Source organism: Lentzea sp. NBRC 102530, assembly GCF_030269365.1.
Classification (GTDB): domain Bacteria; phylum Actinomycetota; class Actinomycetes; order Mycobacteriales; family Pseudonocardiaceae; genus Lentzea.
Genome location: NZ_BSTF01000014.1, coordinates 1 through 57,347, shown reverse-complemented (window position 1 = coordinate 57,347; position 57,347 = coordinate 1). Strand labels below are relative to the sequence as shown.

The window sequence follows — 57,347 nt, the reverse complement described above, 5'->3', positions numbered from 1 at the left end:
GGCCTACCGTCCTGGGGTGCCGTTGACGCACTCGGTGTGGCGTCAGGGGCAACGCGCCATTTGAGACAGCCGTCTCGTTACCCGACCTGTGGGTCTATTGGCGGAAGGTGCGGGGCCGTACGGTGTCCCCGTGGTGGATTTCGCGGAGGCCCTGACGAAAGCCGTCGACAACAGCGGCCTCAGTCTCGAACGCATCCAGCACCACCTGGCCGCGCGCGGCATGCAGGTGAGCATCTCCACGCTCAGCTACTGGCGCCGCGGCCGCAGCAGGCCGGAGCGCCCCGAGTCGCTGAAGGTCGTCGCGGCGCTGGAGGAACTGCTCGAGCTCGGTGAGGGCTTCCTGACCGACCGGCTGGGCGACAAGCGGCCACGCGGGCGTTGGGTGGACCAATCACTGTCCCTCGAGGACATGTGGGACTCGCGCGCGACGGACCTCGGCGAGGTCATGTCGCGGATCGAACGGCTGCAGCCGACCGCGAACACGTACCTGAGCGTGCAGGACCGGCTGCTCGTCGGGCCGGATCGCCGGGAGGTCTCGACCCACGTCACAGGCGTGGTCCAAGCCCTGGAGGACGGCGTCGACCGGTTCCTCGCGATCCAGCTGGCCGACGCGACGGACCTCGGCGTGCCGTCGATCGAGGCGGGACCGCCGTGCCGGCTCGGGAGGGTGCGCGGGGAGGACTCGACGGGGTTCCTCGTCGCGGAGATCCTCTTCGACCGGATGCTGCGCGCGGGGGAGACGGCACTCATCGACTACACGGTCCGGATGAGACCCGGCGCCCAGAGCGAGGTGTGCGACCGGAGGTTCCTGCGTCCGGTGAACGACTACACGTTGCAGATCGACTTCCACCCGGACGCGGTGCCGGCGCGGTGCTTCCAGTTCGCGCGGCCCTCGTTGCACGAGCCGGAGACGGCGCTGAACGACCTGTGGATCGGGACGACGGCGTCGACGCACATCCACGTGCGGAACTCGAAGCCCGGGATCTATGGAGTGCGGTGGGAGTGGGAGTAGCCGCTACTCCCACTCCCACCGCAAGCGCCCCCAGTCGAAAAGATGCGCTGGCCGAGCCGCATTCGGCCGTGGCATCAAGGGCGCCCAGGATGGCCGTCGCCGCTGCAGGGTGGCGGCGACGGCAGGTTCCTAGACCTTCAGGAGCAGGTTCGGCGAACCCGTCCTGATGTCGGTCAGCTTGTTCGGCGTGGCCGCGCCGACCAGGGCGTTGCGCACCTGGGCGGGCGTCGCGGACGGGTTGGCGCTCAGGTAGAGCGCGGCCGCTCCGGCGACGTGCGGGGAGGCCATCGACGTGCCGCCCATGGACCGCGTGCCCGTGTCGGTGCTGTGGGAAGCGCTCACGATGTCGCTGCCCGGTGCCCAGATGTCGAGGCACGTGCCCCAGTTCGACGAGCCGGCCGTCCAGATCGAACGCTTGTCGTCGCGGTCGGACGCGCCGACGGTGATCGCCTCCGGCGTGCGGGCCGGGGTGAAGTTGCAGGAGTCCTGGCCGCTGTTGCCACCCGCGAGCACGTAGGTGAAGCCCGCGCTGATCGACCGCCTGACGGCGTTCTCCAGCGAGGCGTTCGTGCCGCTGCCGCCGAGGCTCATGTTGACGACGGCGGGCTTCTTGCCGTTGGCCGTCACCCAGTCGATGCCGCGGATGATCGTGTCCCACGGGCCGCTGCCGTTGCAGTCGAGCACGCGGACGCCGACCAGCTTGGCCTTCTTGGCGACGCCGTAGGTCTTGCCGCCGACCGTGCCGGCGACGTGCGTGCCGTGGCCCTGGCAGTCCTGCGCGACGGAGTCGTTGTCGATGAAGTCGTAACCGTCGGTGGCCCGGCCCTCGAATTCGGAATGCGTTTTCCTGATTCCGGTGTCGAGAACGTACGCGTTCACGTTCGACGCGGTGTTCGGGTAGGTGTACGACTTGCTGAGCGGCAGGTTCGCCTGGTCGATCCGGTCGAGGCCCCAGACGGGGTTCGACTGCGTGGCCTGGATCGTGGCGACCGTGTTGCGCTCGACGAATTCGACGTCCGGGTCGGCGGCGAGCCTGCGAGCCTGGCGGTCGGACATTCCGGTGACCGAGAACCCGTTCAGCGCGGCGCTGTAGGTGTACTTCACCTTGCCCTGGTAGCGGGACGCCAACGCGCTGGCAGGGGTGCGCGCTCCGTCCTTCAGCACCACGATGTAGCTGCCCTCGACCGCCTGCGTGCCCGAGCCGGGCAGAACTGCTTCCTCAGCGATCGCGGTGGGCGTCCACATCGCCGTGGAAGCGATGCCCAATGCCGCGGCGATGGCGACATGACGCCGAAGTGCCATGGGTTCCTCCTGGCAGGGAATGAACTGGGGAACACGAAGAAACTAACGCGAGTTGTGCGCTGGATAACAGGTTCGAAACTTCTGTTTTCAATACTGTCAAAACTGTGGCGACACCGTTTTCCAGTACGCGCTGTGCTTGGGCGGGCCGGATTCGATCACGGGCCGTAGCATTTGCTTTGTGCCGGAATTCGCGGAGGCGTTGACGAGGGCCGTGGAGGCGAGCGGCCTCAGCCTGGAGCGGATCCAGCACCACCTGGAGGCGCGCGGCGTGCAGGTGAGCCTGTCGACGCTGTCGTACTGGCGGCGCGGCCGGAGCCGTCCGGAACGCCCGGAGTCGTTGCACGCCGTGGCCGTTCTCGAAGAGGTCCTGTCGGTGCCCCGGGGCGCGTTGACCGGCCGGCTGGGGGCTCGCCGGCCGCGCGGCCGCTGGGTGGACCGGGCCACCGCACTGGAGGGCATCTGGCAGGAGGCCGCCCTCGACCTGGGCCGCGCCATCGCCCGCGTCGACCACCTCACCGCGGCCCCGGCGCGCTACCTCACCGTGCGGGACGTGACCGTGATCGGCCCCGACCGCCGCGAGACCGAGATGCGCACCAGCGCCGTCATCGAGGCGTTCGAGGACGGCGTCGACCGCATCCTCGTCTCGCGCTCCGCGGACCTCACCGACCTGTCCGCGGGCGAGGTCCACGCGCTGAAGTCGTGCCGCCTCGGCCGAGTCCGCCGCGACGAGGAGCACAAGCTGATCGTCGCCGAGGTCATCCTCGACCGCGTGCTGCGCGCGGGCGACACCGCGCTGGTCGACCTCCGCTACACCTCCGACCCCGGCGCCGACAGCTTCACCGCGGACCGCGGCTTCGTCCGCCCGTTGCGCGACTACGTGCTGGAGGTCGAGTTCCACCCGGACGCGGTTCCGGTGCGCTGCCACGGTTTCAGCCGCGTTTCCGCCGACGGCCCGCTCGTCGACGGCGGCGAACTGTGGATCGGCAGCTCCGCGTCAGCGCACCTGGTCGTGCGCGAGGCGCAGCCCGGTTCCGTGCACGGCATCCGGTGGGAATGGCGGTAGCTGGAGCAACTCCACGTGGCGACGGGCCTCGCCGAGGGGCAGGGTGGGGACCATGGAGTACACGAACCTCGGCCGCAGCGGCCTGTCCGTCTCCCGCCTGTGCCTCGGCACGATGAACTTCGGTCCCGAGACGACCGAGGACGACAGCCACGCGATCATGGACCGCGCCCACGAGCACGGCCTGAACTTCTTCGACACGGCCAACGTCTACGGCTGGAAGATGGGCGAGGGCGTCACCGAGAACATCATCGGCCGCTGGTTCGCCAAGGGCGGCACCCGCCGCGAGCGCACCGTCATCGCCACCAAGCTCTACGGCAGCATGGGCGAGTGGCCCAACGAGACCAAGCTCTCGGCCCTGAACATCCGCCGGGCCTGCGACGCCTCGCTGAAGCGCATGCAGACCGACTACATCGACCTCTACCAGATGCACCACGTGGACCGCGCGACGCCGTGGGACGAGATCTGGGAGGCCTTCTCCGTCCTGCGCCAGCAGGGCAAGGTCATCTACTTCGGCTCCTCGAACTTCGCCGGCTGGCACATCGCCCAGGCCGCGGAGGCCGCTCGCACCCGCGGCTTCCTCGGGCTGGTCTCCGAGCAGTCCATCTACAACCTGCTCAACCGGTACGTCGAGCTCGAGGTCCTGCCCGCCGCCCGCCACTACGGCCTGGGCGTCATCCCGTGGTCGCCCCTGCAGGGCGGCCTGCTGGGTGGCGTGCTGCGCAAGCAGCGCGAGGGCGGCGCGTCCCGGTCGCTGGCCGAGCACCAGCAGAAGGTGCTGACGCGCAACCAGGAATCCGTTGAGGCGTACGAGAAGCTGTGCGCCGACCTCGGCGAGGACCCGGCCAACGTGGGTCTTGCCTGGCTGCTGCACCAGGAAGGGGTGACGGCGCCGATCATCGGGCCGCGCACCATCGAGCAGCTCGACAACTCGTTGCGGGCGGCGGAGCTGAAGCTCGACGCCGATGTGCTGGCGAAGCTGGACGAGCTGTTCCCGGCACCGGGGCCGAACGGCTCGAAGCCGGCACCGGAGGCCTACGCCTGGTAGACCAATCCCCGGCCTCCCGGCCGCACGCGGGGACCTTTCGTTCGCGTGGAGTGCGCGAAGAGGCCCCGCGTGCGGTCAGAACAGCGAGTGGCGGATTGATGCTGCTTCGCGGTGCCTAGTCCTCGAAGTCGTCGTCATCGCGCGCGAGGAACGTCGCGAAGCGCTCGATCGGCGTCTCGAACTCCGGGTTGGCGTCGACGAACTCGCGCAGCTTGTCCGCGAGCCACGCGAAGGAGACCTCCTCCTCGCCGCGCCGCTTCTCCAGCTCTTCGATGCCGCGATCGGTGTGGTACATGGCAGAACTCCTGTGAGGGCTTGAGAAAGCGAACCGCCGGACCCCTGCGGAGGAATCCGGCGGCTCGTTCGGTCAACCGAGGCTCACTCGAACGCGCGCGTGATGATCTCGCGCTGCTCGACCTCGTGCACCTTGCTCGAACCGGCCGACGGCGCGGCCATCGGACGGCGCGACACGCGGCGGACGGTGCCGAGGTGCTCCGGGAGGAGTTCCGGCAGGGCCAGGCCGTAGAACGGCCACGCGCCCTGGTTCGCCGGCTCCTCCTGCACCCAGCGGACGTCCTTCGCGTTCGGGTAGCGCTCCAGGGTCTCGGTCAGCTTGCGGGCCGGGACCGGGTAGAGCTGCTCGACGCGCACGATCGCCACGTCGCCGCCGCCGCGCTTCTCGCGCTCGGCGTGCAGCTCGTAGGAGATCTTGCCGCTGCACAGCAGGACCTTCGTGACCGCGTTCGGGTCCTTGATCGTCGGGTCGTCCATCACCGAGTGGAAGCGGTCGTCGGTGAACTCGGCCGTGCTGCTGACGGCGGCCTTGAGGCGCAGCATCGACTTCGGCGTGAACACCACGAGCGGCCGGTCGACGCCGTCGAGGGCGTGGCGGCGCAGCAGGTGGAAGTAGTTCGCCGGGGTCGACGGCACCGCGACGGTCATGGAGCCCTCGGCGCACAGCTGCAGCCAGCGCTCGATGCGGCCCGACGTGTGGTCGGGGCCCTGGCCCTCGTGGCCGTGCGGCAGCAGGATCACGACGTCGGAACGCTGACCCCACTTGGCCTCACCGGACGAGATGAACTCGTCGATGATCGGCTGCGCGCCGTTGACGAAGTCACCGAACTGCGCCTCCCACAGGACCAGTGCCTGCGGGTTCGCGACCGAGTAACCGTACTCGAAGCCGAGCGCGGCGAACTCCGACAGCACCGAGTCGTAGACCATGAACTTGCCCTGGTCGTCCGACAGGTTCTGCAGCGGCGTGTAGTCCTCGCCCGTCTTGCGGTCGATCAGGGTCGCGTGGCGCTGCACGAACGTGCCGCGGCGCGAGTCCTGGCCGGCCAGACGGATGTTGCGGCCCTCGATCGCGAGCGAACCGAAGGCGAGCAGCTCGGCGAACGCCCAGTCGATGCCGCCCTCGCGCGCCATCTTGGCGCGGCGGTCGAGCACCGGCTTGACGCGCGCGTGCGGCGTGAAGCCCTCCGGCAGGTTCACGTGGGCGTCGGCGATGTGCTCCAGCACCTCACGGGTGATGTGCGTGGGCAGCTTCGCCGGGATCTGCTGCTCGGCCTCCACCGACGGGCTGACCGTCACCGGGTGCTTCTCGAGCTCGCGGACCTCGTTGAAGACGTGCTCCAGCTGGCTGGAGAAGTCCTGCAGCGCCTTCTCGGCCTCTTCGACCGTGATGTCGCCGCGGCCGATCAGGGACTCGGTGTAGGTCTTGCGCACCGAGCGCTTCTGGTCGATCACGTCGTACATCGCCGGCTGCGTCATCGAGGGGTCGTCGCCCTCGTTGTGGCCGCGGCGGCGGTAGCAGACCATGTCGATCACGACGTCCTTGTGGAACGCCTGGCGGTACTCGACGGCCAGCTTCGCGACCCAGTAGCAGGCCTCGGGGTCGTCGCCGTTCACGTGGAAGACCGGCGAACCGATCATCTTCGCGACGTCGGTCGAGTACTTCGAGGACCGCGAGTGCTCCGGCGCGGTCGTGAAGCCGACCTGGTTGTTCACGACGATGTGCACGGTGCCACCGGTGCGGTAGCCGCGCACGAGCGCCAGGTTCAGCGTCTCGGCGACGACGCCCTGGCCCGCGAACGCCGCGTCACCGTGCAGGGCGACCGGCAGGACGGGGAAGAAGTCGCCGCCCTTGTCGAGCATGTCCTGCTTGGCGCGGACGATGCCCTCGAGGACCGGGTCGACCGCCTCGAGGTGCGACGGGTTCGCCGTCAGCGACACCTTGGTCTCGCCGTCGCCGAACATCCGGAAGTACTTGCCCTCGGCACCGAGGTGGTACTTCACGTCGCCGGAGCCGTGCGCCTGACCGGGGTCGAGGTTGCCCTCGAACTCGCGGAAGATCTGCGAGATCGGCTTGCCGACGATGTTCGCGAGGACGTTGAGGCGGCCGCGGTGCGGCATGCCGATGACGACCTCGTCGAGCTCGTGCTCGGCGGCCTTGTCGAGCACCGCGTCGAGCAGCGGGATGACGGTCTCGCCGCCCTCCAGCGAGAAGCGCTTCTGGCCGACGTACTTCGTCTGCAGGAACGTCTCGAAGGCCTCAGCCGCGTTGAGCTTGCTGAGGATGTACTTCTGCACGGTGGCCGGCGGCTTCTCGTGCGGAACCTCGACGCGCTCCTGGATCCAGCGGCGCTCTTCGGGCTCGAGGATGTGCATGTACTCGACGCCGACGGTGCGGCAGTACGAGTTGCGCAGCACGCCCAGGATGTCGCGGAGCTTCATCCGCTCCTTGCCGGCGAAGCCGCCGACCGGGAACTCGCGGTCGAGGTCCCACAGCGTCAGGCCGTGGCTGAGCACGTCCAGGTCGGCGTGCGAGCGCTGGCGGTAGTTCAGCGGGTCCGTGTCGGCCATGAGGTGGCCGCGGGTGCGGAACGCGTCGATCAGCTCGATGACGCGGGCCGTCTTGTCGACAGCGCCCTCGGGGATGTCGGCGACCCAGCGGATCGGCTCGTAGGGCAGCCGCAGCGACGCGAAGATGTCGTCGTAGAAGCCGTCCTCGCCCAGCAGCAGCTGGTGCACGCGCTTGAGGAACTCGCCCGACTCCGCGCCCTGGATGATGCGGTGGTCGTACGTGCTGGTCAGCGTGATGATCTTGCTGACACCCATGTCGGTGAGCGCCTGCTCGCTGGTGCCCTGGAAGTGCGCGGGGTACTCCATGGCGCCGACGCCGATGATCGCGCCCTGACCGGCCTGCAGGCGCGGCACCGAGTGGTTGGTGCCGATCGTGCCCGGGTTGGTCAGCGAGATCGTGGTGCCGGAGAAGTCGTCCGCGGTCAGCGACCCGGCGCGGGCCTTGCGGATCAGGTCCTCGTAGGCCTGCCAGAACTGCGTGAACGTCATGTTCTCGCAGCCCTTGACCGACGCGACGACGAGCGTGCGGCTGCCGTCCTTGCCGGGCAGGTCGATCGCCAGGCCGAAGTTCACGTGCTCCGGCGTGACGACGAACGGCTTGCCGTCCACCTCGGCGTAGTGGCGGTTCATGTTCGGGTACGCCTGCAGCGCCCGGACGACCGCGTAGCCGATCACGTGGGTGAAGGAGACCTTCCCGCCACGCGTCCGCTTCAGGTGGTTGTTGATGACGATGCGGTTGTCGGCCAGCAGCTTGGCGGGCACGGCGCGCACGCTGGTCGCGGTCGGAACGGTGAGCGACAGCTCCATGTTCTTCGCGATCGCGGCGGAGGCACCGCGCAGCTGCTTCTGCTCGGGCTGCGCGCTCGGCTTCACCGGGGCGGCCTTCGCGGCCTGCTGCGGCGCGGGCTTGCCGGTCGACGGCAGCGTGGCCGCCGGCTTCGGCTGCGGCTGCGCGGCAGGCTTGGGTGCGGCGGCGGGCGCGGGCTTGGCGGTGTCCGCCGCCGGCGGCGTCACGGTCGCGGTCGTGGTGGCCGTGGAGCCACCCGCGCTGGCCGTGGCGGCACTGCCGTTGCCGCCCGCACGCTTGTAGTCGGCAAAGAAGTCATGCCATGCCGGGTCTACGGATGACGGGTCCGCGAGGAACTGCTCGTACATCTCCTCGACGAGCCACTCGTTCGGCCCGAATTGTGACGCAGGACTGCTGCTGGACACGGCTGGCGCTCGCCTCTATCCATCTCGCTCTTGGTGATGACTCATGCGGTAGTCAGGTTAGTCCCCCTGACACAGGCCTTCACACGCTGGAGGCACCTGGCAAGGAGTGCTCTGTCACAGGATCGATCAGGACGGGCCCGTCGTCACCCGCTGTTGAGCAATTCTTGATGTGCGTCTCACTACGTCGCCTCCCTTTCGGGTAATGCACGCTGACCTGTTGGAGGGGCATACGCACCCAGCGCGCCGATCAGTTCACGATAGGTACATCGCCGTCGCCCTGCGGATTGATCTTGAACGGCCTCGTGCGTTCACGTGGATCCGTGCTCGTTCACGCCAGTGAACCGAGCAGCGAGCTGGTCATCGCCTGGACGAAGCGGGTGCGGATGTCGTCGGTGGTGCGGTCGAGCGACAGGTACGGGTTGAGGTCCTCCAGCTCGACCAGGAGCAGGTCGCCGCTCTGGGTGCGGCAGGCGTCGACCCGCTGAACACCGTGGGGGAGGGCGTTCCAGGTGATGAACTTCCGGGCGAATTCCAGATCTGCTCCGGACGGGGTGTAGAGGGTCAGTTCCCACCGCTTGGCCGGGTCGGGGGCGTGCAGGGCGTACTGGAAGTCGTGGTCCACGAAGTAGAACGAGACCTCGTACCGGAAATCGATCTTGGGTTGGACGAGGGTGTCCGACGGGTTTTCGCGAGTGGATTCGCGGTTTCGGGCTGCGCGGCTTTCCAGGCTTTCTCTGGTGTGGAACTCCAGGCCGTGGGAGTCGGCGCCCGCTTTCGGCTTCACCACGTAGGTCGTGGGAACTGGTTGGCCGGTGAGGTTCGCCAGGCGGTCGAGAGCGGCGAGGTCGGCCAGGTCGTCGATGGTGGGGATGACCGGGTAGCCCTCGTTCGCCAGGTCGACCAGGTACTGCTTGCCGGCCATGTCCGCCTTGCCGGTCAACGGGTTGTAGACGCGTTGGCCCGTTGCTCCGGCTTCGGCGCGGAAGGTGGCGTAGGCGGCGGGGTAGTCGATCACCGGGCCGCTGTTCCTCACCACGACCGTGTCGTAGGCCCGCATCAGGCGGGTGGCGTCTTCCGGGTGGGTGATGGCCAGGTCGAAGGTGTGTCTCAGGTTCGAGGTCAGGTAGATGTCCTCGTCGCAGTAGCGGCGGCCTTTGGCCGGGTAGGCGAGGTTGGAGACGTACAGGACGGTGGGGCGGGACATGGTCGCCTCCTTCGGGTTCACGGCACGGCACCGCACCGGCTGGTCGGTTTCAGCCGGGAACGTCGGCTCGCCTGCCTTGGTGCGGTGGTGCGGCGCGGTCAGCTGCTGCGTTCGGCTGGTTGGCCGACTGGTTCCGGGGTGTCGCCGTGGTGCCACAAACGGGCGTAGGTGCCGTCGGCCGCCAGGAGGGCGGCGTGGGTGCCCTCTTCGATCACCTGGCCGTTGGCCAGGACCAGGATTCGGTCTGCCTTCGCCGCTGTGGCCAGTCGGTGGGCGACCACGAAGGTGGTTCTCGGGCCCGTCAGGTGGTCGCTGGCCGCCAGCACCGCTGATTCCGTGGCCGGGTCCAGGGCTGCCGTCGCCTCGTCCAGCAGGAGGAGGTCCGGGTTCACCAGTTCCGCCCTGGCCAGGGCCACCAGTTGGCGCTGGCCCGCTGACAGGTGGTTGCCCCGTTCGCCCGCTTCGTGGCGGAAGCCGTTCTGGAGGCCGGCGACCATGGGGAGGGCGCCCACCGATTCGGTGGCCTGCTGGATTTCTCGTTCTGTCGCCGTGGGGCGGCCGTAGGCGACGTTGGTGGCTATGTCGCCGCCGAACAGGTGTGCCTCCTGGGGGACCACGCCCAGGCGTTGGCGGTAGGAGGAGAGGTCGTAGGTCCTGACGTCCTCGCCGTCCACCAGGACCGTGCCCTCGGTGGCGTCGTAGAAGCGGGCGATCAGTTTGACCAGGGTGGATTTGCCCGCGCCTGTTTCGCCCACCAGGGCCACCGTTTCGCCTGCTGGTACGTGCAGGCTCACGTTCTTCAGCGCTGGGGTTTCCGCTCCTGTGTAGGTGAAGCTCACGTTGCGGAGCTCCACCTCGCCCCTGAGGTGGGGTGGGACCGGGATCGGGTGCTGCGGCGGTTCCACCGTGCTCGGGGTGCGGAGGAGGTCGCCGATCCTGCGGAGGCCCACCCTGGCCTGTTGGTAGCCGTCGAAGACGCCGGAGAGTTGCTGGATCGGGCTGAAGAACAGGCCCAGGTACAGCAGGAACGCCAGCAGCACGCCCGGCGTCAGGGTGCCGGTGGCCACCCGGTGGGCGCCCACGGCCAGCACCACCGCTTGGGCCACGCCCGAAAGCATTGCCACGAACGGGAAGTAGGTGGCGATGTAGCGCTGGGCCCGCAGGCGGGAGCGGCGGTAGGCGTCGCTGCGTTCGGCGAAGGCTTCGGCTGAGCGGCGCTCCCTGGTGTAGGCCTGGGAGGTGCGCAGGCCCGAGACGTTCTCCTGGAGGTCGGCGTTGACGGCGCTGACGCGCTCTCTCGCTTCCGCGTAGGCGGTGGAGGAGAGGCGCTGGAAGATCACGGTGGCCACGGCCAGGACCGGGAGCACCGACAGGGCGATCAGGGCCAGCGACGGGTCGGTGACCACCAGTGCCGCGGTGATGCCCAGCACGGTGATCAGGCTGATCACCGCCGTCACGAGGCCTGTTTGCAGGAACGTGGAGAGGGCGTCCACGTCCGTGGTCATCCTCGTCATGATGCGGCCCGCCATCTCGCGCTCGTAGTAGTCGAGGCCGAGGCGTTGCAGGTGGGCGTAGCTGCGGACCCTGAGCAGGTAGAGGAGGCGTTCGCCCAGGCGGGCGGCGTAGATCGTGCTCCCCGCGGTGGTCAGCCAGCCGATCGCCACCAGGCCGACGCCCAGACCGACGGCCAGCCAGACGACCGATTCGGCGTTGCTGACCACGCCGCCGTCGATGCCCAGGCGGACCAGGGACGGCATGCCCATGCCCACCAGGGCGTCCAGGACCACCAGGGCCGCCACGCCGGCCAGGGCCCAGCGGACCGGGGCCAGGAGGCGGGCCAGGCGGAACGCCGGGTCCGGCGCCCTCGGGTCTTCGCCGTGCAGGACCGGGGTCTCGGTGGCCGGGGGGAGCTTGCGGACCTGGGCCAGCAGTTCCGGCGTGGGCGGGCCGCCCGCCAGCGCTGCCATGCCGGCGCCGGGGCCTCCGCCACCTCCTGCGGCGCGGCGGCCCGAGACGGCCGGGGTGGACGTCTTGGCCGCGGCCATCAGACGTTCGTCGCGGTCGGCCTGGGTGAGCGTCGGCCACAGGGTGCCGGTGGAGGCGGGGGTGGTGGACTCGATGGCCTCGCCCGGGCCCGCCAGCAGGTCTCGGTAGAGGGCGCAGCGGGCGGTCAGTTCGGCGTGGGTGCCGATGTCGACCACTTCGCCCGCGTCCAGCACCGCGATGCGGTCGGCCAGGGACAGCGTCGATCGGCGGTGGGCCACCAGAAGGGTGGTGCGGTGCGCCGTCACGGACGCCAGCGTCGCGTGGATCGCGGCTTCGGTGGCGTTGTCGACGGCCGAGGTGGCGTCGTCGAGCACCAGGATCCTCGGGTCGGCGAGCAGCGCCCTGGCCAGGGCCACTCGCTGGCGCTGGCCGCCGGAGAGGGTCAGGCCCCGCTCGCCCACCACCGTGTCGTAGCCCTGGGGGAGGGCCTCGATGAAGTCGTGGGCCTCCGCCGCCTTCGCCGCTCGCTCCACCTCGGCCCTGGATGCGTCCGGGTTGCCGTAGGCGATGTTGGAGAAGATGGTGTCGGAGAAGAGGAACGCCTCTTCGAACACGACGCCGATCGCGCCGCGCAACGACTCCAGGGTCAGGGTGCGCACGTCCGCGCCGCCCACGGTGACCGAACCCGCGTGCACGTCGTAGAAGCGGGGCAGCAGCAGGGAGACCGTCGACTTGCCGGAACCCGCGGTGCCCACGAGGGCCAGGGTCTCGCCGGGTGCCACCGAGAGCGTGAAGTCCTTCAGGACCGGTTCGCTGCGGGCGTAGCCGAAGCTCACGTCCGAGAACGCGATGCCCAGCGGGCCGGGCGGCACCTCGTCCGGGCCGTCCTGCACGTCCGGCTGCGAGTCGATCAGCTCGTAGACGCGTTCCACACCCGCCCTGGCGAGCTGCGCGGACACCATCAGGCTCGACAGCAGGCGCGTCGGGCCCACCAGGTTCGCCACGTAGGTCGTGAAGGCGAGGAACGTGCCCAGCGTGACCTGGCCGTGCAACGCCAGCCAGCCGCCGAGGCCCAGCACCGCCACCTGGCCGAGCAACGGCAGCGCCGTCACGGTCGCCAGCGGCTTGGACGACAGCCGGGCGGCGCGCATGCGTTCCGCGAACAGGGACTTGGCGTGCTTCTCCAGCCTGGCGACCTCGCGGGCCTCCTGGCCGAAGCCCTTCACCACGCGCACGCCGGTGACGGTCTCCTCGACGTGCTGCGCCAGGTCGGCCGCCCGCTGCTGCGCCGACCAGGTGGCCGGGAACAGCGTCAGCCGGGTGCGGCCCGCGAGCCACGCCACCAGCGGCAGCACGATCACCGCGATGATCGTCAACGGGATCGACAGGTAGATCATCGCCGCCAGCGCGGCCACCGCGAACACCACCGTGCCCACGGCCAACGGCGCCATCATCAGCAACGACTGCACCAGCTGCAGGTCCGTGATCGAGCGCGACACGATCTGGCCGGTGCGCAGCTCGTCCTGCTTCGCGCCGTCCAGCCGCTGCACCGCGGAGAACACGCCCAGCCTCAGGTCGTGCTGCACGCCCAACGCCAGCCGGCCGCCCAGGTAGCGCCGTAAAAACGCCGAACCGAACGTCAGCAGCTCCAGCACGATCAACGCGACCATCAACGGCCACAGTCGATCGGTGCGGCCGTCCGTCGAGTCGTCGATCGCCGTCTTGAGCAGCAACGGACCCGCCGCCTGAAGACCCACGCCGACGACCGCGGCGAGCACCGACAGCACCACCAGGCGGGGGTGCTGCCAGCACGCGGCGGCAAGTCGGCGGATCCAGCCCTTCGTCACGGATCCCACAGTACGGTCGGGGTCCGACATAAAACTGTGACGTCAGAAACCGCAGGTCAGGTGATGTCCTTCTGGGTCATCCGGGCCCAGCCGCCGCCGAACGAGGCCGCGACCCAGGCGAAGAAGATCAGCCCGGACAGCCACCACGCCTGCGCGCCACCGGCACCCGCGATGATCCGCAGGAAGTCGATGCCCTCCTCCGGCACGACCCCGGCCTTCGCCATGAACAGGTCGACCACGACCGAGCCGGTGAGCCCGTTCACCGAGCCGTTCGGCAGGAACCCGACGACGGTCTCCGGCGTGCCCGAGAGCCGCAACCCGAACTGCACCGCGTTCTCGATCACCAGGAAGTACATGATCAGCAGCACGACCACGCCCGCCGCGTTCGGGAGCAGCGCGCCCAGGCCGACGCCGAACATCGTCATCAGGATCGACGCGAGCACGCACGCCAGCGCGAGCATCGCCCAGTCGCCGATTCCCGGCATCTGGCTGGAACCGCTCGTGAGCACCACGCCGAGCGCCACGGCCGCGATGGTCGCGATGCCGTAGATCGCGCCCCAGAGCGCGTAGACCAGCAGCTTCGCCAGCATCGCCTGCGCACGGTTCTGCGCCGTCAGGAACGTCGTGGTGATCGTCCGAGTGCCGATCTCGTTCGCGACCGCCATCGCCCCGAACACCAGCGGGAACAACGTGACGATGTTGATCGTCCTGCCGATGCCCAGCAACGAGAACTTCCACTGGTCCGGCGTCACCCCGAGCACGTCGGAGAGCTGCTCGGCCTCCGCGGACGTGGTGAACTCGATCATCAGCTGGCCGAAGCCGCCGGACAGCAGCCCGCCGCCCAGCGCCACCAGCACCGTCGGGATCAGCAGGCCCCACCACAGGCCCGTGGTCGTGATCTTGCGGAGCTCCGCCTGCACGAGGTCGTTCATCGAGCCCACCCACCCTGCTGGTACGGCGCCGGCACGTGCCCGGCGTACTGGCCGCTGGTGAGCCGGAAGAAGAGCTGTTCCAGGTCGACCTGCTCCTCCTGGATGCCGTAGATCGACACGCCGGCCCGCAACGCGCAGTCCGCGACGTGCTTCGAGTCCACCCCGGACACGGCGAGCCGCCCGTCCGGCAGCTGCTCGATCGCCGTCACGCCTTCCGCCTGCAACGCGCCCGCGAGCGCACCGATGTCCGACGGCTGCACGAGCACGCGGCGTTGTTGTTGCTGGCGGAGCTGCTCCAACGGCCCGTAGTAGACGGTCTGCCCGCGCGAGACGATCACGACCTGGTCGACGGTCTGCTCGACCTCCGCCAGCAGGTGGCTGGAGATCAGCACCGTGCGGCCCATCCGCGCGAACGACTGCAGGAAGTTGCGCAGCCACGCGATGCCCTCGGGGTCGAGGCCGTTCGCCGGCTCGTCGAGCACCAGCACCTGCGGATCGCCGAGCAACGCCGTGGCGACGGCGAGCCGTTGCTTCATGCCGAGCGAGAACCCGCCGACGGACCGGTCGGCGGCCGACCCGAGGCCGACCAGGGTGAGCACCTGGTCGGCCTGCGCGTCGGGCACGCCGATCGCCGCCGTGTAGACCCGCAGGTGGTTGCGCGCTGTGCGACGCGGGTGGAAACCCTGCGCCTCGAGCACCGCGCCGACCACGCGACCGGGCCGGCCGAGCTGGTGGAACGGTCGTCCGTTGATCGTCGCCGTGCCGGAGGTGGGCCGCACGAGACCGAGCAGCATGCGCAGGGTCGTCGTCTTGCCCGCGCCGTTCGGGCCGAGGAAGCCCGTCACGCTGCCGGGTGACACGGTGAAGCTCAGGTTCTGCACCGCGGCCACGGGACCGAAGTGCTTGGTCAGGTTCTGGACCGCTATGAGGCCGCTGCCGTCATGCATGCGGCCCATCCTGCCTGAACGATCAGTCCGGCAAGGCGTGCTTGGGCCGGGACACGACGGGCGCGCGGTGCACGACCGGCGGTTCCGCCGCCACGACCGGGAGTTCGGTCGTCATCTCCGCAGGGGTCTCCTCCGGCAGTTCGATGACACCTGATCGAGTGAAGGGGTTGCGCAACGGCCGCCGCCGTTCGCGGTGCGGCAGCCCTTCCCCGATGAGGTGCTGGTGCGCCATGTTCCAGACCTGGCACGGCCACCGGCGGCGGCGCAACCAGCCGGGACACGCCTTGCACCGGCCGTCCTCGTCGGGCTGGTGCACCGTCAGCAGCAGGCGCCAGCCGTCCGCGAGGCGGTGGATCTCCGCGCGGGCCAACGGGACCAGTGCCTCGGCTTCTCCGTGCTCAGCGACCTTGTCCAGCAGTGCCAGGCGTTGCAGCACCGCGTCGCGCAGGGTCTCGTCCATCACATCTTCGCCGTGGCCTGGTCGAGCAAAGAGCCCAGCCGACGCGTCTGGGTGGCGGACATCACAGCTGTCTCGCCAGGAGGCGTGACCAGCAGAACCCGGTCGTTCTCCACCAGAACGGTCATCGATCTGTCGCGACCGAACGGGTCGTGGCAGTGGATCCATCCCTGTGGTTCAGCCATGGAATCTCCCTTCGAGGGACACCCGACTCCGTCTTCATCGGCCGAACCCCCTGCTCGCCGCACCGCGCGACTCGGAATTCACTCGTTTGCTGGACGGGCCGGACACGGGCAGTGGTCCACTCGGGGAAACTTTTGGGTCGCGTTTCGGCGGGGGTGCTGGGCGCGCCCCGCCAAGGCCCGCTATATTTGGTGACGGCGGCCCCGCTCCCAGTGACCCCCAGGCTGGTTGAGCGCGGCCGCCCTTTACGTGGCGGGCTCCGGTGCTCATTGGTCTTCGACCAATTTCGCCGGAGCCCGCAGTGTTGCTCGGGGGGACCCCCCGAGCCCCCGGGCCCATTGAAACTTCTTCGCGTCTGAAGCGAACCCTCGTTCTGGTCTGAGCGTAAAAGACTTGTGCCCAGGGGTCTCGTACGCTGTAAGTTCCTCGTACACCGTAAGGGGGAGGAACGATGACTTCGACGACCGAGAAGGCCGTGGTGCACCCGCACCCGCAACGCTGGGCCGTGCTCGGCGTGCTGTGCCTGTCCGTGATGGTCGTGGTGCTCGACAACACCGTGCTGAACGTGGCGATCCCGTCGATCTCCACCGGCCTGGACGCGAGCACCGCCGACATCCAGTGGATGATCAACGCCTACTCGCTCGCGCTGGCGGGCCTGCTGCTCACGACCGGGTCGTTGAGCGACCGGTTCGGCCGCAAGCGCGCGTTGCTGGTCGGCCTGGTGCTGTTCGGCACTGGCAGCGCGGTCGCGGCCTACGCGGGCTCGTCCGAGGCGTTGATCGCGGCCCGCGGGTTCATGGGGATCGGCGCCGCGGTGCTGATGCCGGGCACGCTGGCCGTGCTGATGCAGTTGTTCGACGACCGGGAACGCCCGAAGGCCATCGGCATCTGGGCCGCCGTCACGAGCCTCGGCTTCGCGGCCGGGCCGGTCATCGGCGGCGCGCTGATCAAGCACTTCTGGTGGGGCTCGGTGTTCCTGATCAACGTGCCGGTGGCGCTCCTCGCGATCGCGGCCGTCGCGTTCCTGGTGCCGGAGTCGAAGGACCCGACCGTGCGCAGGCCCGACGTGCTCGGCTCGATCCTGTCGATCGTCGGCATGGTGTCGATCGTGTACGCGGTGATCGAGGTACCGGAGCACGGGTTCGGCTCGGCCGAGTTCGGCGTGCCGGTGGCGATCGGGCTCGTCACCATGACCGGCTTCGCGTTGTGGGAACGGCACACCGCCGAGCCGATGCTGGACCTCGGGTTCTTCCGGAACCGCCGGTTCACCGGCGCGGTGGCGTCCGGGGTGCTCGCGGCGTTCGGCATGGCGGGCTCGCTCTTCCTTCTGACGCAACACCTCCAGGGCGTGCTGGGGTACAGCCCGCTGGAGGCGGGTGTGCGCGTGGCGCCGATGGCGATCGCGTTGCTCGTCACCAGCAACACGTTGGGACAGCTCGTGATGAAGCTCGGCGCGGGCCGGGCGATGGTGCTGGGCATGACGATCGTCGCGGGCGGCGTGCTGCTGCTGTCGATCGGCGACACCTACCCGCCGACGCTGGCCGGACTGGTACTGATCGGCGTCGGAGTCGGTGTGTCGCAACCCGTTGCGGTCAACGCCCTGATGGGGTCGATCCCGCCGGAACGCGCCGGCATCGCGTCCGGGCTGTCGGGCACGCTGACGGAACTGGGGTCCTCGTTCGGCATCGCCGTGCTGGGCGCGCTGCTGTCGGCGCGGTTCGTCGCGGCACTGCCGGACGGCGTGTCGGGGCGTTCGCTGCAGGAGGCGTTGCACAGCGGTGCGGACGTCACGGTCGTGCGCGAGGCGTTCTCGAACGGCATGAGCGTCAGCCTGATCATCGGCGCTGTCGCCGTGTTCCTGGGAGGTGTTGTGGCCAGCGTGCTGCTGCGACGTGCATAGGATCGCGACGTGGACAGCGTGTGGTTCGGGAAACCCAGGCCCAGCAGCGGCCAGCCCCTCGGCCTGAGCCGGGACGCCATCGTGCGCAAGGCGATGGAGATGCTGGACGCCGACGGCCTGCAGAAGCTGTCCATGCGCAAGCTCGCGGCGGCGCTCGGCGCGGCACCCATGTCGTTGTACTGGCACGTGCCGACGAAAGACGCGCTGATCGAGCTCTGCCTCGACGAGATCTACGGCGAGTTCCCGCTGCCGAGTCCTGAGGACGACTGGGAGGAGGCTGTGCGCGCGATGATGCACGCGATGCGTCAGCTCGCGCACAAGCACCCGTGGTGGATCCGCGGCATCGGCGAGTTCAACAGCATCGGCCCGAAGGCCGTGGCGATGAGCGACGCGATGCTGCAACCGATGCTGCGGGCCGGTCTGTCGCTGGGCGGCGCGGCGCGGTCGGTCTCGACGATCTCCAGCTTCGCGGTCGGGTACGCGATCGCCGAGGTCAACTTCACCGCCCGGGGCGGGATGGACTCACCGCCGCCGGACCTCGCGAAGATCGCGGACATGTACCGGGAGAAGCACCCGACCTACGTCACGATGCTGGACCAGCCGGAGATCTGGTCGTTGGAGGGGCAGTTCGAGTTCGGGCTGGACTGCGTGATCGACGGCATCAAGGCGCGCGTCGCGGCCCTCAGATAGGCGAAACCCCCGCAGCGATCCACGCGTGCGGGGGCCTCATTCATTCAGTTGGCTTTCAGACCACGGACTCCAGCGGCGTGTGCGGCAGACCGGTCGCCTCGGCCACCGGGCCGTTGGTGAGCTGTCCGGCGTGGACGTTCAGGCCCAGGGCGAGCGAACGGTCGTCCTTCAGCGCCTGCGTCCAGCCCTTGTCGGCCAGTGCGACGGCGTACGGCAGCGTCACGTTGGTCAGCGCGTAGGTCGAGGTGCGCGGCACGGCGCCCGGCATGTTCGCCACGCAGTAGAAGACCGAGTTGTGGACCTCGTAGGTCGGCTCGGCGTGCGTGGTCGGGCGCGAGTCCTCGAAGCAACCGCCCTGGTCGATCGCGATGTCGACGAGCACGGAGCCCGGCTTCATGTCGGCGACCAGCGCGTTCGAGACGAGCTTCGGCGCGGCGGCACCGGGGACGAGCACGGCGCCGATGACCAGGTCGGCCTCGCGGACGGCCTGCTCCACCGAGAACGCGTTGGACGCGAGCGTGCGCAGGCGGCCCTGGAACTGGGCGTCGATCTGGCGCAGGCGGTCGACGTTGGTGTCGAGGATCTGCACGTCAGCGCCCATGCCGACGGCGATGGTGGCCGCGTTGACGCCCGCCACGCCACCGCCGATCACGACCACGCGGGCCGGGGCGACACCGGGGACGCCACCGGGCAGCACGCCGCGGCCGCCGGAGGGCTTCATCAGGCTGAACGCACCGACCTGCGGGGCCAGGCGGCCCGCGACCTCGGACATCGGGGCGAGCAGCGGCAGCGCGCGGTTCGGCAGCTGCACGGTCTCGTAGGCGATGGCCGTGGTGCCGGACGCCAGCAGCGCCTCGGTCAGCGGCTTGTCGGCGGCGAGGTGCAGGTACGTGAAGAGGGTCTGACCGGCACGCAGGCGCGGGTACTCCTCGGCGATCGGCTCCTTGACCTTGAGAACCAGGTCACCCTCGGCCCACACGTCGTCGGCGGTCGCGAGGATCTTGGCGCCCGCGGCGAGGTACTCCTCGTCCGTGATCGCGGAACCGAGACCGGCACCCTGCTCGACGTAGACGTCGTGGCCGCGGCTGGTCAGCTCGTGCGCACCGGCAGGGGTGAGAGCGACGCGGTACTCGTGGTTCTTGATCTCGCGGGGAACTGCGATCCGCACGATGACTCCTCCGTTCGGTGGCCGACATCTCATAATCTGGGCCAGTCGCAAGGTCATGTCACTGTGCAGCTAGCACTATCCGGTAACCCCCTGGTTGTTCAGTTAGGACAGAGCGACCTGAGCGTTGTTCGCGTTCCACTCGACCGTTCCGCGTTGACACTCGGCGGGGGCCGCACATAGCGTTCGCGCCGAGAACTGAACACCGGCCGCGGCGCGCCAGCGCCAGAACCCGAGTGGGAGAGACCTCGACCGTTCGAGTCGGGGCGCCGAAGGGGCAAGCTCCCGCACACTCTCAGGCAGCAAGACCACTCGGGGTAGGCAACTCTGCACGGCGGAGGGGGCGCAAGTGTCCTGACCCGTCACAGCCAGAGGAGTCGCCGTGGAGTTCCCCGAGAACCTGCTCTACACCGTCGAACACGAGTGGGTCGACTGGACGCCGGGCACCCAGGACCCGCTGACCTGCGGAATCACCGAGTACGCCGCCGACGCCCTCGGCGACATCGTCTACGTGCAGCTGCCCGAGGTCGGTGCCAAGGTCGTCACCAACTCCGTGTGCGGCGAGCTCGAGTCCACCAAGTCCGTCAGCGACCTGTTCTCGCCCGTCACCGGTGAGGTCATCGAGGTCAACGACGCCGTCGTGCAGGACCCGGCGATCGTGAACAACGACCCGTACGGCGAGGGCTGGCTGTTCAAGGTCCGCGTCGAGTCGGCCGAGAACCTGCTCACGGCGGCCAAGTACGCCGAGCTCACCAAGACCGACTGACTCCGCTCCGCCCCACCACGAAGGACTGATCAGTGGCGATCAGCGTTTTCGACCTGTTCTCCGTCGGCATCGGACCGTCCAGCTCGCACACGGTCGGCCCGATGCGCGCGGCCGCGATGTTCATCGACAAGCTCGGCCCACAGCTGTCCACCGTGGACCGCGTGCACGTCCAGCTGTTCGGCTCGCTCGGCGCGACCGGCCACGGCCACGGCAGCCCGAAGGCCGTGTTCCTCGGCCTGGAGGGCAACCTCCCCGAGGAGGTCGACCCCTCCGCCGCCGCCGAACGCGTCGAGGAGATCATCTCGAGCGGTCGGCTGAGGCTCGGCGGCACGCACGAGATCGCGTTCACCCACGACCGCGACCTCGTCATGCACCGCCGCAAGTCACTCCCGTTGCACCCCAACGGGATGAGCTTCGAGGCGTTCGCGGACGGCAAGTCGGTCGAGCACGCCGTCTACTACTCGATCGGCGGCGGGTTCGTCGTCGACGAGAACGCGTCGGGCACCGACCGGATCAAGCCGGACACCACCCCGTTGCCGCACCCGTTCCTGACCGGCGACCAGCTCCTCGCGCGCTGCCGCGAGACCGGCCTGTCGATCAGCGAGATCATGATGGCCAACGAGCTGTCGTGGCGCACGGAAACCGAAGTGCGGGAAGGACTTCTGCACATCTGGCACGTCATGCAGGAGTGCGTCGAACGCGGCTGCACCGAGCAGGGCACCCTGCCCGGCGGCCTGAAGGTCCGCCGCCGCGCCGCCGAGATGCGCAAGCGCCTGGAGGGCGAGCACTTCGTCACCGACCCGTTGCGCGTCATGGACTGGGTGACCTTGTTCGCGTTGGCGGTCAACGAGGAGAACGCCGCCGGTGGCCGTGTCGTCACCGCGCCGACCAACGGCGCGGCCGGCATCGTTCCAGCGGTGTTGCACTACTACACGAAGTTCGTACCGGGTGCCTCCGACGACGGCGTGGTCCGGTTCCTGCTGACGGCGGGCGCGATCGGCGTGCTGTTCAAGGAGAACGCGTCGATCTCCGGTGCCGAGGTCGGCTGTCAGGGTGAGGTCGGGTCGGCCTGTTCGATGGCTGCGGGCGGTCTCGCCGAGGTTCTCGGCGGCACGCCCGAACAGGTCGAGAACGCCGCCGAGATCGCCATGGAGCACAACCTCGGGTTGACGTGCGACCCGATCGGCGGCCTGGTGCAGATCCCGTGCATCGAGCGCAACGCCGTCGCGTCCATCAAGGCCATCACGGCGGTGCGGATGGCGTTGCGGGGTGACGGCTCGCACTTCGTGTCGCTGGACAAGGTCATCAAGACCATGCGGGACACCGGCAAGGACATGTCGGTCAAGTACAAGGAGACGGCGCGCGGCGGACTCGCCGTGAACGTCATCGAATGCTGAACTCGATCATCAGATCGATGTTCTTCACCGCGTCCTGTGCGTCCGGACTGTCGATCGTGGACAGTCGGGCGCGCAGGGCCGGGGAGAGCAGCCAGTCGTGGATCGGTTGGTTGCTGTCGTCCCACATCATCCACGACATCGGACCAGCGCTGTACACGTACAGATCCGCGTAGGTGTCGGCAAGGACGGCGACGGCGTCGTCCTCGAAGGTGTCGGCGAGCCGCAGCCACGGAGCTATGTCCTGGTCCAGCTGCGCGGCGGCCTGGAGGAGCTCGTCCAGCTTCCACCGGCGCTCCGGATCACCGGCCGCCCGCACGACGACGTCGGTGACCAGCGTGCGCAGCGCGGTCTGCTCGTCCTCGGGCCAGCTGTCGAACCGCGCCCACTTCAACCCTGCGGTGAGCTTGTCGTCCGGATCCTGCTCCAGCACCCGGACCACGCGGTACCCGAGCCTGCGCCAGGCGAGCTCGTACTCGTCGCGGTCGAAGTGGTCGGTCGACTCCCACGCGAACTTGTGCACGATCTTGTCGGACAGCAGCTCGGGATCCCCGTCGAGCAGATCCAGCTCTTCCTGTTGCCAGCACCTCGTGCAGCCCTTCACCGCTCCAGCGTAAGAAGCGTGGACAAGCGGATTATCGGGCGTCGTAGGCGGCCTGGGCGTCGAGCACCTGAGGCATCGACGCCTCCAGGTGGTGGATCAACGACAACAGCTTGACCGCCGTCTCACGGCCGAGCGGCGTGAGGCTGTAGTCGACCCGCGGCGGGTTGGTGTGCTGCGCCTCGCGGTGAACCAGCCCGTCCCGCTCCAGCGCCTGCAACGTCTGGGACAACATCTTCTCGCTGACCCCGTCGACACGGCGGCGCAGCTCGTTGAACCGCAGCGGGCCTGCGTCGAGCGCGCTCAGCGTCAGGCTGCCCCACCGGCCGGTGACGTGCTCCAGCGTGGGACGTGACGGGCACGCCTTCGCGAACACATCGTAGTCCATGAGACGAATTGTACCTGGTCAGAACGCTAACGGAAAGTAAGTGTGAGAGCTCTCCGCGTCAGGGAGAGCTCTCACCCGTCAGAACGGCCAGGTGGCGTTCCGGCCCGCTTCGAGAAGGGGCACAAGGCGGAACGTCGCGTCCGTAAGACCACCGAACTCGTGGCGGTTCGCCTTGCCGGTCGCGTACGCGGCGTTCTGGTACCCGCTCAGGTTGAACCCGTAGACCGGCACGTGCCGCGGCACGACGTCCGAGACGCCCCGCCCGTAGTGGCCGTCCATCGTCTGCATGTCCGAGATGATGAACACCCGGTCGTGCCCGCGGTACGAGCGCTTCAGCGACTCGACGATGGCGGTGCCGTGCCCGACCTCGCCGATCCGCGCGAGGAACCGGTCGATCTCGCGGAGGACCGACGCGCCGCGCGGGACGTCGTGCCGGAACGTGCCGTCCGCGAACCCGACCACGTCCACCTTCTCGCCCTTGGCGCCCAGCGCGACGCCGAAGACCGCGGCGGCCATGGCCGGCGTGACCTTCGAGTGCCGCGAGTACGCGCCGCCCGACATCGACGCCGAGGTGTCGATCAGGATCAGCGAGCGGCCCGGCAGTGCCGGCAGGTTCGCGAGCGACGCCTGCAGCGCCTGGTCCAGGGCGTGGCCCCAGCGCAGGCTCGGCGCCGCCTGGTGGGCGGACAGGAACCGGAACGGGAACTGCCGCGAGCGCGCGACCTGGCCGGGGTCGGCCAGGCGTGCCGCGACAGCCGCCGCGACCTCGTCGGACATGCCTGTCTCGTCGAAGTTCCTGAGGTTCCGCAAAAGCGACATGTAACCCATGGACGGTGCGAGTGCCTCCCACACCTCACGGGTCATCGGCCCCTGCAGCCACCCGGACACGGCCTCCCACGTCATCCCGGCCCCGCGCAGCACGTCGGCCGCGTCCGGGCGTGAGAAGAGCGCACGACGCTGCTCCACCGGCCACGCCATCAGCTCACGCCGTGCCGCGATCACGCGTAGCGACGCGGGAACGGCCGCGTCGGCCGAGCGGCGGTGGTCCAGGACGTACTGGAACAACTCGCCCTGCCACGGTGCGGCGGGCGTCGGGTGGGCGAGGTTCAGGACGTCGGGCATGCGGAACCCGCGGGCGTCGCTGTCCCACTTGAGGACGGCGCGCTCGTTGTACAGGCGTCCGAGGGCGTCGGAGATGCCACGCTTGAGAGGCTTCGGGATGCGGCGGCCGTGCTGGCCGGTCCAGTAGGCGAGGAGTTCGCCCGGCTCGTCGGCGCGCTGCAGGACGGAGGCGATGACGGCGCGGTTGGCGACGCCGGCGTCGGACTCCGCGGCGAGGCGGGCGTGGACGAACTCCGCGGCGCCGACCAGCGAGGCCGTGCGCATGTTCGCCTCGGTCCGCAGCCACTGCAGCAGGCGCGCGGTCCACTCCGGGTCTTCCAGCGCGGCCTTGCGCACGAGGTGGGCGTAGCGGTCGTCGCGGCGGCCGCTCGGCTCGTAGAAGGTGTTCTCGCTGCCCATGTTCGACACGGCGAGCAGGAACAGCTCGGACTTCGTGTCGCGCGCGTAGCCGGGCGCGCCCTCGTGGGTGACGCTCGTCGGAACCGCCGCCGTGGCGACAGGGCTGGTGCCCGCCGGACGTGCGCGGAAGATGTTGAACTTCGCCATCGGCTCTTCCCCCTCGGAACAAACAAAAGGGGAGCCCACAAACATCACATGTGCCCGAGATCAAGGTCGCGGAAGGAACGTGCTGCTCTGCCAGATTGAGCTACGACCGGTTTCCCGGCCGACGGGATTCGAACCCGCAACCTGCCCATTAAAAGTGGAAGTAGCCCTCTGCTTCGCACCGGACACATGTGAAGTTGTGTGCTCCCGAGATCAAACCGCAGAAGGAGTGTGGCCCTTGGGTGGACCATTCCTTGGAAGGGAAGTATCCCTCTGCTTCGCACCGGGTGCGATTCTATGCAACCACGCCGCGCCAGCGATTTAATTCTGGTCGGTGTGGAGTTTTGGACGCCCGAGATCAAATCGCCGAGGGTGACAGGCCCACCGGGGTGGGCTGAGACCGGCCGGAGCCGGCCTCAGGAGTCGAACCTGAGTAATCACCAGAAGTAACCCTCTGCTGCGCACCGGGCGCACTTGCAATACAACCACATCCCGCAACGGGTTTTTTAAGGCGCCGCCTTCACGAGCCGGCGCAACAGGTAGAAGAGGCCGACGGTGAGCAGGAATCCGACCGCGCTGATCATCACGATCTGTTCGACCGTGTCGGCCTGGGAGCCCGCGAACACGTAGGCGGCGCAAATCGGGATGGTCCCGATGAGCGTGAACGCCATGAAGGTCCGGAACGACACCCTGGACACGCCGGCGGACACCGACACCGTTTCCGCCATCATCGGGATTCCGCGCGCCACGCCGAAGAACCACGGCCCGAACTGACGGCCCCACCGCCGCATCTCGGTCAGTTCCTCGATGGTCACCACCCGGCGCACCAGCCACGGGCCCGCGAACCGCCCCAGGGCGTACCCTGCGGCGGAGGAACCCAGGGATCCGACGATCGCGAGTGCCAGCCCGAAGGGCAGGCCGAGTGCCGTTCCCGCCAGCACGATGAGCGGAGTGGACGGCACGGGCAGCAGCACGTCCACGACGAGCAGGGCGAAGATCGCCACCGCCGCCCACACCGGGTCGATGCCGCGCACCCACGCGACGACCCCGTCGAAGTCGATGAGGTCCAGTGCCTCGAACACGATCCAGCTCAGCAGCACGAAGCCGAGCACGACGGCCGGTATCCACTTCCACCGAACGCCCGTCTCATAACTCATCGGGTGATGGTCGCCCACGTAGATCCGCCGGACAATCCGCCAGTGGCGCAGGTTCCGCGAAGGGACACTCATGAGTGACGATCTCGTGCCTTTTCTCGGGCACTGGGTGCTCGATCCGGCACGCTCCGCATACGCCGGGGGTGATCCTCCGCGCTCCGGCCACCACGACCTGAGGCTCGACGGCGACCGCCTCGTCGTCTTGATCGAGGGCGTGCTGGGGTCCGGCGACCCGATCCGCACCGGGTACGCATTGGACCTCTGGCAGGACACGCCGATGAGCGTCGGCAAGGTCGACCGGGTGCGCACGGTCGTCGAGCCGCGCCGGTTCTGCACCATCGCGTACGCGGGCGCGCAAGCGGTTGCGCGGTCGTGGCGCATCCTCGGCCACCTCAACGAGATGACGATCGTCCAGTCCGCACCGGACCAGTTCGGCGTCTGGCGCGACGACGTTTCGGTCTACCGCAGGCAGTTCTAGGAGGAACGCGGCCGGAACACCGTCACCACGACGCGCAGGCCCAGCAGCACGCTGATGATCAGCAGGTTGTAGCCGAACACCTGGTACAGGCCGACGTCCTCGGCCACCTGCGGCCCGCTGGACGAGCCGAGCAGCAGCACCGCCATCACACCGGCCGTCGCGCCCAGGACGGTCAGCATCACCTGGTGCAGCAGGCCGGTGATGAACGACCTGTCGCGTTCGTCCGCGAACAGCCTCATGGACAGGCTCAGCCGGCCCTGTTCGAGCGCCCCGGTGATCCGGTCGACCCGCCGCGGCAGCCGGCGCAGCATCGGCAGCACGGCCTGCAACTCCTCGGCCATCGTCGCCCGCACCGACTCCGGCGTGAGCCGTTCGGAGATCTGCTCGGCGGCGAACGACCGGGACTCGACGACGATGTCGAAGCCCGGCGCGAGCACCGCCAGCGTGCCCTCCAGCGTCGCCAGCGCCCGGAACACGGCCGCGATCTCCGGCGGGATCCTCAGCCCGAACCGCGACACGATCAGGAACAGGTCGCCGAACATCTCGACGTCGTGCCGCGTGCCCGCGCCGAGGTGCCGGGCCATGAACTGGCCCAGCGTGCGCTCCAGCCGTTGCTCGTCGATGTCCTCGGGCCGTGAGGTGAGCTCCAGCAACGCGTCGGTGAGCCCGGCCGGGTCGCTGCGGTCGATCGCGAGCAGCAGCCGTTGCAACGCCGAGCGCAGTGCGGAGTCGATCCGCCCGACCGAGCCGAAGTCGAGCAGCCCGAGCCGTCCGTCGGCCAGCAGCAGCACGTTGCCGGGGTGCGGATCGGCGTGGAAGACGCCGTCCAGCATCACCTGGCGCAGCACGAACCGCAGCAACGTGCGGGCGAGGCCGACGTCCTCCGCCGCGCCGCGCAACGGCACGCCGTCGAGCCGGTCCATCACGAGCACGCGGGACGTCGACAGGTGGACGTGCGGCAAGCCGACGGACGAGTCCGACGCCGCCGCCACGGCCGTGATGTTGCGCGCCTCGATCTTGAAGTCGAGCTCCTCGCGCAACGCCGCCGCGAAGCCGGCCGCGAGGTCGCGCACGCCGAGCGCCGAGCCCCACCGCGTGCGCTGCAACGTCTCCGCGAGCCGCGACACGATGTCCAGGTCGCCCTCGGCCGTTGCCCGCACGTCCGGCCGTTGCACCTTCACGACCACCTCGGCGCCGGACTTCAGCACGGCCCGGTGCACCTGCGCGATCGACGCGGCCGCCAGCGGTTCGGGATCGACCTCGCGGAACGCGTCGAGCCCGACCTCGGCGTCGAGCACCGCCCGCACCTGCTCCCACCGGGCGGCCGGGACCTTGTCCTGCAGCAGGCTGAGTTCCTCGACGAAGTCCTCCGGCAGCAGGTCGGCCCGCGTCGACAGGACCTGGCCGAGCTTCACGAACGTCACGCCCGCGTCCTGCAGGGCGAGCCGCAACGACCGGGCGAGACCGGTGGAGGTCCGCTCGCGGCCGCGCAGGTAGGGGCCGAGGCCGTGCCGGAACGCGATCGCGGTGATCCGCGAGTACCGCCGGGTCCGCGCGATCCGGCGTCGCGCCATGCCCCACCACTCGGTCGGCGGCGGGATCGACCCGGTCGGGACGATGATCTCCGCGAACGCCAGCAGGGCGATCACGGCGAGGATGGAGATTCCGAGCTGGAGCGTCACCAGGCCCGTGGACGGCGTGGCGGTGGTCTCGCCGAAGGCGCTCTGGGCGATCGCCATCGCGAGCAGGCACGCCAGTGCCGTGCGGATCAGGCCGATGCGCAGGCCGAGGATGCGCCGCGCCGCCAGGGCCATGCCCAGGACCAGCAGCAGGAACGTGATCGGGAAGCCGATCGTGTAGACGAGGAAGTCCCCCATGGTCGAAGCCTAGGCAGGCTTCGCTGAGAGGGCGGGCCGGTCGCGAGAACCGGTGCGTTGCCGGTGTTCCAGCGCGACGGCGGCGTGCTGGAACACCGGCACGCGGTCCCTAGTAGTCGAAGACCTTGCCGGTGAACGCCCGCACGACGCACGGGTTCGAGTACACCTGCTGGAAGTCGATCCTCTTGTTGCGCCACTTGCCGCGCAACGTCGCCTTGGTCGGGTTCAGCTCCATCGTGCACATCGCGCCGGTCTCTTCCAGTCTGCGGAAGTCACCTTCGACGGGAGCGAGCTGGGCGCACGCCTGTTCGGCGTTGCGGTGCAGGCCGCCTGCGGGTTCGCAGTTCAGCTGCGTGGTGCTGAGCGCGCCCATCTCCGGCTGGAGCGAGAGCACCAGGCCGGAGGCGGGCAGGAGGGGCGCTGTCAGGGGCGTCGCGTGAGCCGTCGCGGGGATCAGCGGGGCGGCGAGCGCGAGACAGGCAAACAAGATTCGGGTCCTTGCCATGCCCAACACTCTGGCGCGGCAAGGACCCGGAATTCCAACCAACTGAGCGGTAAGCACCGGATCGTGTAAACCGCCGAAAGTGCGTGCAACTAGAAGCCGGTCGATTCCGTCCCGGCGAGTGCGGCGGCGACCTGCTTACCCACCGCGTCCATTCCCTTGGCATTCGGGTGAACCGGGAACGCGAGGCTCGTCGGGATGATGCCTTCGACCCACTTGTCCCAGGGTGCCGCACACGTATCGCGACCGGAGCTGATGTCGTACGGGTTCACGAACGTGGCGCCGGCGGCTTTGGCCTGGGCGCCCAGCATTCCGTTGAGGAGCTTCTGGACGTTGTCGAGGTACGGCACGTCGCCGCGGGAGATCGGGACGACCGGCCAGCAGCCGCCGGAGGACGGCAGGATCCTCAGGTAGCCCACGACCACGATCTTGGCCTTGGGGCTGCGCTGCTTGATGCCGGCGAGCACGGCGGCCACCTTGGCGGCGGTGGCGTCGACGCGCTGGGCCAGCGAGTCACCGTAGTTCGCCTTGCAGGGAGCGCCGTACGGGTCGAGCACGCTCTTGCCGGCGCAGGTCAGGATGATGTCGGAGAAGCCGATGTCGTTGCCGCCGATCGAGACGGTGACGAGGTCCGTGTCGGCTTTCAGGGCGGAGAACTGGGCCACCGACTGGCCGGGGATGCCCGATTGGACACCCGCCATGTCCTTGGTCTGGGCACCACCGCAGGAGATGTCGGTGAAGTTCGCGACGCCGAGCCTCTTCGCGAGGACCGACGGGTAGTTCTGGGTGGACTTGAAGCAGCTCAGCGGGTCGAGTCGTTGCAGGGGGATGAACGGTCCGGACACGAACGAATCGCCCAGCGAAACGTAGTTCCGGTACTTCGGCGCAGCGGTGGCGGTCGGCACCAGAAACGCTGCTATCAGGGTCGCCAGCAGGGAAACAACAGTCACTCGGCGCGTCATTGCTACCTCGTTACTGAAGAGTAGGAACGTAGGACGAAGGGTGACCGGACCATTGCGCAGTGTCAATCCCTCCACCAGGCTGGAACGATGACGGGGGTACGCAAAGCAGCGGCGGCGTCCGCGGTCGGTAACACGATCGAGCTGTACGACTTCCTGCTCTACGGCACGGCGTCGGCGCTGGTGTTCGACAAGATCTTCTTCCCGCAGTTCGACCCGCGCGTGGGCGTGCTGCTCGCGTTCGCGACGTTCGGCGCGGGTTTCTTCGCGCGGCCGCTGGGCGGCGCGGTGATCGGGCACCTCGGCGACCGGATCGGGCGCCGGTCGATGCTCGTGGTGACGTTGTCCGTGACGGGCCTGTCGACGGCGATGATCGGCCTGCTGCCGACGTACGCCCAGGTCGGCATCCTCGCGCCGATCCTGTTGGTGCTGCTGCGGATCGTGCAGGGCTTCTTCATGGGCGGCGAGCAGGGTGGCGCGTCCCTGATGGCCGTCGAGCACGCGCCGCCGGGCCGGTGGGGCTGGTACGGCAGTTGGGTGTTCATCGGGTCGCCGGTCGGGCTCGTGCTGGCGAACCTCGCGATGTACGCGTCGTCGCGTGCGTCCGGGGACGCGTTCCTGAGCTGGGGCTGGCGGTTGCCGTTCGTGTTCTCGGTCGTGCTGGTCGGGATCGGGCTCTACATCCGGCTGCGGGTGGCGGAGTCGCCGCGGTTCGAACGCGTGGAGAAGGCGCGGATGCCGCTCGCCGAGGTGCTGCGGGACCGGTGGCGCGTGGTGCTGCTGGGCGCCGGCGTGAACCTCGGTTTCACGATCTTCATCTACGTGCTGAGCGTGTTCATGATCGGGTACGGGCGCACGGCGTTGAAGATCTCCGCGGACGACCTGTTGATCGCGACCGTGGTGGGTTCGGTGGCGCAAGTCGTCGCGGTGCCTGCATTTGCCTTGCTGTCGGACCGCGTCGGGCGGTTGCCGGTGATGTTCGGCGGCGCGATCTTCCAGGCCGCGTTCGCGTTCCCGTTGTTCTGGCTCACCGACTCCGGCTGGTTCACCTTCGCGATGGTGCTCGGGTTCGTGGGCTCGGCGGCGTTGTTCGGTCCGTCCGCCGCCTACTTCGCCGAGCTCTTCCGGACGCGGGTGCGCTACAGCGGCGTGGCGCTGAGCTTCCAGCTCGGCGCGGTGCTGGGCGGCGGGCTCGCGCCGCTGGTCGCGCAGTCGTTGCTGCGCACCGGAACCTGGGCGATCGCCGTCTACCTGATCTGCGGCGCCGTGCTGTCCGGGGTGTGCCTGCTGGTGATCGGCTCAGCGCACGAGGCGGAGCCGGCGGGTGGCGAGTCCGACGCGCAGCCGCTGGCCCCAGCCCAGTCGTAGCGCGTCGCTCTCGATGCCGTCGCCGAACGCCACCAGGCCGTCGGTCTCGACGTCGATGGTGAGGGCCTGGTCGGTGATCTCGCCTTCGGTGTGGTCGATGCCGGTGGTGGGCGACGGCCAGGCCTCCCTGACGTACCAGACGAGCCGGGGTTCGGTCGGGGTGGGGAGCTGGATCGCGCTCCGGCGTTCGCGGTGGGCGGAGCCGCACCAGCCCGTCGAGCCGGTGCCGGTGCCGACGAGGATGCCGGACGACGCCTGGCGTTCCTGGCCGATGCGGTAGCGGCTGGTCTGGTGCGTCGGGTGGCCGACGTAGATCTCGTTGAGCGCGTGGAGGGTCTGGCCGTCGTCCGTCCGGGCCTCGACCATCGTGCGGTCTTCGGTGTCGTTCGTGCTGTGGAGGAGTTCCGCGGCGTCCTGCGGGGCGTGTCTCGCGAGCACGCCCCGGTCCGGGTTGATGCCGATGACGGGCTGGCCGGTCAGGTACTTGGCCACGTTGGCGACCAGTCCGTCCTGCCCGACGATGACGACCACGTCCTCGGGCGCGAACAGGAACCGCGACAGGTCTTCCCGCTCGACGACGCCGCGGCGCCAGTCCAGCGGGATGGCGGCGCTGACCTCTCCCAGCGCCTGCCGGGCCTGCTGGTCACGGTCCACCACCTCGTCCAGGGTTCGGTTGCGGGACTTGAGGAAGAACTCGACCTGTCCTCGCGTCCCGTGTCGTGCCAGCAACTCCGTCAGCTCGGTGCGCCGGTGCACCAGCACGATGCGCGGGGCGAGGCTCATCGCGCGAGCCGGTTCAGGATCGGCTGGATGATGTCCGGGGTCAGCGTGATGCTGCCGATCTCGGGCAGGTTGCCGGCGAGTTCCTTGGCCGCCAAGGCGTACAGGGTCTCCTGCGGAACTTCCTTGTAGGCGTCGAGACGTGCTTTCTCGCCTGCTGCTTCGGCTTCCGCGAGCTTGCGGATGCCTTCCGCCTTGGCGTCGTCGGCGATCCTGGCCGCCCTCGCGTGGTCTTCGGCCTGCCTGAGGGCGTTCGCACCTCGTTGCACCACCAGGAGTTCTTCCCGCTTGGCCAGTTCGATCTGGTTCTGGAGCTCGTTCTCGCTGATGGCCCGCTCGCGTTCGACGGCGATGGCCCGGCGTTCGTAGGTGGCCTTGTCGGCCTCCTGCTGGACCTTCTCGCGGACGGTCGTCTGGAGGGCCTTCTCCATGTCCGCGTCCGGGCGGATGGCGACCACGCGGACGTCGATGATCTCCAGGCCGATGTGGTCGGCCTTCAGGTTGTCCTTGACCTGCTGCTTGACGCGTTCGACGCCGGTCCTGATGGCCGTGTCGAGGTCCAGCGTGCCGAGGATCTCGAGGGCGTGCTGCTGGGTGCTCTCGGTGAGGGTGTTGGCGATCTGGCTCAGCGGGTCCTGGCGCCAGACGCCGGTGTCCGGGTCGATCGAGAAGTCGATCCGCTGCGTGGTGGTCTCCGGGGTGGTGCAGCGGTAGGTGGTGGTGAGCTGGACCGTCACGTCCTGGTGGTCCCGGGTTCTGGCGTGGAAGAGCATCGGGAGTTCGCGGTCGTCCACCGGGACCTCGCTGATCACGGCGGTTCTGGGGCGGAACCAGAAGCTCAGGCCCGTGCCCTCGTGGACCAGCTTGCCGTTCTTGACGTGCCGGACGTGGACGGTGGGGGTGCCGCGGAGGTGGCGGAGTCCGGGGTAGGTGCTGATGTCGGCCATGTCTTCGTCTCCTTATCGTCGTATTGACGATAAGTCTAGGGTGGGTGGGGTGTACTCGCCAAGTGATTTCCCTCCCTTCGCTGTGACGGTCGACCTGGTGGTGCTGACCGTGCGCGGGGACGAGCTGTGCGCGTTGCTGGTCAGGAGGGGTGAGGCGCCGTATCCGGGGGAGTGGGCGTTGCCCGGCGGGTTCGTCCTGGCCGACGAGTCGCTGGACGCCGCGGCCGCGCGGGAGCTGGTCGAGGAGACCGGCGTGGCCGGGCTGCACCTCGAGCAGCTCGGGACCTACGGGGAGCCTGGCCGGGATCCGCGGATGCGGGTGGTGTCCGTGGCCTACCTGGCGTTGGCGCCGGATCTGCCGGTGCCGGTGGCGGGAACGGACGCGGCCGCTGCCTCGTGGGAGCCGGTGTCGTCGGTGTCGTCGCTGGCGTTCGACCACGGGCGGATCCTGGCGGACGGCGTGGAACGGGCGCGGGCCAAGCTGGAGTACACCGGGCTGGGGGCTGAGTTCTGCGGCACCGAGTTCACGGTCGCCGAGCTGCGGCGGGTGTACGAGATCGTGTGGGGGAGTCCGCTGGACCCCCGGAACTTCCACCGGAAGGTGACCGGGGTGGAGGGGTTCCTGGTGCCCACCGGGGAGAGCACCAGTCGTGACGGAGGCCGGCCGGCCGCGCTGTACCGGCGGGGCGCGGCACGGGTGCTGCACCCGCCGCTGGCGCGCGCGGCCGGACCGTCCGCGGGCTGAGCAGCTGCCCGGAAGCCTGTCCGCACCGCCTGAGCCAGCTTCACGTTTCCCTGCCGCACGCGGGGACCTCACGTGCGGTCAGTGCGAACGAAAGCTCCCCGCGTGCACTTCGGCAACGTGAAGCAGGCTCGCGAAGGCGGCGACGACGGACAGGACTCCTGGGTTAGAGCTTCACCGCGTCGCCCGTCGCGGCCGACTGCTTCGCTGCCTCGATGACCTCCAGGCCCGTCACCGCGTCCTGCGGCGAGACCGGAGCCTTGCCCGCGGCCACCTGCGCGTAGAAGTCCTGGTACGCGCCCGGCTCGGTGCGGTGGGGCTTGCCGCCCAGCGTGCCCCACGCCTCCTCGGGTTCTTCGCCCCAGCCGGGGCCCGCCGGGGTTTCGCCTGCCTTGAGGCGGTCTTCCTGGAGGTCCATGCCGTACTTGACGTAGGCGGCGTCGTGGCCCAGCACGCGGAAGCGCGGGCCGAGGTCTGCTGCCAGCGCGCTCATCCAGAGGTGGGAGCGGACGCCGTTGTCGTGCGTCAGGGAGAGGAAGACGTCGTCGTCCGCCTTGGCGCCGGGGCGGACCGTGGCGATCTCGGCGTGGACCGAGGTCGGGCGGCCGAAGAGGGCCACCGACTGGTCCACCAGGTGGGTGCCCAGGTCGAACAGGATGCTGCCCAGGTCTGCCGGGTCGCCCGACTCCTTCCAGGAGGACTTGATCTCCGGGCGGTAGCGCTCGAACCGGGACTCGAACTTGTGGACCGCGCCCAGGGCGTTGTCGGCGAGGAGCTTGCGGACGGTCAGGAAGTCGCCGTCCCAGCGGCGGTTGTGGAACGGGACCAGTTGCAGGCCCTTGGAGGAGGCGATGGAGGCCAGGGCCCTGGCCTCCATCGCCGAGGCGGCGAACGGCTTGTCGACGACCACGTTGAGGCCGTGTTCGAGGACCTGGCGGGCGTGGGTCGCGTGGAAGCGGTTCGGGGTGGTGATGACGACCAGGTCGAAGCCGCCCTGCCAGACTTCGTCCAGAGAGGACAGGAGGCTGGCGTTCGGGTAGCGCTCGGCCACCTCGGCCTGGCGCTTCGGGTTCGAGGTGACCACCGCGGAGAGTTCCAGGCCCTGGGTTGCCTCGATGAACGGGGCGTGGAAGGCCGCCCCACCCAGTCCGTAGCCGACTAGAGCTGTGCGCATGCGATCAGCCTAAGCGTTCTCACCTGTTGGACGGGGTGTCGGAGGGACCGGGTGGAGCCCTACCTTCGTCTGCATGACCATGCCGCTGGTTAGCCGACGCCACGTGGATTACGTGCGCGTCACCAGCATGGCCTGTCGTTGCTCTCGTTGATCCCCAACCCCCTCGCATCAACGAACGTTCTGGAGCACAGCCATGTCCTGGTCCTTCGAGACTGCTCAGATCCACGCGGGCGCAGCCCCCGACCCGGCCACTGGCGCTCGCGCCACGCCGATCTACCAGACGACGTCGTACGTGTTCAGGGACACGCAGCACGGGGCGGACCTGTTCGCGCTGGCCGAGCCCGGGAACATCTACACGCGCATCAACAACCCCACGCAGGACGTGCTGGAGCAGCGGGTCGCCGCGCTGGAGGGCGGGGTGGCCGCGGTCGCCTTCGCGTCCGGGTCCGCCGCCGGGACGGCCGCGATCCTGAACCTCGCGCGGGCCGGTGACCACCTGGTCTCCAGCGCGTCGTTGTACGGCGGCACGTACAACCTGTTCCACTACACGCTGCCGAAGCTCGGCATCGAAGTGTCGTTCGTGGACGATCCCGACGACCTGGACGCCTGGCAGTCGGCGGTGCGGCCCAACACCAAGCTGTTCTTCGCGGAGACGCTCGCCAACCCGCGCAGCCACGTGCTCGACATCGAGGGGGTCGCCGGGGTCGCGCACGCGAACCAGGTGCCGCTCGTGGTCGACAACACGGTGCCCACGCCGTACCTGCTGCGGCCGTTGGAGCACGGCGCGGACATCATCATCCACTCGGCGACCAAGTACCTCGGCGGGCACGGCACGGCCATCGCCGGTGTGGTGGTGGACGGCGGGAAGTTCGAGTACGGGGCCGAGAAGTTCCCCGACTTCCACGAGCCCGACCCCAGCTACAACGGCCTGCAGTACTGGCCGGTGCTCGGGCACGGGGCGTTCGCGGCGAAGCTGCGGGTGCAGGGGCTGCGGGACACCGGGGCGGCGATCGCGCCGCTGACCAGCTTCCTGGTGATCCAGGGCATCGAGACGTTGTCGCTGCGGATCGAGCGGCACGTGCAGAACGCGCAGGCGCTCGCGGAGTGGCTGGAGAGCCGGGACGAGGTCGAGAAGGTGCACTACGCGGGCCTTTCGTCGTCGCCGTTCCACGCCAACGCGCAGAAGTACCTGCCCAAGGGCGCGGGTGCGGTGGTGAGCTTCGAACTGCGCGGCGGGGTCGAGGCCGGTCGGGCCTTCGTGGACGGAACGAGTCTGTTCAGCCAGCTGGTGAACATCGGCGACGTGCGGTCGTTGATCGTGCACCCCGCCTCGACCACGCACAGCCAGCTCACACCGGAGGAGCAGGTCGTCACGGGCGTCACGCCGGGGCTGGTGCGGTTGTCGGTCGGGCTCGAGGGGCTGGAGGACCTCAAGGCCGACCTGGAGGCGGGCTTCACCGCGGCGAAGTCCGAGTTGTAGTGGGCGGATGGCGGTTCGGCGATCCGAACGGTCGGCGCAAGTGGTTCAGCCACGCCGCGGAGTTCGGGGAACTGCCCGGCTTCCAGCTCGCGTACGAGACGTGGGGGACCTTGAACGCGGAGGCCTCCAACGCGGTGCTCGTGCTCCACGCCCTGACCGGTGACAGCCACGTCGCCGGGGGCGTGGAGCCGGGCCACCCCACGCCGGGCTGGTGGGACTCCCTGGTGGGGCCGGGAAAACCGCTCGACGGGTTCTTCGTCGTGGCACCCAACGTGCTCGGCGGGTGCCAGGGCAGCACCGGGCCCTGGCAGTACCCCGGCTTTCCCGGCCTCACCATCCGCGACCAGGTCGCGGCCGAGGTGCACCTCGCCGACTTCCTGGGCGTCGAGCGGTGGGCGGCCGTGCTCGGCGGGTCGATGGGAGGCATGCGGGCCGTCGAGTGGGCGGTGAGTGCGCCCGACCGGGTGGATTCCCTGCTGTTGCTGGCGACCACGGCGGCGGCTTCGGCCGAGCAGATCGCGCTGGCGTCCGCCCAGCTGCACGCGATCAGGGCCGATCCCGTCGCAGGACTGGGGATCGCGCGGCGGATCGCGCACATCAGCTATCGCAGCGAGCAGGAGCTGCAGGCCCGGTTCGGGAGAGAACGCAGAGAGGACGGGCGGTTCGAGGTCGAGTCCTATTTGGACCACCATGCGGCGAAGCTGTCCAGGAGGTTCGACGCGGCCAGCTACGTGACGCTGACCGAGGCGATGAACTCCCACGACGTCGGGCGCGGGCGTGGCGGGACCAGGGCGGCGCTCGGGCGGATCCGGGCGCGGACGATCGTCGCCGGCGTCGACTCGGACCGGCTGTACCCGTTGGCGCAGCAGGAAGAACTCGCGGCGGGGATCTCCGGGGCCGGCGAGGTCAGGGTGATCGGGTCGCCGTACGGGCACGACGCGTTCCTGATCGAGAGCGACCAGGTCGGCGCGCTGGTCACGGAGTTGCTGCCCGTGCGGTCAGGTACTCGCTGAGGCGGGCCGAGGCCGTCAGCATGGCCAGGCCGCGGGTCCGCAGGCGGCGGCGCCAGTCGGTCAGGGCGGCGCCCAGCGTGTCGGTGCCGCCCGCCGACCGGACCTGGTCCACCACCAGGGCTATGCGCGCCAACGGATACCCGCCGCGGCGCAGGAGGTGGGCCAGCTCCGCGTCGCGCACGTCCTCCGCGCGGAACACCCGGTAGCCCGTCGGTTCCCGTTGCGGCACCAGGATTCCCGCTTCCTCCCACGCCCTGAGCGTGGCCGGGGTGACGTCCAGGCGCCGGGCCAGCTCGCCGATCGTGCGCGGCTGCGGCACCGGTTCGACGTCGGTCAGGTCCGCCACGGCGCCGCTGACCGAGTCGAGCGTCGCGCGGTCGCGGAGGAGTTGCTCGTGGCCGCGGTCGATCGTCAGCAGCACGTCGTCCACCGAGTCGGCGTGCACGGCGTTCATGATCTGGCCGGCGGTGGCGTGCCCGAAAGCGGGGACCAACGCGATGAACGCGCGCAACGCGGCCGCGTGGACCTCGGTGTAGACGCGGTAGCCGGACGGCGTGCGCTCGGCGGGCGGCAGGAACCCCGACTCCTCGTAGTTGCGCACCGCCTGGGTCGACAGGCCGTGTTCGCGAGCGAGGTCGGATGGGCGCACGGTTGAGACTTTAGTTCACCGAAACAGGCAAGATCGTCGGAAAGTCTCAACGGAGCTTTCAATGTTACGGTTGAACCACATGAGCCAGGACATCAGCGAGTTCATCACCCCGTTCACCGAGCTCCTCGCCTTCGGTGAGCCGACCCACCTCGAGCACGCGCACACGTGGGTCCGCAACGAGCTGTTCGAGCAGCTCGCGGGCCTGGGCTACCGGTCGATCGCCCTGGAGAGCTGCCGGATCCGCGGGCTCGCGGTCAACGACTACGTGCACGGCGGCGAAGGCGACCTCGACGTGGTCATGAAGGAAGGGTTCTCCCACACGTTCGGTGAGAACTGGCCGGCGAACCGCGAGCTCGTGCAGTGGATGCGCGAGTACAACGCGGCCAGGCCGGAGCACGAGCGGCTGTCGTTCCACGGCTTCGACTTCCCCGGCGAGACGGTCACCGTCCCCAGCCCGCGCCCGTACCTGGAACACGCGCGCGACCACCTGGGCGAGGACGTCGACCTGAGCACCGACGACGAGAAGTGGAGCCGGGACGAGGCCGTCATGGACCTCACGCGGTCACCGGGCAGGTCGGCGGAGGCCATCAGGTTCCGCGAGATCGGCACCGGCATGCTCCGGCGGCTGCACGAGCGCAGGAGCACCGACGCGGCGTGGGTGCGCGCCGAGACGTACCTGAACGCCGGGCTGAGCCTGCTCCAGTACCACCGCGAGTGCGCCGAACCGAACCCCCTGGGCGTCCGCCTCCACCGCCTGTGCCAGTTGCGCGACGGCCTGATGGCCCGCAACCTGCTGGCGATCCGGCGCGAGGAGGCGGCCAAGGGACCGACGTTCGTGTTCGCGCACAACGCCCACTTGCAGCGCACCACCTCGTCGATGGAGATGGCGGGCGAACGGCTCGAGTGGCTCTCGGCGGGCGCGCTCGTGGCCCCGCTCCTCGGCGACCAGTACACCGTCATCGGCGGCACGCTCGGCCGCAACGATTCCATCGGACTGGGCGAACCGGACAAAGCCACCCTGGAAGGTCAACTGCAGGGCAGGTTCACGACCTGGGGCATCACGACCGACAAGCCGGAAGGCCCGCGCCGGACCGACATCGGCGACGACCCGATGCTGAAGATGGGCTACTTCCCGCTCGACCAGCACCTGATGGACGGTGTGGACGCGCTGTTGCACGTCAGGGTTGGTCGTCCAGCGACGCGGTGATCCACGACGCGATCGGCAGGTCGCGCGTCTCGCACTCGACGGCCAGCTTCAACGTCCACCGCAGGGCTTGCAGGACCACGGTCGCGAGCTCCTGCGGCTGGCCGTTGGCCAGCGCGATCTCGATCTGCTCGGACGCCGCGTCCTGGTCGCCGTGCACCTCGGCCAGCAGGGCGCGGATCGCCGTGCGGACGGGCGGGTCGGCGTCGTCGATCTGGACCTCGTTGCCGTCCTCGTCGAACACCTGCATCTTGACCGGGGTCGCGCCGCCGGAACCGAGCGCGCTGACCATGCTGCTGCACTCGGCGAACAGCAGCAGCACCAGCTCCCGGATCTCCTCGTTGCCCTCGGGAGACCCGCTGAGGTACCCGGTCACGAGGTCCACCGCCACAGCGTCTTCCCCGGCCCTGGCCGCGGCCAGCGCCTCGCCAGCGACGGCCGTCAGCCTCGCCCAGCGATCTGGATCCTGTGGTGGTCTCACAGGTACTGCCTACCGCGCGGCGTCACGGATTAGCAATGCCCCATCTTGATCAGAGTCATACCCCGGTACCTCACTCCGCAGGTCAATGTGCGGATGAACGGATCGACCTAGCATCGGCTGGTGTTCCGCGCGTTGTACCGGACCGTTCTCGGTCCCGATCGCACCCGAGTGCTCGCCAGGCCGCTCGGCCGCCTGCGCGTTCCCGTCCACGCCGGCCTGATCATCTACGCCGCTGTCTGGGGAATCGTCGCGAGCGCGGGCTACGTGCGGCAACAGGACTCGGACGGCTGGTGGGTCGTCCTCTTCCTGTCGACGGTCCTGCCGTACGTCCTGCTGATCCGGTCGCCCCTGCTGGCCTGGCGGCTGGCCGCGCTGAGCTTCTACCCCGTGGCTCTGCTGTGCGCGGGAGAAGGGGCCGGGGCGTTCCAGTACTGGACGGCGATCCCTCTCCTCGTGGCGGTCGCCGCCTTCTACTCGCGACCGATCGTGATCACCGCCACGGTGATCAGCGCGGTGCTGGTCGCCGTCACCGAACGGCAGGCCGCCGACCTCGCGTTGTTCGCCCCGATGCTCGCCACCGTCGTCTACCTCCTCGGGGCGCGCGGCCGGGCGGAACGCGAGCTCGAGGAGGAACGGGACGCCAAGGCCGCGCTGGAGGAACGCGCCCGCATCGCGCGCGAGATGCACGACGTCGTGGCGCACCACATGTCGATGGTGGTGGTGAGGTGCGAAACGGCGCCCTACCGCCTCAAAGGACTGAGCGACGAGACCCAGCAGGAGTTCGCGGAACTCGGCGAGGCCGCGCGGGAGGCGATCACCGACATGCAACGCCTGCTGGGCGTGCTGCGGACCAACGGCGACGCTCCCCAACGCGCGCCGCAGCCCGGCATCAGCCGCATCCCGGAACTGGTGCGGCCCGGCGACGAGGCTGAGGTGGACGTGGACGACGTGCCGGAGGCGGTCGGCCTCACCGCGTACCGGATCGTGCAGGAGGCGCTCACGAACGCCACCAGGCACGCGCCCGGCGCGGCGGCGTCCGTCCACGTGCGCCGCGACGGCGACCGGCTGGACGTGCTGGTGCGCAACACCGCGGGCGGGCCGTCGCGCGGCGGCGGCAGCGGGCAGGGACTGGTGGGGATGCGGGAACGCGTCGCGGTGCACGGTGGCACGCTGACCGTGAAGTCGACCGAGGACGGCGGATTCGTGGTGCGGGCGAGAATTCCGTTGGGGGACAAGTGATCAGGGTGGTCGTGGTGGACGACCAGGAGATGGTCCGCGAGGGCTTCTCCGCGTTGCTGGCCGCGCAGGACGACATCGAGGTCGTCGGGTCCGCGGGCGACGGCGTGCGGGGCGTGGCGCTGGCACGGGAGGTCTCGCCCGACGTCGTGCTGATGGACATCCGCATGCCCGAGATGGACGGGCTCACCGCGACGCGCCTGCTGCTGGACGGGTCGGCCGAGGTGAAAGTGCTGGTGTTGACCACGTTCGACCTCGACGACTACGTCTACGAGGCGTTGCAGGCGGGCGCCAGCGGGTTCCTGCTCAAGCACGCACCCGCCCGTGAACTCCTGAACGCCGTGCGCGTGGTGGCCGCGGGCGAGGCGTTGCTGGCCCCTTCGATCACCAAGCGGCTGATCGAGGACTTCGTGCGGTCGCGGCGGGCGGAACGGGTGCGGCCCGCGCAGCTGTCCGCGCTGACCGAACGTGAGACCGAGGTCCTCGTGCTGATCGCGCAGGGCCTGTCGAACTCCGAGATCGCCGCGTCGCTGGTGGTCGCCGAGCAGACGGTGAAGACGCACGTGAGCCGCGTGCTGATGAAACTCGGCCTGCGCGACCGCGCCCAGGCCGTGATCGCGGCGTACGAGAGCGGGCTCGTGGTACCGGGGTAATGGCGCTGCGGGGTGACGATCCCGCGGTCGTCGTCTTCCTAGCTTCTGGGGCATGCGCCGAGCCGTCCTGTTCCTCCTGCTGATCGCCCTGCCGTCGGTCGCGCCGTCGATCGCGCAGTGGCGTGCCGACGTCGCCCGCCGGGTCGCGATCGTCGGGGACCTCGCGACCGCCAGGGACGTCGTGGTCGTGGTGCCGGGGTCCGACGTGGACGTCGACCGGTTCGACCGGACGGTCGGGCGGATGGCGGCCAACCTGCACGCGGAGGCCCACCGCGACGACCTGGCGGTGATCGCCTGGCTCGGGTACCGGACGCCGCAGGGGCTCGGGGTGGACGCGGTGACCGGGTCGCTGGCCCGGCAGGGCGCCGAACGGCTGGCCGACTTCGTGCGGGCGTTGCCCTCGCGGGTGCGGGTGCACGTCATCGGGCACAGCTACGGCTCGGTGGTGGTCGGGCTGGCCGCGCACGAGCTGGACGTCGCGGACGTCGTGTTCACCGGGAGTCCCGGGGTGCGGGCGTCGTCGGCGGCCGAGCTGGGGACGCGGGCTCGGGTGTGGGTGTTGCGGTCGAGCGGCGACTGGATGCGGTTCGTGCCCAACGTGCGGTTGTTCGACCTCGGGCACGGCACGGATCCGGCTTCGGACGGCTTCGGGGCCACCGTGCTGCGGTTCGAGGGCGGGAAGCACGACACGTACTACGAGCCGGGCACCGAGACGCTGAAGGCACTGGTCGGGATTGCGGGGAACCAGCTGTGAGGAATCCGTTCATCGACGCCGTGCGGGCGTTGGCGGTGGTCACCGTCGTGCTCGGCCACTGGCTGGTCACGGCGCTGGTCGACACCCCGACCGGCATGTACATCGACAGTCCTCTGAAACACCTGCAGTCGCTCACGCCCGTGTCGTGGGTGCTGCAAACCCTCGGGTTGTTCTTCTTCGTGGGCGGGTTCGCGGCGGCGCACTCGAAGACGCCGTTCTTCACCCGCCTCAAGCAACTCGCCGTGCCGACGCTGCTGATGCTGGCCTGCTGGGCGTGTGTCCTCTTCGGACTGGTCCTGCGCGGCGTCGACCAGGGCACCGCCTGGAACATCGGCTTCCTGGTCACCACGCCGCTCTGGTTCCTGGGCGTGTACCTGGTGCTGCTGGCGATGAAACCGTTGGTGCGCAAGCTGGACGAGCACTCGTGGGGTGTGCTCGTACCGGTCGTGCTGGTGTTCCTCGTCCCGTACGCCGTGTGGTGGGCGGCCTGGCAGCTCGGGTACGCGCTCAAGCGCCGCCGGATTCCCGGTCCGCCGCTGCTGATCGCGGGTGTGCTCGGGTACGCGCTGCTGACGACGGTCGGCGGGTATCCCGTGTCGGCGGTGGGGATTCCGGGCGAGGCGGTCTCGAACCTCAACCCGCCGAACCACGCGACGCTCGCGCTGGCGTTCGCGCAGATCGGGCTGGTGCTCACGATCGCACCCGCGCTGACCAGGCTCGGCACGGCGAAACCCGTGCAGTGGCTGAACAGGCGGGCGCTGGGGATCTTCCTCGCGCATCAGAGCGCGCTGATCACCGTGACGCTGGCGCTCAGCGCGTGGGGGCCGTTGCCGGGGCTCCAGCAGCCACCAGAGGATCCGGACTGGGTGTGGCAGCGGGTGCTGTGGCTGCCGGTGTGCGCGGCCGTGACCTGGGGATGGCTCCGAGCACTGCGAGGCCGATCGCCACGGCGTGCAGCACCACCACCGGAGGAGCCGGGTCCAGCGCCAGCATCGGCGGTACGCACGCCAGTGCCGTGAGCAGCCACGGCAGGCGCGTGTCGCAGCTGCCGGTGCGGGCCGTGTGGATCAGGTACCAGCCGAGCAGCAGGTGGATGAGGTTCTGCAACGGGTCGACCGGCAGCACCACCAGCACGCCGTCGCCGAGGAAGCCGCTCACCACGAACCCGAGCACGCCGAGCGTCCCGAACGACACGCCCGCCGCCGTCGCGAGGCGGGTGCGGTGCGACTCGTGCGCCAGCCGGTGCACCCGCACCAGGCGGCGTTCGAAGCGGTGGAACAGCAGGATCAACGGCACCAGCCCGAACACCAGCCAGATCGGTGCCTGCGTCAGCCCCAGCAACCCGACCAGCGCGCCGACGCCCGCGAGGTAGGTGAGGTACACCGTCATCGGTGCGCGCCGGGCGAAGTCCACGACGTGCCACGACCGGCCGTCGAGCCACGTCGTGAGCCGCTCGCGGGCCAGCAGCGCGAGGCACACCTGCGCCACGCCGAGCACCATCATCGAGCGCGGGTAGTCGCTGAAGAACACCAGCGCGGGCACCGTCACGGCACCCAGCGCGGCGAGCAGCCGGCGCGACAGGTTCGTCAGCGTGCCGTCCGCGTAGAAGAACCCGATCTGCTGCATCAGCAACGCGCCGACGATCAGGTTCACGTACCCGCCGGTCTTCCAGTCCGTCGACGTGCGCGCGACCTCGACCGCCATCGTCACCAGCACCAGCACGAACGGCGTGGTGCGGCGGAAGTGCTGGTGCAGCCACGCGGCCGCCGGGGTCGCCGCCACCGCGAGCAGGTAGACCCCGAGGAACCACAACGGATGCGTGATCAACCGGCTGTACGCGTCGACCTTGACGTCGAGCAGGTTCAGGGCGGCGAACAGCACCACCCACAGCAGCACGAACGCGAGCACCGGCCGCAGCAGCCACGACGTCCGGCTCGACACCCAGCAACCGAACCCGCCCCGGTGCTCCTGCCAGCTGCGCAGGTTCGCGTGCCCGCCCGCGAAGAAGAACAACGGCACCGCCTGCAACGCCCACAGCCACGGCGTGCCGAGCCCCCGCAGGTGCGCGAGCGTCGCCACCGTCTCGCCGAGCACCAGCAACGCCAGGCTGAACAGCCGCAGGAACGTCGCGTACCGGTCCTGCTCGGCGTTCTGCAGCACCTCCGGCAACGGCGCGCTGTGGTCGCGGCGACGGCCGTGCAGCCGCGCCAGCAACAGGAACACGACGACCGCGCTGCCGAACGCCCACGCCACCACGGGTTCGTGGCCGGGCGCTCCCCAGCGCTGCCGCCAGGAGTTGAACTTCAGGCCCATCGCGTAGACCTCGGCGACCGCGTGGCAGCTCTGCTCGGCGCCACGCGGGTTCAGCCGGCACTGGGTGTGCAGGTCGGTCGTGAGCCGGTCGTCCAGCGCCTTGCGCGCCTGCGGGCCGAGCGGATCGCCCTTGTGGTCGGCGTAGCGCAACAGGTCGTAACCCAGGTCGTGCGCCCGGCACGCCGCGCTGAAGTCCCACTCCGTGTCCCCGGCCGGACCCGAGCAGCCGCCGCCGGCGTCGACGACCCGGAGCGTTCCGTCCGGCGCGGTGATCGTCTTGGGGTCGCGGCCCATCTCTCTCGCGAAGTCGCCCGGCAGGTTCACGTACGGGTCGTGCGTCGCGGACGGGGCCACGAACGCGTCGACGGCGTTGGCCGCGGCGATCACGTCGGCGCTGGGCGGGATCCCGCCGTCGCCGGTGGCCGGGCGGGACGCGATCACCCCGCAGACGAACACCGCGAGCGTGATCACCGTGAACCGGAACCAGGCCGGAAGCCGGAGGAGGAGTTTGCGCGCGCCCATTGTCGAGCCAGGTTACGGAAGGGTCTCGGCTGATCGCCAGTTCGCCAGGTCAGCCGCACGCCATCCGTCGATCGGTGGATGCGGGCCGATGACACGGATGATGTCGCCCAACCTGTCACAAGGACACGCTTGGAGCATGAAACGACTGCTCACACCTGATCTGGCCCGCGGTGGCATGCTCGCGTTGATCGCGCTGGCGAACTCGGCCGTCTACCTCCACGGCCGCCCGTACGGGGTGCGCCAGCACATCGTCGAGACGGGGTTCCTCGACCACCTGGTCAGCTTCGTCGTCGTGTCGTTCGTCGACGCCCGCGCGTACCCGATGTTCGCGTTCCTGTTCGCGTACGGCGTCGCGAAGATGGCCCCGCAACGCGTCAAGGCGCGCAACTGGTGGCTGATCGTCTTCGGGTTCCTGCACGCGTTGCTGCTGTTCCCCGGTGACGTGCTCGGCCTGTACGGCGTGCTCGGGTTCGCGGTGATCGCGATGACCCGGTGGAAGGACCGCACGCTGTTCGTGGTCGCCACCCTCTGGCTGGGGCTGACCGCGCTGATCGCGGGACAGGCGTACGCGACGCCGCCGAACGGGGAGCGGGCGTTCTTCCTGTCGTTCGAGACGGCCGACCCGCTGGCCGCGATGGCGATGCGTCCGCTGGAGTGGCTGCTCGTCCCGCTCGGCCTCGTCGGGGTCGGCGCGGCCGCCATGATGGGGGTGTGGGCCGCTCGTCGTGACGTTCTCGCGGCGCCCGACCGGCACCGGACGCTGCTGCGCCGCGTGGCGGGCTGGGGAATCTCGATCGCGGTGCTCGGCGGAGCGCCCAGCGGTCTCGCGGTCGCGGGTGTCCTGCACGTCGGGGAGCCGTCGGAGCTGGCCGGGCTGGCCGCGCTGCACGCCGTCACCGGGATCGCGGGTGGCCTCGGGTACGCGGCGCTGATCGCGTTGATCTCGCTGCGGGTGCGTGCCGACAACCCCGTCGTGCGGGCCGTCGCGGCCTGCGGGGAGCGGTCGCTGAGCTGCTACCTGTTCCAGTCCGTCGTGTTCGTGCTGCTGTTCGTGCCCTACACGCTGGGGCTCGGCGCGACGCTCGGGTCCGCGGGGATCGCACTGGTGGCGCTGGTGACGTGGCTCGCGTCGGTGCTGCTGGCCGACCTGCTGCGGCGCCGCGGTCAGCGGGGACCTGCCGAGGCGTTGCTGAGCAGTGTGCGCAGGCTGCAAGGATCTTCGGTGTGATGTCCATGGTGGAGCAGGAACGCCGGTGGAACCAGGTGTGGGCACTCGTGCCGGGTGGCCTGCTGGCCCTGGCGACGGGTGTCTACCTGGTGGCGCGACCGATCTCCCTCGTGCCGCTGGCCGTGGTCGGTGCGCTGGTGTTGTGGCACTGGTGGTTCGTGATCGCGCACCCGTCGTGGTTGGAGCGGCGGACCCTGCTGATGCTGCTGTACTTCGCCGGAGTGCTCGGCGGGACCGTCGTGTTGCTGCTGCACGACGGGGTGTTCACGATCTTCGTCGCCGCCTGTTACGGCCTCGCGTTCCTGACCCTGCCGGGGTGGCTCGCCTACGCGGGCGCGGTGGTCGTGGGCGGGTTGTGGCTGGTGCCGCAGGGCACCGACCTCAAGGCGTCCGCTCTGATCAACCTCGGCGTGACCACCCCGATGGCGATCCTCGTCGGCTGGATCATCCGCGTGATGGAACGCGAGGTCATCCGCCGCCGCGAGATCAACGAGCGCGTCACGGCGCTGTCCGAGGAGAACGCCCGGCTCCAGGTGCTCGCCGAACGGGCCCGCGTGTCGCGCGAGATGCACGACACCGTCGCCCAGGGCCTCACCGGCATCGTGACGCAGCTGGAGGTGGCCGAGGTGCTGACGTCCGCGGACGACGCGGCACGCGGCCGCATCGCCACCGCCCGGAGGCTGGCCCGCGACAGCCTGGTCGAGGTGCGCCGCTCCATCGAGGCGCTGCGGCCCGGCCCGTTGCGCGACGGCCGGCTGAGCGAGGCGGTGGAACGGGCCGTGGACGCCTGGCGTGCCGAGCACGGTGCGGTGGCGACCTGCACGGTGACGGGCTCCGCCCGGCCGTTGAGCGCGGACACCGAGGTGGCCGTGCTGCGCGCCACCCAGGAGGCGCTCGCGAACGCGGGCAGGCACGCTCGGGCTTCCCGCGTGGACGTCACACTGTCCTACATGGAGGACGTGGTGGTGCTGGACGTCATGGACGACGGCGTGGGCTTCGACCCGTCGGTGCGCGGCTTCGGCCTCACCGGGATGGAGGAACGGGTGGGCCTGCTCGGCGGCACCGTGACCGTGGAATCGGCCCCCGGCAACGGAACCGCCGTGAACGTCACCCTGGAGGCCCGGTGATCCGCCTCGTGGTGATCGACGACCACCCGGTGGTCCGCGACGGCCTGCGCGGCATGCTCGGCACCCAGGACGACTTCGAGGTCGTGGGCGAGGCGGCGAGCGGCACCGAGGCCCTGACGGTGATCGCCGCCGTGCGCCCGGACGTTGCGGTGACCGACCTCCGGCTGCCTGCCCCGAGCGGGGCGGACCTGGTGCGGCAGATCCGTTCGTTGGCCCCTTCGACGCGGGTGCTGGTGCTGACGACGCACGACACGGACGCCGACGTGCTGCCGACGATCGAGGCCGGCGCCATCGGCTACCTGTTGAAGGACGCACCCCGCGAGGAGTTGTTCCGCGCGGTGCGGGCGGCGGCCCGCGACGAGACGGTGCTGTCGCCTTCCGTTGCGGCGCGGTTGGTGCGCAAGGTGCACGCGCCGGTTCCCGTGTCGGCGTTGAGCAGCCGGGAACGCGAGGTGCTGGCTCTCGTCGCGCGCGGCAAGACGAACCGCGAGGTGGGGGCCGCGTTGCACATCAGCGAGGCGACGGTGAAGACGCACCTGCAGCACGTCTACGCGAAGCTGGAGGTGCCGGACCGGGCGTCCGCCGTGTCGGCCGCGCACCAAAGGGGCTTGATCTAGCGGCCGCGGGTGGCCGGCTCAGGTGGCCACGACGGCCGGGGTCAGCGAGGCCAACGCCATGCGCGACAACAAGGTCGCCATCTGGTCCCGGTCGAGGTGCGCGCTGTGCGGCGTCGAGTTGATGAGCCCGAACACGGCGTGCGCGGCCGCCCGCGCGGTCGGCTCGTCGAAGTCCGGCACCGTGCGCCGGATCGTCTCGACCCACACCTCGACGTAGCGCCGCTGTAACGCCCGCACCCGCCGGCGGTCCGGATCGGTGAGGTTGGCGAGGTTCCGCATCTGCACGGTGATCAGCGCCGGGTCGTCCAGCGCGAAGTCGACGTGCCACCCGATGAGCTCCCGCAACGCCTCGTCGGCGTCCGAGGCGGCGTCGACCCGCGACTGGCCGCCGTCGAGCAGCCGTTCGGAGATCGACGTCAGCATCTCGCCGAGCATCGCGTCCTTGCTGCGGAAGTGCCGGTAGAGGGCCGGGCCGGAGATCCCGACGGCCGCACCGATGTCGTCGATGCCCACGCCGTGGAAGCCGTGGCGCGCGAAGAGTTCGGCCGCGGCGTTGAGGATCTGGTCCCGACGTGAGGGTTTCTCGACCACGGAAGGAGGTTAGCAGGCGTTTACCTGATAGCTCGATGGGCGGAATTCACGCAGGGGCAAGCCCCGAATGTTGACTCTTGACGAATACTTCACACAAGTCTTACTCGTGAGTAACGATTGCCGTGCAATGCATCACACCCTGCGGCCCCTTCGGGAGTCTTCGATGCGTCCTGGTCACTTCATCGCCTCGGTGGTCACCGCCGCCGCGGCCGTCATCGCGCTCGCCAACCCCGCGAGCGCGGCCGCCACCAACTACGTCGCGCTCGGCGACTCGTACGCCTCCGGCCTCGGGACCGGCAGCTACGACAGCGGTACCGGCTCCTGCAAGCGCGGTCCGCTCGCCTACCCGGCCCTGTACGCCCAGGCCACAGCCCCGGCGTCGTTCCGGTCCGTGGCCTGCTCCGGGGCCAGGACCGGTGACGTCGTCACCCAGGCCAACAACACCCTCGCCGCGAGCACCAACCTCGTCACCGTGCAGGTCGGCGGCAACGACGCCGGGTTCACCGACGTCATCACCACCTGCACGTTCGGGTCCGACCAGGACTGCGTCAACCGGGTGAACCAGGCCAAGACGTACGCCGCGAACACGCTTCCCGGGCTGCTCAACAACGTCTACGGCACGATCAGGGCCAAGTCGCCGTCGGCGCGCGTGGTGGTGCTCGGCTACCCGCGCATCTACAAGGTGCCGGGCTCCTGCAACGTCGGGCTGAGCGACACCAAGCGGGCCGCGATCAACTCCGGCAGCGACGCGTTGCACGCCACCATCAGCGCGCGGGCCGGGGCGGCCGGGTTCACCTACGTCGACGTGCGCGGGGCGTTCACCGGGCACGAGATCTGCTCGTCGAGCTGGTGGCTCAACAGCCTGAGCTGGCCGGTCGACGAGTCGTACCACCCGAACCGGGCCGGGCACGCGAGCGGTTACCTGCCCGCTCTGCGGGCGGCGATCGGGTGATGCTTTCCGGAACGTGAGAGTGTCTGAACAGGGGCTTGACCTGCGTTCGGGTCACTCTCGAGCCGTTCCGGTGGACCACTAGGTGAGCGGGCGTTAACATGGCCTTGTTAACGCCCGCTAACCTGAGGTCTGGGGAGCATGGACGCACCTGTCCTGCGCAGCGCCGCCGAGCCGTCGGACCGCTACGCCAAGGAGCACGCCGCGCTCGTCGACGAGCTGCGGAGCAAGCTCAGCGCAGCCGCGCGAGGCGGTTCGGAGAAGGCGCGCCAGCGCCACGTCGACCGCGGCAAGCTGTTGCCGCGCGACCGCGTCGACACGCTGGTCGACCCCGGTTCGCCGTTCCTCGAACTGTCGCCGCTGGCCGCCAACGGCATGTACGGCGACGAGGCGCCGGCCGCGGGCATCATCACGGGCGTCGGGCGGGTGTCCGGCCGGGAGTGCGTGATCGTCGCGAACGACGCCACGGTCAAGGGCGGCACCTACTACCCAGTCACGGTCAAGAAGCATCTGCGCGCGCAGGAAGTGGCGCTGCAGAACAACCTCCCGTGCATCTACCTCGTCGACTCCGGCGGCGCGTTCCTGCCGAAGCAGGACGACGTGTTCCCCGACCGCGAGCACTTCGGCCGGATCTTCTACAACCAGGCCACGATGTCCGCGAAGGGCATCCCGCAGATCGCCGCCGTGCTCGGCTCGTGCACCGCGGGTGGTGCGTACGTGCCGGCCATGTCCGACGAGGCGATCATCGTCCGCAACCAGGGCACGATCTTCCTCGGCGGCCCGCCGCTGGTGAAGGCCGCGACCGGTGAGGTCGTGTCGGCGGAGGACCTCGGCGGCGGCGACCTGCACTCGCGCACGTCCGGCGTCACCGACCACCTGGCCGAGAACGACGCGCACGCGCTGCGGATGGTGCGTTCGATCATCTCGACGCTCGGCCCGCGCGTCCCACGGCCGTGGGACGTCGCTCCCGTGGAGGCGCCGGCCGTCACGGACGACCTCTACGGCGTCGTGCCGACGGACTCCCGGACGCCCTACGACGTGCGCGAGGTGATCGCGCGGGTCGTCGACGGCTCGAAGTTCCAGGAGTTCAAGAAGGAGTACGGGCAGACGCTCGTCACCGGCTTCGCGCGCATCCACGGCCACCCGGTCGGCATCGTCGCGAACAACGGCATCCTGTTCGGCGAGTCGGCGGTGAAGGGCGCGCACTTCATCCAGTTGTGCGACAAGCGGTCCATCCCGCTGGTGTTCCTGCAGAACATCACCGGCTTCATGGTCGGCCGCGAGTACGAGGCGGGTGGCATCGCCAAGCACGGCGCCAAGATGGTGACGGCGGTGGCGTGCGCGCGCGTCCCGAAGTTCACCGTGATCATCGGCGGTTCGTTCGGCGCCGGCAACTACTCGATGTGCGGCCGGGCGTACTCGCCGCGCTTCCTGTGGATGTGGCCCAACGCCCGCATCTCCGTGATGGGTGGCGAGCAGGCCGCGTCCGTGCTGGCGACCGTCCGCCGCGACCAGCTCGGCGACGAGTGGTCCACAGAGGACGAAGAGGCGTTCAAGGCGCCGATCCGCCAGCAGTACGAGGACCAGGGCAACCCGTACTACTCGACCGCGCGGTTGTGGGACGACGGCGTGATCGACCCGCGCGACACCCGCACGGTGCTCGGCCTCGCGTTGTCCAGCGCGGCCAACGCCCCCATCGACGATGTTTCCTACGGCGTCTTCCGGATGTGATCATGTTCGACAGCGTTCTGGTGGCGAACCGCGGGGAGATCGCGGTCAGGGTGATCCGCGCGCTGCGGTCGCTCGGGATCCGTTCCGTCGCCGTGTACTCCGACGCGGACGCCGAGGCGTTGCACGTCAAGCTCGCCGACGAGGCCGTGCGGATCGGACCCGCCGCGGCCCGCGAGAGCTACCTGTCCATCGAGAAGATCGTCGCAGCGGCTGTGTCCACTGGCGCGCAGGCGATCCACCCCGGCTACGGCTTCCTGGCCGAGAACACGGCGTTCGCCGCGGCCTGCGACGAGGCCGGGATCGTGTTCGTCGGCCCGCCCGCGGCGGCGATCGACGCGATGGGCGACAAGATCCGCGCGAAGCTCACGGTGTCGGCGGCGGGCGTGCCCGTGGTGCCGGGCCGCACGCGCTCGGGCATGTCCGACGACGAGATCGTCGAAGCCGCTCTCGAGATCGGCTTTCCCGTGCTGCTCAAGCCTTCCGCCGGCGGTGGCGGCAAGGGCATGCGGCTGGTGCACGAGGAGTCGGCGCTGCGCGAGGCGATCGAGTCGGCACGGCGGGAGGCGCGCGGCTCGTTCGGTGACGACACGCTGCTGATCGAGCGGTTCATCACGAACCCGCGCCACATCGAGATCCAGGTCCTGGGTGACCGGCACGGCACCGTGATCCATCTCGGCGAACGCGAGTGCAGCCTCCAGCGGAGGCACCAGAAGATCATCGAGGAGGCGCCGTCGCCGTTCCTCACGCCCGAGGTGCGCGAGGCGATGGGGTCCGCCGCCGTCGACGCCGCGAAGTCCGTCGGGTACGTCGGCGCGGGCACGGTCGAGTTCATCGTGGACGGTGCGTCCGGCGACTACTTCTTCATGGAGATGAACACCCGCCTGCAGGTCGAGCACCCGGTGACCGAGATGGTCACGGGCGTCGACCTCGTCGAGTGGCAGCTCCGGGTCGCCTCCGGTGAACCACTCGACCTCCGGGTCGAACTGACCGGGCACTCGGTCGAGGCCCGCGTCTACGCCGAGGACCCGGCGCGCGGCTTCCTGCCGACCGGCGGGCGCGTGCTGGCGTTGAGCGAACCGGCCGACGTCCGCGTGGACTCCGGTCTGTACGAGGGACTCGTCGTCGGTTCGGACTACGACCCGATGCTCGCCAAGGTGATCGCGCACGGCCGCACCCGCGAAGAGGCGTTGCGCAAGCTCGACCACGCCCTCGGCAAGATGGTGCTGCTCGGCGTCACGACGAACATCCCGTTCCTGCGCGCACTCCTGCGCGATCCGGACGTTCGTGCGGGCGCTCTCGACACCGGCCTGGTCGAGCGGAAGCTGGACGCGCTGACGTCGGCCGAGGTCCCCGACGAGGTGTACGTCGCGGCCGGTCTGGAGCGCTCGCTCCAGCCGCACGGCGACGACCCGTGGGACCAGCCGGGCGGCTGGCGCGTCGGTGAGCACGCCTGGACGACCTGGCGGATCAACGACGTCGACGTGCGGGTGCGCGGCGAGGAAGTCGTGGTGGGCGCCGGAGAACCGGTGCGCGCGAAGGCCCGCAGGGAAGGCACGGACCTGCTCGTCGGCTCCCGCCGGTACGCGATGGCCCGTGAGGGTGACGTGCTGTGGCTGGGCCACGACGGCGCCTCCTGGGCGTTGGTGGAGGCCGAGTTCCTGGTGGGTGCCGCCGAGGGCGCTGCGGCGTCCGGCGGTCCGGTGAAGTCCCCGATGCCCGGCACCGTGCTCGTCGTTCGAGCGCGGCAGGGCGAGGAAGTGACCGCCGGTCAAGCGTTGTTCGTGGTCGAGGCCATGAAGATGGAGCACACCGTGACCGCACCGGTCGACGGCGTGCTCGCCGAAGTGCACGTGCAAGCAGGCCAGCAGGTCAGACTCGACCAGGTGCTGGCCCTCGTCGTCTCTCACGAGGAGTGACAGTGGTGTTGGACTTCAGGCTCCCGAGCGAGTACGAGGACCTGCGCAAGACCGTCGAGGAGTTCGCGCGCGACGAGGTGGCGCCGGTCATCGGCGACTTCTACGAGCGTTGCGAGTTCCCGTACGAGATCGTCGCGAAGATGGGGCAGATGGGCCTGCTCGGCCTGCCGTTCCCCGAGGAGCACGGCGGCATGGGCGGCGACTACTTCGCCCTGTGCCTCACGCTCGAGGAACTCGCGCGGGTCGACTCGTCGGTCGCGATCACGGTCGAGGCGGCGACCTCGCTGGGCGCCATGCCGATCTACCGCTACGGCACCGACGCGCAGAAGGCCGAGTGGCTGCCGTCGCTCACGTCCGGCGAGAAGCTCGGCGCGTTCGGCCTCACCGAGCCCGGCTCCGGGTCCGACGCCGGGGCGCTGGCGACCACCGCGCGCCTCGACGGCGACGAGTGGGTCATCAACGGCACCAAGGCGTTCATCACGAACTCCGGCACGGACATCACCGGCCTCGTCACCGTCGCCGCCGTCACGGGCACCCTCCCGGACGGTCGCAAGGAGATCTCCTCGATCATCGTCCCGTCCGGCACCCCGGGCTTCACGGTGTCGAAGAAGTACTCCAAGGTCGGGTGGAGCGCCTCCGACACCCGCGAACTGTCCTTCCAGGACTGCCGGGTGCCCGCCGCGAACCTGCTCGGCGAGCGCGGCCGCGGCTTCGCCCAGTTCCTGCGCACGCTCGACGAGGGCCGCGTCGCCATCGCCGCGCTGTCGGTCGGTCTCGCTCAGGGCTGCGTGGACGAGTCGGTCCGCTACGCCCACGAGCGCGAGACGTTCGGGAACAAGATCGGCACGTACCAGGCGATCCAGTTCAAGCTCGCCGAGATGGAGGCCCGCGTGCACACCGCGCGCCTCGCGTACTACGAGGCCGCGTCCCGGATGCTGCGCGGCGAGCCGTTCAAGAAGCAGGCCGCCATCGCGAAGCTCGTCTCGTCCGAGGCCGCGATGGACAACGCCCGCGACGCCACGCAGATCTTCGGCGGCTACGGCTTCATGAACGAGTACCCGGTCGGCCGGTTCTACCGCGACGCCAAGATCCTGGAGATCGGCGAGGGCACCTCCGAGGTGCAGAAGATGCTGATCGCCCGCGAACTCGGCTTCTAGGAACGTTGGTCCATCCCGGCTGAATAATTCGAATCCACCGGTCCCGAACGGTCTGTCCGGCTACCGTCGTCTGCCTTCCGCACGAGTGTGAGGGTGCAGATGACGGACAGCCGGACAGAGCCCGTTTTTCCCGGTTTGCAGGTCCTTCTCGAGGTCATTCGCGGTCTTTGTGACCGGCCGGGGTTCTTCTACCGGAGCAAGACCGAGGAAATCGTCGGCGACCAGCCGTTGCCGCTGCTCTACCTGGAGAGCGAAGCCAGTCCGACGGCATTCCTGCGCGCTCTCGAACACCGGCTCGACGAAGGCCGCCCGGCCATTCCGCACGCCTACGTCGACGTGTCGTCGGTGACCGCGGAGGTCGCGAAGAACTGGCCGTCCGGGACGCGCGAGACCCCGCCGCTGCTGCCGTTGCTGGACGTCCTGAGCGACCGGCTCGGCGAGGTCCACGTCGGCACCGAACGGCTCACGCGGTTCGACCACTACCGCCTGGTCGACTGGCTCACCAGCAAGCGGCTGCCGCGCAAGCCCGGCCGCGACGACCGGGCGAGCGTGATCGAGCTGCTGCGGCAGTGGACCGGCAAGACCGCGCAGGGCGGCGAGGAGGTCAACCGCGCCGTCGACGCGTTCATCCCCGGCCTGGTCACGCGGCTGGGCCTCGGACTCGTCGCGTGGGTCGGCAGCAAGGTCGGCTTCCGGTGGCTCGCCAAGCGGGTGCCGGGGCTGTCCCGCGAGTCGAAGTGGTTCATGCGGCAGAACTTCGCGCTGCCCAACCACTCCATCGAGTTCCTCGGGTTCGCCGAACGCCTCACGCTGGGCCGGCGCGAGTCGGAGAACGAGGAGCAGATCAAGCTGCTGCTCGTGCACGCGTTCCTGGAGGACCTGCGGATCGCGTACCGGCGGCGGCCCCGGTTCCTGCCGCGCCGGGCCGGCTGGCGTCGCACCGCCTACATCCCCGTGCTGCTCGACGGCGTCAGCAAGGACAACGGCGGCTGGGAGCTGCTGGAGCTGATCAACGACGTCCGCAACGAGACGGGCGAGGTCGACCCGCTGCTGGTGATCGCGGCCAGCTCGGTGCAGCCCGCGCTGTCGCAACGCCTCGGCACCACGCCGGTCAGCCCGGACGAGACCGCGGACGCCCTCGCGACGTGGCGGGAGGAGCTGCCGCGCAAACGCCAGATGCTCGCCCCGGACGCCCGCTACCTGATGATCAGGCTGCCGTTCCCCAGCCCGGACAGGAAGAAGTGGAAGGGCGCGCCGGCGTTCCAGGCGGCCCCGGTGCGGTGGCTCGCCAAGTCGCGGCGGCTGGAGGCGATCATCGCGGCGATCGTCGTGGTGCTGCTCGTGCCGGGGTTCGTGACGGTGCAGAACCACTTCGAGGCCAACTGCTCGATCGTCGGCTCGGCGATCTCACCGGGGGTGTCGACCAGGCTGATGGACGTCGACGGCAACGTCGAATGCCTCGGCCACAGCGACAACGGCAACCAGGTCTTCGGCTCGAACGAACGCCTCCGGTGGACCCAGCGGGCCGTCTTCGCACAGAACGAGGAGGCGGAACGGCTGCACGACACCAATCCCGGGCGCCCGCTCGTCTCGTTGCTCTACTTCTCGAGCCTCACCCACAAGGACAGCAACCCGGACGCCGACCACTCGCGCGCCGAGGAGCTCGAAGGCATGCTGCTCAAGCAACGGCAGCAGAACGACAGGTCGAGCAGCGGACCGTTGCTGCGCATCGTGATCGCCAACGGCGGCGGCCTGATGAAGCGCGCCCAGGACGTGCTGCGCGACATGATCACCCCGTTGCTGGAGAAGGACCCCAGCATCATCGGCGTGATCGGCCTCGACCGCAGCGTCAAGCAGACCCAGGAGGTCATCACCTCGCTCGGGTCGCTCGGCGTGCCGACCATCGGCACCACCCTCACCGAGGCCTCGCTGCCGGACCTCTCGGCCACCTACTTCCAGCTCATCCCCGGCAACGCCCGGCAGGCGGACCTCGTGACCCGCTACGCGAAGCACGTGGGCGCGACCAAGGTGACGATCCACCACCCGAAGCTCAACCAGGACGACGTCTACCTCACGAACCTCGTCAACCTGCTCGGCCAGGAGCTCGCGCGAGCGGAGGTGAGGTTCGCGGCCGACGAGTGGACCGTCAGCCCGCAGGAGGTGCCGTCGCAGTGCGTCGAGGACCACTCCACCGAGCTCGTGTTCTTCGCGGGCCGCGAGGAGGACTTCGGCGAGTTCCTGCGCGCGGTCGGCAAGGACTGCTACGACAAGAACCGGCTGCCGCGCATCCTGGCCGACGACGCGATCATCCGGTTCATCGCGCAGAAGGCGAGCCGGGTGCAGGACTCGCTGGCCGGCATGCGCGTGTCGTACGTGAGCATGGCGGGGCTGATCGTGCTGGCGGGCAAGGCGTGCGTGGCGGGCAAGCCCGACCCGTCGGCGCGGGGCGGACTGCCGCTGGACGCGTTCTGCGCGGGCTACTCCAAGCTGGCCAAGGAGATCCAGGAGTCGCCGCTGCCCGCCGAGGACCGGCCCGTCAAGCCGTGGCCCGGTGAGCACATGGGGGTCGCGTACGACGCGGCCGGGCTGTTCCTCGACGCGGTGATCAGGGCGTACTCGCGGCGGGCCAGCAGCACGCCGCACCGCGGGGCGATCGGGGCCGAGTTCCGCGAGCTGGAGTTCTACGGGGCGACCGGGCGGACGGACTTCAAGAAGTCGCGGGTGGGGGAGGCGCGCAACTTCACCATCCTGGAGGTCACCGACCTGCACGACTACGAGCAGCAGCCGACGTGCGTGTTCCTGACCGGCGACCTCTACGGGCCGGACACGCCCCGGTTGCCGAACGGGTGCCCGGCGTAGAGGAAGGGTGCTGCGGTCAGAGCTCGGCACTGCCGGGTGACTTCGGGCGCGCTCACCAGAGCTCGGCACCGCCGGGCGACGATCGCGTGCTCTCTCTTACAGCTACGGCACCGCGCGGATCACGATCGCGTGCGCTCTCCTAGACGAGTAAGTCCTAACTGATCAGTGGTCGTAGGCGATCAGTGATCGGGTGATGGGCTGGCCGGTGGCGCGGTTGTGCCAGATGGCTGCGGTTAGGGCGAGCAGGCGTTGGGCGATGCGGGCG

49 protein-coding genes, 2 pseudogenes and 1 riboswitch (1 of these 52 running past the window's edge) are annotated in these 57,347 nt (G+C 69.6%); of the genes and pseudogenes, 26 read left to right on the top strand and 25 right to left on the bottom strand.

What is annotated here, in order from left to right:
• Together hutI and QSK25_RS32095 are read left to right on the top strand one after the other, a co-directional pair.
• Positions 1-64: the 3' end of an imidazolonepropionase gene (gene hutI / locus QSK25_RS32100; RefSeq protein ID WP_285643829.1), read on the top strand. 1,070 nt of this gene lie to the left of the window's left edge; the window shows 64 of its 1,134 coding nt (coding positions 1,071-1,134); the start codon falls outside the window, past its left edge; the stop codon is at positions 62-64.
• 66 nt (positions 65-130) lie between these two features.
• Positions 131-1,012, top strand: coding sequence for a hypothetical protein (locus QSK25_RS32095; RefSeq protein ID WP_285643827.1), 882 nt, complete (start codon positions 131-133; stop codon positions 1,010-1,012).
• Positions 1,013-1,141: 129 nt separating this feature from the next.
• Here the strand turns inward: QSK25_RS32095 and QSK25_RS32090 are convergent, their stop codons facing one another.
• A complete protein-coding gene (locus tag QSK25_RS32090; RefSeq protein ID WP_285643824.1) occupies positions 1,142-2,314 on the bottom strand; it encodes a S8 family peptidase in 1,173 nt (390 codons plus the stop codon).
• Between the two features lie 178 nt (positions 2,315-2,492).
• Here QSK25_RS32090 and QSK25_RS32085 point away from each other — a divergent pair, with 178 nt between their 5' ends.
• Positions 2,493-3,377, top strand: coding sequence for a DISARM anti-phage system protein DrmE domain-containing protein (locus tag QSK25_RS32085; protein ID WP_285643822.1), 885 nt, complete (start codon positions 2,493-2,495; stop codon positions 3,375-3,377).
• Between the two features lie 52 nt (positions 3,378-3,429).
• Positions 3,430-4,422, top strand: a complete 993-nt coding sequence (locus QSK25_RS32080) for an aldo/keto reductase (RefSeq protein ID WP_285643820.1) — start codon at positions 3,430-3,432, stop codon at positions 4,420-4,422.
• 115 nt (positions 4,423-4,537) lie between these two features.
• Here QSK25_RS32080 and QSK25_RS32075 read toward each other — a convergent pair whose 3' ends face one another.
• From QSK25_RS32075 to QSK25_RS32040, 8 genes are all read right to left on the bottom strand, one after another.
• Entirely contained in the window at positions 4,538-4,717 is a 180-nt protein-coding gene (locus QSK25_RS32075; protein WP_285643817.1) for a DUF6104 family protein, read from the bottom strand.
• A gap of 83 nt (positions 4,718-4,800) precedes the next feature.
• Positions 4,801-8,496: a multifunctional oxoglutarate decarboxylase/oxoglutarate dehydrogenase thiamine pyrophosphate-binding subunit/dihydrolipoyllysine-residue succinyltransferase subunit gene (locus QSK25_RS32070; RefSeq protein WP_285643815.1), complete on the bottom strand. Its 3,696-nt coding sequence runs from the start codon at positions 8,494-8,496 to the stop codon at positions 4,801-4,803.
• A 328-nt stretch (positions 8,497-8,824) separates the two neighbouring features.
• Positions 8,825-9,700, bottom strand: a complete 876-nt coding sequence (locus QSK25_RS32065) for a hypothetical protein (RefSeq protein ID WP_285643813.1) — start codon at positions 9,698-9,700, stop codon at positions 8,825-8,827.
• Between the two features lie 98 nt (positions 9,701-9,798).
• Complete coding sequence (locus tag QSK25_RS32060; RefSeq protein ID WP_285643811.1) at positions 9,799-13,563, bottom strand: ABC transporter ATP-binding protein; 3,765 nt, start codon at positions 13,561-13,563, stop codon at positions 9,799-9,801.
• Positions 13,564-13,589: 26 nt separating this feature from the next.
• Complete coding sequence (locus tag QSK25_RS32055) at positions 13,590-14,465, bottom strand: hypothetical protein (RefSeq protein WP_285643809.1); 876 nt, start codon at positions 14,463-14,465, stop codon at positions 13,590-13,592.
• Positions 14,462-15,412 carry an ABC transporter ATP-binding protein gene (locus QSK25_RS32050; RefSeq protein WP_285643807.1) on the bottom strand — a complete coding sequence of 317 codons (951 nt, stop codon included), beginning with the start codon at positions 15,410-15,412 and terminating at the stop codon, positions 14,462-14,464. The genes QSK25_RS32055 and QSK25_RS32050 overlap by 4 nt, the downstream gene beginning before the upstream one ends.
• 22 nt (positions 15,413-15,434) lie before the next feature.
• On the bottom strand, positions 15,435-15,872 hold the full coding sequence (locus tag QSK25_RS32045; RefSeq protein WP_285643805.1) for a hypothetical protein: 438 nt from the start codon (positions 15,870-15,872) through the stop codon (positions 15,435-15,437).
• A complete protein-coding gene (locus QSK25_RS32040; RefSeq protein ID WP_045312139.1) occupies positions 15,872-16,054 on the bottom strand; it encodes a hypothetical protein in 183 nt (60 codons plus the stop codon). Before QSK25_RS32040 ends, QSK25_RS32045 begins: the two co-directional genes overlap by 1 nt.
• Before the next feature lie 449 nt (positions 16,055-16,503).
• On the opposite strand from QSK25_RS32040, the gene QSK25_RS32035 reads away from it, so the two are divergent.
• Both QSK25_RS32035 and QSK25_RS32030 read left to right on the top strand, forming a co-directional pair.
• The gene (locus QSK25_RS32035; RefSeq protein ID WP_285643788.1) at positions 16,504-17,952 is read left to right on the top strand and encodes an MFS transporter; all 1,449 of its coding nucleotides are present in this window, start codon (positions 16,504-16,506) and stop codon (positions 17,950-17,952) included.
• Between the two features lie 9 nt (positions 17,953-17,961).
• Positions 17,962-18,642, top strand: coding sequence for a TetR/AcrR family transcriptional regulator (locus QSK25_RS32030; RefSeq protein ID WP_285643787.1), 681 nt, complete (start codon positions 17,962-17,964; stop codon positions 18,640-18,642).
• Positions 18,643-18,697: 55 nt separating this feature from the next.
• On the opposite strand, the gene ald is transcribed toward QSK25_RS32030, so the two are convergent.
• Positions 18,698-19,810, bottom strand: coding sequence for an alanine dehydrogenase (ald, locus tag QSK25_RS32025; protein WP_285643786.1), 1,113 nt, complete (start codon positions 19,808-19,810; stop codon positions 18,698-18,700).
• A 224-nt stretch (positions 19,811-20,034) separates the two neighbouring features.
• Positions 20,035-20,128: riboswitch (glycine riboswitch) on the top strand.
• Between the two features lie 61 nt (positions 20,129-20,189).
• Here ald and gcvH point away from each other — a divergent pair.
• A complete protein-coding gene (gene gcvH / locus QSK25_RS32020) occupies positions 20,190-20,573 on the top strand; it encodes a glycine cleavage system protein GcvH (protein WP_285643784.1) in 384 nt (127 codons plus the stop codon).
• A gap of 32 nt (positions 20,574-20,605) precedes the next feature.
• Positions 20,606-21,970: an L-serine ammonia-lyase gene (locus QSK25_RS32015; protein ID WP_285643781.1), complete on the top strand. Its 1,365-nt coding sequence runs from the start codon at positions 20,606-20,608 to the stop codon at positions 21,968-21,970.
• On the opposite strand, the gene QSK25_RS32010 is transcribed toward QSK25_RS32015, so the two are convergent.
• The 4 genes from QSK25_RS32010 to QSK25_RS31995 all read right to left on the bottom strand — a co-directional run bounded on the left by QSK25_RS32010 (position 21,957) and on the right by QSK25_RS31995 (position 25,778).
• On the bottom strand, positions 21,957-22,571 hold the full coding sequence (locus tag QSK25_RS32010) for a hypothetical protein (RefSeq protein WP_285643779.1): 615 nt from the start codon (positions 22,569-22,571) through the stop codon (positions 21,957-21,959). The two genes, QSK25_RS32015 and QSK25_RS32010, sit on opposite strands and share 14 nt — an antisense overlap.
• Positions 22,572-22,602: 31 nt before the next feature.
• Positions 22,603-22,956, bottom strand: a complete 354-nt coding sequence (locus tag QSK25_RS32005; protein WP_285643778.1) for a winged helix-turn-helix transcriptional regulator — start codon at positions 22,954-22,956, stop codon at positions 22,603-22,605.
• A gap of 78 nt (positions 22,957-23,034) precedes the next feature.
• On the bottom strand, positions 23,035-24,624 hold the full coding sequence (locus QSK25_RS32000; RefSeq protein WP_285643777.1) for a TROVE domain-containing protein: 1,590 nt from the start codon (positions 24,622-24,624) through the stop codon (positions 23,035-23,037).
• A 503-nt stretch (positions 24,625-25,127) separates the two neighbouring features.
• Positions 25,128-25,778, bottom strand: a complete 651-nt coding sequence (locus QSK25_RS31995; protein ID WP_285643775.1) for a TVP38/TMEM64 family protein — start codon at positions 25,776-25,778, stop codon at positions 25,128-25,130.
• 70 nt (positions 25,779-25,848) lie between these two features.
• Between QSK25_RS31995 and QSK25_RS31990 the strand changes: the two genes are divergently transcribed.
• On the top strand, positions 25,849-26,253 hold the full coding sequence (locus tag QSK25_RS31990; RefSeq protein WP_285643773.1) for a hypothetical protein: 405 nt from the start codon (positions 25,849-25,851) through the stop codon (positions 26,251-26,253).
• On the opposite strand, the gene QSK25_RS31985 is transcribed toward QSK25_RS31990, so the two are convergent.
• The 3 genes from QSK25_RS31985 to QSK25_RS31975 form a co-directional block, all read right to left on the bottom strand.
• Positions 26,250-28,130 (bottom strand): ABC1 kinase family protein, encoded by a 1,881-nt coding sequence (locus tag QSK25_RS31985; RefSeq protein WP_285643771.1) that lies wholly within the window; start codon positions 28,128-28,130, stop codon positions 26,250-26,252. The genes QSK25_RS31990 and QSK25_RS31985 overlap by 4 nt on opposite strands.
• A 109-nt stretch (positions 28,131-28,239) precedes the next feature.
• Positions 28,240-28,617, bottom strand: a complete 378-nt coding sequence (locus QSK25_RS31980; protein ID WP_285643770.1) for an SSI family serine proteinase inhibitor — start codon at positions 28,615-28,617, stop codon at positions 28,240-28,242.
• Positions 28,618-28,724: 107 nt separating this feature from the next.
• Entirely contained in the window at positions 28,725-29,594 is an 870-nt protein-coding gene (locus QSK25_RS31975) for an SGNH/GDSL hydrolase family protein (RefSeq protein ID WP_285643769.1), read from the bottom strand.
• Between the two features lie 87 nt (positions 29,595-29,681).
• Between QSK25_RS31975 and QSK25_RS31970 the strand changes: the two genes are divergently transcribed.
• Positions 29,682-30,959: an MFS transporter gene (locus tag QSK25_RS31970; protein WP_285643767.1), complete on the top strand. Its 1,278-nt coding sequence runs from the start codon at positions 29,682-29,684 to the stop codon at positions 30,957-30,959.
• Here the strand turns inward: QSK25_RS31970 and QSK25_RS31965 are convergent.
• Together QSK25_RS31965 and QSK25_RS31960 are read right to left on the bottom strand one after the other, a co-directional pair.
• The gene (locus QSK25_RS31965; protein WP_285643765.1) at positions 30,891-31,742 is read right to left on the bottom strand and encodes an NAD(+)/NADH kinase; all 852 of its coding nucleotides are present in this window, start codon (positions 31,740-31,742) and stop codon (positions 30,891-30,893) included. The genes QSK25_RS31970 and QSK25_RS31965 overlap by 69 nt on opposite strands.
• Complete coding sequence (locus tag QSK25_RS31960) at positions 31,739-32,686, bottom strand: SPFH domain-containing protein (RefSeq protein WP_285643763.1); 948 nt, start codon at positions 32,684-32,686, stop codon at positions 31,739-31,741. Before QSK25_RS31960 ends, QSK25_RS31965 begins: the two co-directional genes overlap by 4 nt.
• Positions 32,687-32,768: 82 nt before the next feature.
• Here QSK25_RS31960 and QSK25_RS31955 point away from each other — a divergent pair, with 82 nt between their 5' ends.
• Positions 32,769-33,431 carry an NUDIX hydrolase gene (locus QSK25_RS31955; RefSeq protein ID WP_285643761.1) on the top strand — a complete coding sequence of 221 codons (663 nt, stop codon included), beginning with the start codon at positions 32,769-32,771 and terminating at the stop codon, positions 33,429-33,431.
• Positions 33,432-33,594: 163 nt separating this feature from the next.
• Here the strand turns inward: QSK25_RS31955 and QSK25_RS31950 are convergent, their stop codons facing one another.
• The gene (locus tag QSK25_RS31950) at positions 33,595-34,602 is read right to left on the bottom strand and encodes a Gfo/Idh/MocA family protein (protein ID WP_285643759.1); all 1,008 of its coding nucleotides are present in this window, start codon (positions 34,600-34,602) and stop codon (positions 33,595-33,597) included.
• Between the two features lie 193 nt (positions 34,603-34,795).
• On the opposite strand from QSK25_RS31950, the gene QSK25_RS31945 reads away from it, so the two are divergent.
• Positions 34,796-36,082 carry a bifunctional o-acetylhomoserine/o-acetylserine sulfhydrylase gene (locus QSK25_RS31945; protein WP_285643757.1) on the top strand — a complete coding sequence of 429 codons (1,287 nt, stop codon included), beginning with the start codon at positions 34,796-34,798 and terminating at the stop codon, positions 36,080-36,082.
• Positions 36,082-37,095 carry a homoserine O-acetyltransferase MetX gene (gene metX, locus QSK25_RS31940; protein WP_285643754.1) on the top strand — a complete coding sequence of 338 codons (1,014 nt, stop codon included), beginning with the start codon at positions 36,082-36,084 and terminating at the stop codon, positions 37,093-37,095. Before QSK25_RS31945 ends, metX begins: the two co-directional genes overlap by 1 nt.
• Here metX and QSK25_RS31935 read toward each other — a convergent pair.
• Entirely contained in the window at positions 37,058-37,744 is a 687-nt protein-coding gene (locus tag QSK25_RS31935; protein ID WP_285643752.1) for a TioE family transcriptional regulator, read from the bottom strand. The two genes, metX and QSK25_RS31935, sit on opposite strands and share 38 nt — an antisense overlap.
• A gap of 79 nt (positions 37,745-37,823) precedes the next feature.
• On the opposite strand from QSK25_RS31935, the gene QSK25_RS31930 reads away from it, so the two are divergent.
• The gene (locus tag QSK25_RS31930) at positions 37,824-38,951 is read left to right on the top strand and encodes an erythromycin esterase family protein (protein WP_285643750.1); all 1,128 of its coding nucleotides are present in this window, start codon (positions 37,824-37,826) and stop codon (positions 38,949-38,951) included.
• Here the strand turns inward: QSK25_RS31930 and QSK25_RS31925 are convergent.
• A complete protein-coding gene (locus QSK25_RS31925) occupies positions 38,923-39,429 on the bottom strand; it encodes a hypothetical protein (protein ID WP_285643748.1) in 507 nt (168 codons plus the stop codon). The two genes, QSK25_RS31930 and QSK25_RS31925, sit on opposite strands and share 29 nt — an antisense overlap.
• Positions 39,430-39,549: 120 nt before the next feature.
• Between QSK25_RS31925 and QSK25_RS31920 the strand changes: the two genes are divergently transcribed.
• The 4 genes and pseudogenes from QSK25_RS31920 to QSK25_RS31905 all read left to right on the top strand — a co-directional run.
• Positions 39,550-40,668, top strand: a complete 1,119-nt coding sequence (locus QSK25_RS31920; RefSeq protein WP_285643746.1) for a sensor histidine kinase — start codon at positions 39,550-39,552, stop codon at positions 40,666-40,668.
• On the top strand, positions 40,665-41,318 hold the full coding sequence (locus tag QSK25_RS31915; protein ID WP_285643744.1) for a response regulator: 654 nt from the start codon (positions 40,665-40,667) through the stop codon (positions 41,316-41,318). Before QSK25_RS31920 ends, QSK25_RS31915 begins: the two co-directional genes overlap by 4 nt.
• Positions 41,319-41,370: 52 nt before the next feature.
• Positions 41,371-42,072 (top strand): alpha/beta hydrolase, encoded by a 702-nt coding sequence (locus QSK25_RS31910; RefSeq protein WP_285643743.1) that lies wholly within the window; start codon positions 41,371-41,373, stop codon positions 42,070-42,072.
• Positions 42,069-42,920: pseudogene (locus QSK25_RS31905) on the top strand (acyltransferase family protein); the annotation flags it as partial. The gene QSK25_RS31910 and the pseudogene QSK25_RS31905, both read left to right, overlap by 4 nt.
• Here QSK25_RS31905 and QSK25_RS45630 read toward each other — a convergent pair.
• Positions 42,883-44,907, bottom strand: a complete 2,025-nt coding sequence (locus QSK25_RS45630) for a phospholipase A2 (RefSeq protein ID WP_502881914.1) — start codon at positions 44,905-44,907, stop codon at positions 42,883-42,885. The pseudogene QSK25_RS31905 and the gene QSK25_RS45630 sit on opposite strands and share 38 nt — an antisense overlap.
• A 136-nt stretch (positions 44,908-45,043) precedes the next feature.
• Between QSK25_RS45630 and QSK25_RS31895 the strand changes: the two genes are divergently transcribed.
• Genes QSK25_RS31895 through QSK25_RS31885 form a run of 3 tightly spaced genes read left to right on the top strand, consistent with a single transcriptional unit; the run spans position 45,044 to position 47,879 of the window.
• A complete protein-coding gene (locus tag QSK25_RS31895; protein ID WP_285643741.1) occupies positions 45,044-46,135 on the top strand; it encodes a DUF418 domain-containing protein in 1,092 nt (363 codons plus the stop codon).
• A complete protein-coding gene (locus QSK25_RS31890) occupies positions 46,135-47,262 on the top strand; it encodes a sensor histidine kinase (RefSeq protein WP_285643740.1) in 1,128 nt (375 codons plus the stop codon). The genes QSK25_RS31895 and QSK25_RS31890 overlap by 1 nt, the downstream gene beginning before the upstream one ends.
• Positions 47,259-47,879, top strand: coding sequence for a response regulator (locus QSK25_RS31885; protein WP_285643738.1), 621 nt, complete (start codon positions 47,259-47,261; stop codon positions 47,877-47,879). The genes QSK25_RS31890 and QSK25_RS31885 overlap by 4 nt, the downstream gene beginning before the upstream one ends.
• 18 nt (positions 47,880-47,897) lie before the next feature.
• On the opposite strand, the gene QSK25_RS31880 is transcribed toward QSK25_RS31885, so the two are convergent.
• Positions 47,898-48,470 (bottom strand): SACE_7040 family transcriptional regulator, encoded by a 573-nt coding sequence (locus tag QSK25_RS31880; RefSeq protein WP_285643735.1) that lies wholly within the window; start codon positions 48,468-48,470, stop codon positions 47,898-47,900.
• Positions 48,471-48,633: 163 nt separating this feature from the next.
• Here QSK25_RS31880 and QSK25_RS31875 point away from each other — a divergent pair, with 163 nt between their 5' ends.
• From QSK25_RS31875 to QSK25_RS31855, 5 genes are all read left to right on the top strand, one after another.
• Positions 48,634-49,422, top strand: a complete 789-nt coding sequence (locus QSK25_RS31875) for an SGNH/GDSL hydrolase family protein (protein ID WP_285643732.1) — start codon at positions 48,634-48,636, stop codon at positions 49,420-49,422.
• A gap of 138 nt (positions 49,423-49,560) precedes the next feature.
• Entirely contained in the window at positions 49,561-51,150 is a 1,590-nt protein-coding gene (locus tag QSK25_RS31870) for a carboxyl transferase domain-containing protein (RefSeq protein WP_285643729.1), read from the top strand.
• 2 nt (positions 51,151-51,152) lie between these two features.
• A complete protein-coding gene (locus QSK25_RS31865) occupies positions 51,153-53,066 on the top strand; it encodes an acetyl/propionyl/methylcrotonyl-CoA carboxylase subunit alpha (RefSeq protein WP_285643727.1) in 1,914 nt (637 codons plus the stop codon).
• Positions 53,067-53,071: 5 nt separating this feature from the next.
• Complete coding sequence (locus QSK25_RS31860) at positions 53,072-54,223, top strand: acyl-CoA dehydrogenase family protein (protein ID WP_285643725.1); 1,152 nt, start codon at positions 53,072-53,074, stop codon at positions 54,221-54,223.
• Between the two features lie 135 nt (positions 54,224-54,358).
• Positions 54,359-57,082 carry a hypothetical protein gene (locus QSK25_RS31855; RefSeq protein WP_285643724.1) on the top strand — a complete coding sequence of 908 codons (2,724 nt, stop codon included), beginning with the start codon at positions 54,359-54,361 and terminating at the stop codon, positions 57,080-57,082.
• A 162-nt stretch (positions 57,083-57,244) separates the two neighbouring features.
• On the opposite strand, the pseudogene QSK25_RS31850 reads toward QSK25_RS31855, so the two are convergent.
• Positions 57,245-57,347: pseudogene (locus QSK25_RS31850) on the bottom strand (IS982 family transposase); the annotation flags it as partial.

Excerpts from the sequence above, each read along its gene's own strand:
- QSK25_RS32090 (WP_285643824.1), bottom strand. The coding sequence starts at position 2,314 with ATGGCACTTCGGCGTCATGTCGCCATCGCCGCGGCATTGGGCATCGCT.
- QSK25_RS32080 (WP_285643820.1), top strand. The coding sequence starts at position 3,430 with ATGGAGTACACGAACCTCGGCCGCAGCGGCCTGTCCGTCTCCCGCCTG.
- QSK25_RS32075 (WP_285643817.1), bottom strand. The coding sequence starts at position 4,717 with ATGTACCACACCGATCGCGGCATCGAAGAGCTGGAGAAGCGGCGCGGC.
- QSK25_RS32065 (WP_285643813.1), bottom strand. The coding sequence starts at position 9,700 with ATGTCCCGCCCCACCGTCCTGTACGTCTCCAACCTCGCCTACCCGGCC.
- QSK25_RS32060 (WP_285643811.1), bottom strand. The coding sequence starts at position 13,563 with ATGTCGGACCCCGACCGTACTGTGGGATCCGTGACGAAGGGCTGGATC.
- QSK25_RS32055 (WP_285643809.1), bottom strand. The coding sequence starts at position 14,465 with ATGAACGACCTCGTGCAGGCGGAGCTCCGCAAGATCACGACCACGGGC.
- QSK25_RS32050 (WP_285643807.1), bottom strand. The coding sequence starts at position 15,412 with ATGCATGACGGCAGCGGCCTCATAGCGGTCCAGAACCTGACCAAGCAC.
- QSK25_RS32045 (WP_285643805.1), bottom strand. The coding sequence starts at position 15,872 with ATGGACGAGACCCTGCGCGACGCGGTGCTGCAACGCCTGGCACTGCTG.
- QSK25_RS32040 (WP_045312139.1), bottom strand. The coding sequence starts at position 16,054 with ATGGCTGAACCACAGGGATGGATCCACTGCCACGACCCGTTCGGTCGC.
- QSK25_RS32035 (WP_285643788.1), top strand. The coding sequence starts at position 16,504 with ATGACTTCGACGACCGAGAAGGCCGTGGTGCACCCGCACCCGCAACGC.
- QSK25_RS32005 (WP_285643778.1), bottom strand. The coding sequence starts at position 22,956 with ATGGACTACGATGTGTTCGCGAAGGCGTGCCCGTCACGTCCCACGCTG.
- QSK25_RS32000 (WP_285643777.1), bottom strand. The coding sequence starts at position 24,624 with ATGGCGAAGTTCAACATCTTCCGCGCACGTCCGGCGGGCACCAGCCCT.
- QSK25_RS31995 (WP_285643775.1), bottom strand. The coding sequence starts at position 25,778 with ATGAGTTATGAGACGGGCGTTCGGTGGAAGTGGATACCGGCCGTCGTG.
- QSK25_RS31990 (WP_285643773.1), top strand. The coding sequence starts at position 25,849 with ATGAGTGACGATCTCGTGCCTTTTCTCGGGCACTGGGTGCTCGATCCG.
- QSK25_RS31985 (WP_285643771.1), bottom strand. The coding sequence starts at position 28,130 with ATGGGGGACTTCCTCGTCTACACGATCGGCTTCCCGATCACGTTCCTG.
- QSK25_RS31975 (WP_285643769.1), bottom strand. The coding sequence starts at position 29,594 with ATGACGCGCCGAGTGACTGTTGTTTCCCTGCTGGCGACCCTGATAGCA.
- QSK25_RS31970 (WP_285643767.1), top strand. The coding sequence starts at position 29,682 with ATGACGGGGGTACGCAAAGCAGCGGCGGCGTCCGCGGTCGGTAACACG.
- QSK25_RS31965 (WP_285643765.1), bottom strand. The coding sequence starts at position 31,742 with ATGAGCCTCGCCCCGCGCATCGTGCTGGTGCACCGGCGCACCGAGCTG.
- QSK25_RS31960 (WP_285643763.1), bottom strand. The coding sequence starts at position 32,686 with ATGGCCGACATCAGCACCTACCCCGGACTCCGCCACCTCCGCGGCACC.
- QSK25_RS31950 (WP_285643759.1), bottom strand. The coding sequence starts at position 34,602 with ATGCGCACAGCTCTAGTCGGCTACGGACTGGGTGGGGCGGCCTTCCAC.
- QSK25_RS31945 (WP_285643757.1), top strand. The coding sequence starts at position 34,796 with ATGTCCTGGTCCTTCGAGACTGCTCAGATCCACGCGGGCGCAGCCCCC.
- QSK25_RS31930 (WP_285643750.1), top strand. The coding sequence starts at position 37,824 with ATGAGCCAGGACATCAGCGAGTTCATCACCCCGTTCACCGAGCTCCTC.
- QSK25_RS31910 (WP_285643743.1), top strand. The coding sequence starts at position 41,371 with ATGCGCCGAGCCGTCCTGTTCCTCCTGCTGATCGCCCTGCCGTCGGTC.
- QSK25_RS45630 (WP_502881914.1), bottom strand. The coding sequence starts at position 44,907 with ATGGGCGCGCGCAAACTCCTCCTCCGGCTTCCGGCCTGGTTCCGGTTC.
- QSK25_RS31895 (WP_285643741.1), top strand. The coding sequence starts at position 45,044 with ATGAAACGACTGCTCACACCTGATCTGGCCCGCGGTGGCATGCTCGCG.
- QSK25_RS31890 (WP_285643740.1), top strand. The coding sequence starts at position 46,135 with ATGTCCATGGTGGAGCAGGAACGCCGGTGGAACCAGGTGTGGGCACTC.
- QSK25_RS31875 (WP_285643732.1), top strand. The coding sequence starts at position 48,634 with ATGCGTCCTGGTCACTTCATCGCCTCGGTGGTCACCGCCGCCGCGGCC.
- QSK25_RS31870 (WP_285643729.1), top strand. The coding sequence starts at position 49,561 with ATGGACGCACCTGTCCTGCGCAGCGCCGCCGAGCCGTCGGACCGCTAC.
- QSK25_RS31865 (WP_285643727.1), top strand. The coding sequence starts at position 51,153 with ATGTTCGACAGCGTTCTGGTGGCGAACCGCGGGGAGATCGCGGTCAGG.